Source organism: Deefgea rivuli DSM 18356 (assembly GCF_000620145.1).
In the GTDB taxonomy this organism is placed as follows: domain Bacteria; phylum Pseudomonadota; class Gammaproteobacteria; order Burkholderiales; family Chitinibacteraceae; genus Deefgea; species Deefgea rivuli.
Genome location: NZ_JHVM01000003.1, coordinates 1 through 57671 on the forward strand (window position 1 = coordinate 1; position 57671 = coordinate 57671).

The following is a 57671-nucleotide window of genomic DNA, read 5'->3' on the forward strand; positions in this document are numbered from 1 at the left end:
CAGCGACGTGGCCAGCCCATTACCCCTGCTTTTAATTTAAACGGTACCGATAGCGAACAACTCGCCAAGCCCAAATCACGCGGCGTACAAACGGCGACGGTGGTCGGCACAGGCGGCGATGCCGATGAAGTTCACACCGACGAACTCGGTCGCATTAAAGTGCAGTTCCACTGGCAGCGCCAAAGCGAACATGCCAGCTTCGGCGCAAATCTTGACGATAAATCTTCCTGCTGGATCCGCGTCGCCTATCCAAGCGCAGGCGCAGGCTGGGGTCATCAATTCATTCCGCGCGTTGGCCAAGAAGTGCTGGTCGACTTCATCGAAGGCGATATTGACCGCCCGATTGTTACGGGCGTCGTCTACAACGGCAGCCACCCGACGCCAACGTTTAGCGGCGCAGGCGCGCTGCCAGCGAACAAAGCACTGTCGGGCATCAAAACCAAAGAACATGCCGGCGGCCAATATGGCGAACTGTTGTTCGACGACAGCACTGGACAAACTCGCACTAAACTCAGCAGCGAGCACGCAAAAACTCAGCTCAACCTCGGCTACTTAATTCACCCTCGTGCTAATGGTAAAGGCGATCCACGCGGTGAAGGTTTTGAGCTACGCACCGATCAACAAGGCGCGATCCGTGCTGGTAAAGGTTTGCTACTCACGACGGAGGCGAAAAGCGGTGCAAGCGGCCAGCAACTCGACCGTAGTCCCGTTAATAGCCAACTCGAAGCCGCGTTTGAATTAGCAAACAGCCTCGGCGAAGTCGCCACTAAGCAACTCGCCGACAGCATCGAAACGGGCGACAAAGATCAAACGATCAAGTCGGATAATTCAAACGGTGAAAAGAATAAAACGGGCCATCTGCATCATCACGTTCACGCCGCGAAAAGCTGGAGCGCGGGAAGCAATACCGATTCCGATGGAAAAACTAAATCTGAAGATCAAGCCGGTCAGCAACAACTGCTGCTGATCCACGGCCAAGACGGCCTCGCACTGACGACACCAAATAGCCTTACCCAAACATCGGGCACAAACCTCGACCAAATTGCACAACGCGACAACAATCAAACGACGGGAAGGCGCTGGATTCACAATGTAGGGCAACACATCAGCCTGTTTGTTAGCGGCACCAAAGACAAGATTGCGATGAAGTTAATTGCGGCCAAAGGCAAAATCCAGATGCAGGCTCAGAGCGATGACATAGAAATCACCGGCGATAAAGATCTAAAAGTCACCGCCTGCAAAGAGAGCATTACCGTCGTCGCCAAAGACGAAATTCTCGTCACTGCGGGTGGCGGCTACATTCGCCTCAAAGGCGGCAATATCGAAATACATTGCCCGGGCACGGTGAGCGTGAAAGGGGCGAATCATAATGTGAGTGGGCCAGATCAGATGAACCCACCTTTGCCTACAATGCCCTTTTCTGCAATGCCCTCGCAAAAAATGCGCTTCAAATTTCGACTGGCTGATGCGCCAGGGGAAGAAACGCATGGGCTAGCTGAACAACCTTGGCTTTTTGTTATTAGTAACATGGCTCCGGAAGGTATGGGGTTAGTAGACCAAGAGCAAATATGTCTGCAAGGAACGTCATCGTCTGATGGAGAAATTCTTCTAAGCGATGCAGAGCAAGACATATTGCAAGAAGCATATTGCAAACAACCAGGCCAAATCTGGCTGATGTATCCGGGGCATAGTGTTCAACTGACGGTCGCTGAAGTTTCTGATGATTGGGATTCTGAAACGAGTCTTCAACAGTATATGAATGCAACAGACTTCACTTCTGATGTGAGTAGTGACACGTATCATCAGGATTTTAAGGGCAAACTTGAGTATGCCAAAGAAGCAATGTACTCAAAGAAAATTGCATCACTACTGAATAAATTGAAGGCACTTTGAAACCATGTGCAATAAAAAAACGATACACCAACCCATTGACGGGCAAGGTAATGCAACCATGACCAGCGTGTCTGCTCCAGGTTGGAATTCAGTAGGGAGAAATACCACGACACGCAGCAGTATTCCGAAGCAGAATGAAAGTAAAAGCATTGAATTATCGGAAGCTTTTTCTGAGCCTAAGGTGGGAAATAAGGTCGAGTTTTTTAGTACTGGAGCCCAATATTTCTCCAATGTGCAAGCAGCAATCGAAGGCGCCACTTCTTGTGTGTTCATTGCGGGTTGGCAAGTTAATTTTGATGTTGAATTAACTCCCGGTAAGACCTTGCTAGATGCTCTCTCTAAGGCCCTTAAGAATGGGGCTGATGTGTACGTCATGCCGTGGCAAAATGTGCCAGGGGCTGTTGAAACGGGGGCGATGACGACTGCACTAGCAATAGGTCTACTTAATGGTCTTCTTGGGATCAAAGGTCGTGCTTGGTGTCTTACTGCTCCGGCACAATCCGATCAAGGTGTGGGAAATGTAATGTTTTCGCATCACCAAAAATCGGTCGTTATTGATAATAAAATTGCATATTGTGGTGGGATTGATCTCGCATATGGCCGACGAGATGATGAGCAGTTCACCTTAAAAGCCAATGGGCGAAGCGGCAACGAGCTTTATAACTCATGTATTCCTGCCATTCATACGTCTAGCCGTACTGAATTACAAAATTGCGTTACTCCATTGGAGTTACTGGCCGCGATTGGAACGACGGGAACTACGCGAAGTATTTCTACGTTTCTAACCTCACCATCAGAAGGCATCCTTGCATGGGCGTTGGATAAACGCGAAGAAGTAACTAAACCGATTAGCGAAACAATTGAAGACGTCCAAGACTGGTGGAGTAATACGAGTTTGATGGAGCCATTAATTGATGCAATTCAGGATCAAGCCATTGATTTTGTCCAGACTGAAGTTCGTAATACTCAATCTGACTTAAAAGCAAGATTGGCGCACTTGGCGGCAGTGAATGGCGCGAATGCTTCAAGCGTTTCGTCCGCTTTAGCTGCATGGTTAGCAGGGCAACCGATACATAGCTTACCTCCAAAAATAGCAGATGAATTGAATCAGGTGGTCAAAGCATTGCTGTGGCTCATTAGTGTGCAAATTAATGCGAATGGATGGCGCCCGTCAGAAAATTACGAGCGGCTTTTCAAAAAAGAAACGCGGGCAATGCCTATGTATGGGACTGTTCTTGACCCAAAAATTCAACCGCGTATGCCATGGCAAGATGTTCATAGCCGCATCGAGGGGCCATCTGTTTATGATCTCAGTAGAAATTTTACAGAGCGCTGGAATGCAACGGCGTATCAACTTGAAACTGAATCTGTAACTTATCGCCGTGCACTAAGCGCCCTCACTGGGAACAAATTTGCCGCGGCTAGTTTACCTAAGTTACTAAAGACACTGGGAATTAGAGTCCCAGCAAAATCGACTTTGCCACGTATCAATGCTAAGCACATTTTGAAAGCGCCCGCAGAAGCTGCAGGGGGATGTAGCGTACAGGTCATGCGCAGCGCGAGTAAACAAATGTTAAATTTAGAGGCCGCTGCCAAAGGTATTAAGGGCGCTAAGGCGAGCCTCCCCCAGAACAACTGCCTTCGGGCAATGCTGAAGGTCATCTCAAGCGCACAGCATTTTATTTATATCGAAGGACAGTTTTTTCAAACGGATCATGGTCATGATGGTGCTGTGCAAGCAGGACTTTCCGGGCCGATGGCCAGCTTGCTGCAATTAGAACGCACACCGGAATACCTGAAATTTAAAAACATGCTGGGTATTCGAGGTACATCGCCGTCAGCCATCTTCGCTAGTATCGATTGGACGAAAGCTAATGATGTGATGAGAATGGCGCAAGGGCCGGAATTCATGCTGGATTTGGATACAGTATTGAAAAATTTGGCAACTCGCGAAGGTCTTACGCAACCCACTGCGCCGCAGAAAGAACTCATTAACCCAATTGGGCATGCGCTTGTTGAGCGCATTACGCGTGTAGGGATTCAAGATGGCCTTCCCTTTCATGTGTATATCGTCTTGCCAGTACATCCCGAAGGCACGCTTAATACGCTCAATATTATGAGTCAGGTTCATTTAACTATGCATAGCTTGGTATTTGGTGAGCATAGTTTGTTAAATGGTGTACGCCGTGCCATTTTGATCAAAAAAGTCAGAGCTCGCGATAAGTGTGTATGGGATGTTGCGGAGGCAAAAGTTAAAGCGATGAAATTGGAGCAAATCATTCGGGCTGTTCCCGATGATTGGACGCAATTTATCACGCTTCTAAATTTACGTAACTGGGACGAGTTAAATGGGCAGCCAGTAACTGAGCAGATCTATGTGCACAGCAAGCTACTGATCGCTGATGATCAGGCCGCAGTCCTAGGTAGCGCCAATATCAATGATCGCAGTATGTTGGGCGATCGAGACTCCGAACTTACAGTGCTGATTACCAGCCGTAATAGCGTTAAAGTGCCATTGGCTGGGCCGATGCAATCGGTCGCTAAAGAAGTGCACGAGCTACGCGTTGCTCTGTGGAAAAAACACTTTGGCGCTGGTACACCAGGACGCCAGGCTACTGAGTTGCTGAGTGATGCCATTTTAAAAAGTCCTGGTTTGCCTAGTACTTGGAAGGCCATTCAGAATCAGGCATCAAAAAATGCAACCATCTACAATAATAGTTTTTGGTATATTCCACGCTCAGAGGCTCATCTTGAAATTCAGCGTAAAGAAGTGGCAGATAAAGCCCCAGGTGGTGCTCCGTCATCGATCTGGCCAACCTGGCACTACCAAACCTATCTCGACCATGCCAAAAATGGCCGTCTGCTCTACCGCATGCCTTTTGATCCATTGTTCTGGCGTGCCGCCGAGCACCGTGAAATCGCTAACAGTTGGAATTTGGCGATAGATGCGAAACAGAGCAAAGTACCGACTACGAAGCCGCAAGGTGTGAGGGGATTTATTGTGGCGCTTCCAACTGAATGGACTCGTGGAGAAGACAATCTGTTCAGCAAAACCCATATTGCCACTATCGCAGCCATAGATGCTCCGCTTAATAATGACACAGCGCTTGCTCGTGCTGATAAAGCTACTTCGGAAGGTTTCGTATGATGGTCAAAAAACAGGATGTGCAATCGAATAAAACTTTGCTGGGCCTGTTTGTGGCGAATCTTTGGTTTGGGCTTGTTGCATGTACTCCCAGCGAAGCGCAACCACCACAGCCTGTTGGCCCAACCGTCGAAGAAATTGCTGCTTACCATCCGAGCTATCAAGCCAAGTCTGGTACGCGAAGCGAGTGCTTAGGGCGATTGGTATTTGAAGTTTCTCCTCAAGCTGGTTTTGAATGGGGACTGCCACGCGGCTCGACTAACGAAGAGGTCTTAGGGTTTTCGCGCATTCTGCAAGGCGGGCAGGATATGATCCATCTTGCGGACGTTGCGGTGGTTATTATTAAGGCTGCGACACCAAGAACGATTATTGAATTGCGAGAGTCAGTGGAGACGGATAAAGCGATCGGAATGCATCGCTATGATGTTCGTATTCGCGAAAACCAAAGCGTCGTAACTAGCCTGCAGAAAGACACTGAAAGCCCAGAAATTAAAAACAATCAACAAGAATTAGCTGACTATCAAGATTCGATAAAGCGCTTTAAGCAGGACGTTTTGAATTTACAGCAAGACAAAGCCGATCTGGATAAATATTGGCATCCTACCGATTGGGGTATTGCTGACAGTACCGGTTACCTCGCAGGCTCTACGCTGTATGCATTTCTTTACCGTGGCGGGTATGCGTTTCAATTCATGTCTACGGGTGGTGAAGGTGAAACACCATATGAACAACGGGTAGTTGCATTTAAGAAATTACTCAGCAATTTTGAGTACCGCCCACTTTACCAAGTACCAAATAAACCTGGCTTGTGTTTACCGCATGGGTTTGTTGTTGATGATGGTAAGGGACATTTTAGTGGTGAAGTATCCTACCGTTACACTGACAGCCCCAGCGTGATTTACACCTTAGGGACGGCCATCGTTGGTGAGCGTAATTTTAGTGTGAATGAACCCATGTTAGAAGCAACCGCTCGTTCATCGATTGCTGGAGTTATGGGTGGATTACATGGGCGACAGCTAAAAGTGCTAGGGCCAAAAGAAATTCATATCGGTGCACGCCCAGGCATCTTGGGTGGCATTTCTACCGCGTCTGGTGTGCCGGGCTACAGCGTCTATGCAGCGAGTAGTGGTTGGGAGCATTCGCAAGTATTGCCATTTATCTCACTCAATATGCGGAGCTTCGATCGGGCGACTGATCCTGATGAAATTAAGGTGAATCCACCTGCATTTGCACAAAGTCTACAACGATTTGAACTTACACTAAGTACTTTGCGAACACGCAAGTAAGAAGCGATTATGCAATCTGTAAGTCGGATAGTTAGTAGTAAGTAACTCCATAGATAGAGGTATCGGCTTCCAATTTTGTTATCGTGGATTTGAGGGGGATTAATAAATATTGGCCCCCCGCTTTGGGATAAGATTTCTAAATAAACAGATATACCGCGATGCCTGATTTAGTCTAGTACCCGCGTTTGAGGCGCTGGGCGTGGGGCTGTCGGATGGCCGCGATTTTGGTTTTTCGGGCTGGTTGCGAATTAACTTTGGCTGCCCAAGTGATACGGTGCGCGAAGCGATTTCTAGGCTTGCGCCTTTGCTGCAAGCGACTTAGTTCAATCTAAGTAATCAAGAAAAACGCTTTTGATTATTCGTGGGAGCGGGCTTGCCCGCGAAACAATGTATTCGTGAGCAAGTCCGCTCTCATCAGCTTCAATCCATTCTTTATATATCCATAAAATCTTATAAAATAGTTTAATAGTATTTATAAGAATATCAAAGCTGCCGTATAGTGACTCAAAGCAAAATCATTGGAGAGCAGGATGTCGCAAGTTGTTTTACTCGCTGGTAGCCCCAGCGCTACGTCTAAGTCAACGCAGCTATTAGATGTTGCCGCGCTGCTGTTGAGCAGCTACGGCTTAAAGGTGGTGCGATTTGGTTTGGACGATTTCCCAGCGGAAGATTTACTCTACGCTCGTTGGCATAGCCCCGCGGTCAAAGCATTCAATCAAGCTATTGCCGATAGCGCAGGGCTCATTGTTGCAACGCCGGTTTACAAGGCGGCGTACAGCGGTGCGGTGAAAACGGTGCTCGATTTACTGCCAGAGCGGGCTTTAGAGCAAAAAGTAGCGTTGGCACTCGCTACGGGAGGCAGCCTTGGCCATTTGCTGGCGGTTGATTACGCCTTGCAGCCGGTTTTATCGGCACTGAAAGCGCGGCATATTATCGGCGGCGTTTACGCAAGCGATAGCGATTTTAGCAAACTAGACAACGGCAAACATGCCTTCAATTCTGAGATTGAACAGCGTTTGCAAGCCGCAGTCGCCCGCTTTATCGCGCATTTACCCAATCCGGGTCATGCGCAATTGCAAGGGCAAGATTTATCGCGGCAAGTGCAAGCCGCCCAAATCAGCATTTAAACCCACCCACCGAATCCAACCTCACCAGCGCGGCTTGCCGTAGCTAAACCCTGATCCACTATGCATTTTGCATAGGCATCAATAATTTAATCTACCCACTAGGAGCATCATCATGAGCATCAAATCAATCAATGTACGTAACCAATTTCGCGGCACGATCAAAGAAATCATCGAAGGCCCCGTGCTTTCTGAAGTCGACGTCACAACGCCATCGGGCATCGTCACTTCAGTGATTACAACGCGCTCAGTCAAAGAGCTGGATCTGAAACCAGGCCGCGAAGTGATTGCGTTTGTTAAATCGACTGAAGTTTCGATTGCGACACTTTAATGCTTTGGTGATGTTCAGTTGATGCTGTGCCGCGCTCGTCGAGCTGGGGCTTAAAGTCCCTTGTATCAAGCCGAGCGAGGAACAAACGAGGCGGGGTTTTTGCGATCAATGTTTGAGCGAGGCCGATGTTTTTGGTTTTGAGGCCGAACGAGTTTTGAGCGCAACCGCCTCGATTGTCCGCAGCGAGGGAATCCGACGAAGTCGGACGCAGATGCAGGGCGGCCTTCTTTTGCTTACTTTTCTTGGCCGTTCAAGAAAAGTGAGTCCTCGTCGCGGACTGCGACTGTAAAACACCGTGCCGCAGGCACTTAAAGCCATCAGCACGAAATAGGAACATTGCCCCTACTTTGTAGGTATTTCAATCTAGAGCTTTACCATAAAGAGCTAGATTAAAATACCCATCGCAAGCTGTGTGGCCATTGAGCCGCGCTTTGATTAACCTAAGCACATTCTTAAAGTGCGCCACTTATTTTACGAATTGAAGCAATACAGCTAAACCGGAGCACTCCTATGCCTAGCCCAGATCGAACTTCACCCTTACTGACTTTTCCCGAGCAAGAGCAAAGCCCGCTGAGTATTCGTGCCAAAGCTTTGGTGTTTGCCGATGCTGAATCAGTGCATTTATTGCACGAAGTCGAGCGCGTTGCGCCGTCGGAAGCGCCGGTCTTAATTCATGGCGAAACGGGAACGGGCAAAGAGCTGGTGGCGCGGCATGTGCACTTAATTAGTGGTCGCAAAGGGCCGTTTGTTGCAGTCAATTGCGGCGCGATTAGCGAAACTTTGGCCGAGGCCGAATTATTTGGTCACGAAGCGGGTGCGTATACCGGCTCGGTGGGCAGTAAAACGGGCTGGTTTGAAGCGGCCAATGGTGGCACGCTATTTTTAGATGAAATTGGCGATTTGCCGCTGGCTTTGCAAGTCAAATTACTACGCGTGTTGCAAGAGCGTGAAGTCGTTCGCGTTGGCGCCAGAAAACCCACGCCGATTAATGTGCGGCTGGTGGCCGCCACCAACGTCGATTTGGCGCAAGCGGTGCAAGCTGGGCATTTTCGGCAAGATTTGTATTACCGCCTGAATGTGGTGAGTATTAATATTCCACCGCTGCGGCAACGGCAGGCCGATATTCCACCGCTGGCCGAACACTTCATCGCCATCTATTCACAAAAGCTGGGTTTTAACGCCCCCAGTTTAAGCCCCAATAGTATTGCTGCGCTGCTGGCGTATAGTTGGCCGGGCAATATTCGCGAGCTAGAAAACATTATTCATTACGCGCTCTTGGTATCGAGTGGCCGAGAGATCCGCCCCGAACATTTGAAACTCAATACCGCAGCGCCGCAATTTGCTGCGGCAGCGAGCACCGCAGAGCAGCCGCCGCTGCAAGTGATTAAGCAGCAATTGCAACGACTGTTTGCTGCTGAGCATCCAGAACTGCACGATGAACTAGAAAATTTGCTCGTTACCACCGCATTTGAGCAAACACGCTTTAATCAGGTACGCACGGCGGAATTGCTTGGTTTAACTCGGAATGTCGTACGGACTTTATTAAAACGACATGATTTATTAACTGATCCCGTTTCAATTTAAAACACCATCAACACGGAACTTAAAGCATGGAATATCGTAAATTAGGGCGTAGCGAGCTTGATGTGAGCGTTATCGGTTTGGGTACGATGACGTGGGGCGAGCAAAATACCGAGGTTCAGGCGCACGAGCAAATTTATTTTGCGCTGGAGCAGGGCGTTAATTTTTTGGATGCGGCCGAGATGTACCCCGTTCCACCACGCCCAGAAACGCAAGGTCGCACTGAGCAATATATTGGTACTTGGTTTAAAAAAACCGGTCGCCGCAGCGAAGTGATTTTGGCGACCAAAGCCGCTGGCCCGGTGCGGCAAGCACATCAGCCGAATCATATTCGGGATGGTAAAACCCATTTTGATCGCGCTAGTTTGACGGCGGCGCTGGATGGCAGTTTGGCGCGTTTGCAAACCGATTACATCGACCTATATCAATTGCATTGGCCAGATCGCAGCACCAATACCTTTGGCCGCTTGGCTTATCCGTGGATTGAAGACGATTACACGGTGGAAATTCATGAAACCTTGGCGACTTTGGCTGAATTTATCAAAGCCGGTAAAATTCGCCATATCGGTGTCTCCAATGAAACGCCTTGGGGCGTGGCGCAATTTTTGGCTGCGAGTAAAAACCTCGATTTGCCGCGAATTGCCAGCATTCAAAATCCCTATAGTTTGCTCAATCGTACCTTTGAAATTGGTTTGGCCGAATTTAGCCATCGCGAACAAGTGGGTTTGCTCGCTTACTCGCCATTGGCGTTTGGCGTACTCAGTGGCAAATACCTTGGCGGCGTTCGCCCGATCGGTTCGCGCTTGGCGCTGTACGAGCGTTTTAGCCGCTACACCAATCCGCAAGCCGAAGCTGCAACGGCAGAATACGTAAAAATCGCGCATGAGCACGGCCTAAGCCCAACGCAATTGGCACTGGCCTATGTCAATAGCCGCCCATTCGTGACCAGTAATTTAATCGGTGCGACCAATTTAGCGCAGTTGCGCGAAAATATTGGCAGTATTAAGGTGAGCCTTGGCGATGAGGTGATTGCTAAAATCGATCAAATTCAAGCCAAAATCAGTAATCCAGCGCCGTAATTTTGCCTCACTGAGCTTATCGCTAAGCCAACAGCAGCCACAGGGCTGCTGTCTTTATTTGGAACACTATGAGCCAACAAGAACTCTCATTACGCCACCACCGCCCATTTGTCGCGTTTTGGTTGTCGCGCGTTTTCACGGCTGGCGGCTTTCAGATTTTAGCGGTGGCCACGGCATGGCAAATGTATAGCTTAACGGGCAGCGCGCTGAATCTCGGTTTGGTCGGCCTGCTGGAGTTTGTGCCGAGGATTTTGTTTATTTTGCAAATCGGCCAAGTCGCAGATCGTTACGATAGGCGCATGGTGTCGGCGTGTACCAAAGCCTTGCAGGCCGCAGCGGCGTTGACGCTGTGCGTGTTAACGCTACAGCAAGGTATGACGCCGACCGTGCTATTTATTCTCGCTTTTGTGCTGGGTACGGCGCGCGCATTTGAAATGCCTGCAATGCAAGCGATGCTACCCAATATCGTGCCAGCTAGTTTATTACCCAGCGCGATTGCCGCTTCAGCATCCGCAATGCAAGCCGCGACGATTGTTGCCCCAGCTTTGGGTGGATTTTTATTTGCCGTCGGCCCTGCATTAACGTACGGCTTAAGTGGCGCATTGCTGCTGGTGGCGTGTGCGCTGATGTTTGCGCTGCCTAAACCGCCAAAGACTGAGCAGCAAATCGTCAAAGGGCTGGATAATTTATTGGCGGGTTTTCGCTATATTCGGCAGCAGCGCGATATTTTTGGTGCGATTTCTTTAGATTTATTCGCGGTGCTGCTTGGCGGCGCAACGGCGCTGTTACCGATTTTTGCTAGTGATATTTTGAAAACGGGTCCTTGGGGATTGGGTTTGCTGCGTTCCGCGCCTGCGGTGGGGGCGATTGTTGTTTCGGTGCTATTGGCTTATTTCCCCTTGCAGCGCAATGTCGGCAAGAAAATGTTTATTTCCGTGATTTTGTTTGGCTTGGCGACGATTTTATTTGGCGTATCGCATTCGATTTGGGTGTCTTTATTTGCGCTGGTGCTACTGGGCGCATCGGACATGGTCAGCATGGTGGTGCGTGGCACCTTGGTGCAATTAGAAACTCCCGATGAAATGCGTGGCCGGGTTAGCGCGGTGAATGGTTTATTTATCGGCGCTTCCAATCAATTGGGTGAGTTCGAATCAGGCGTCACCGCGCACTGGTTTGGCCCGCAAGTGGCGGTGGTGATCGGTGGCGTAGGGACTTTGCTGATTGCAGGCTTATGGATGCGCTGGTTCCCAGGGCTGTTGCACCGAGATCAGATGGTGAATAAATAAACAGTATTTAAGAGTTAAAAAATAGCGCCCAATGGCTGGGCGCTATTTTTTTTAAGTCGGGTTTGCTTATTAATTCACCGACACATTCGCCCAATATTGCCGACCAAATGGATTGACCGCATAGCCAGTCACTTTATCGCTGGTAATCACCGATGTTAGTGGATGCGCCAAAGGAATCCAGAGGGCTTGCTCGGCGATGATTTTCTGTGCGGTTTGATAGTATTTACTGCGTAGCTCGACATTCGCCGTGTTTTTACCCGATTTAATCAAACCATCGAGTTGCGGCTGGCAAAAACGTGCGAAATTCAAGCCCGATTCCACCGAGGCGCAAGCAAATTGCGGCGTCAGGAAATTATCCGGATCGCCATTATCCCCAGTCCAGCCCATAAACAGCAGATCGTGTTCACCGGCTTTGGCGCGTTTAATCAGCTCGGCCCATTCTATGGTTTTCACTTCTGCGCGCACGCCGATTTTGGCTAAATCTGCTTGCAGTAATTCCGCGCCAATCCGTGGGTTTGGATTTAAAGCGCTGCCTGTTGGCCGCACCCAAATCGTTGTATCAAAGCCATTGGGAAAACCAGCTTTGGCAAGTAATGCTTTGGCCTTCGCAATATTCTGTGGCTCGGCTTTAGTCGCTAAATAGCTCCACGTTGTGGGCGGGAAAGGGCCGTTTGCGGCGGTGGCGGTGCCTTCAAAAACCGCATTCAGATACGCTTTTTGATCAAAAGCGAGATTAAGCGCTTGGCGTACTTCAGGTTTATCAAATGGTTTGTGTTGACTATTAATCGCAACAAAGGCGGTGGCAAACATCGGTGTACTGAGCACTTTAAGCTGCTTATTACTGCGTGCAGCGACGATTTCTTGTGGCTTTGGCCCCAGCGCAATTTGGCATTCGCCGGCTTTCACTTTTTGCACCCGAACGACCGGATCGGGCGTGATTGCATAAATTAGTTTTTCAGATTTGGGCTTGCCAGCAAAGTAATTGGGGTGCGCGTCAAAGCGAATGACCGCGTCTTTTTGGAAGCTTTTCAGTGCAAATGGCCCAGTGCCAATCGGTTTGGTATTGAAATCGCCTTGTTGATTCGCCGCGAGTAATTTATCGGCGTATTGCTTGGAGTAAATCGATGCAAAGCCCATGCTGAGCAGTGGCAGGAAGGTCGCATCGGCGCGCTTGAGCGTAAATTGCACCGTGTTTTCATCCAGCTTTTTAATATCAGCGATCAATTTATTGAGCTGAAACGATTGCGCGTGCGGATAGCCATTGGGCGCCGTACCGTACCAAGGGTGATTGGGATCGAGCATGCGCTGAAAGCTAAACAGTACATCGTCGGCATTGAGCGAGCGGCTTGGCTGGAAATAATCAGTGCGCTGGAAGGCGACGTTTTTGCGTAATTTAAAGGTGTACTGCAAATTGTCCGCGCTCACTTGCCAAGACTCGGCCAAGCTGGGTACCAGTTTGCCATTCGCGGCATCAAATTCAATCAGCCGGTTAAAAATCGTATCGGCTGCCGCATTGGTATTAGTTAGTGAATTGTATTGCACCACATCAAAACCATCGGGGCTGGCTTCGGTGCAAACAGTCAATGGTTTGGCTTGCAGTATACTACTGCCGAGTATAGCGCCAAGAGCGACAATCAATTTAGTGTTCATCGGTATACCCCGTAGGTGGTGAATGGCTTCAGTTATATCATGCCATGATTTAAAGGGGAGGAGCTAGGCGCGCGGTTTCAATTCGAATCGCGCCGTGTTGTTTTGCATAGATTGCGGCTGCCTCATTAATATCGTCGGTCAAATCAGGACTAGCCAGCCATAAATGCGTCGTATGCGCCAATAAGCCCAGCGCATTGAGCTGCGGCAAGAGACGCAGCCGTGTGATGCCAATCAACAGCTCGCCTTGCTCGGTGAGTAAGAGCGCATTTTGGTGGTTCCAAAAATGCTGGGATTCGAGCGCTGCTTGCTGTGGGCATATGTGTTCAATCATCTGCTGATCCATATTGAGCAGTTAAAGCTCATGACGACCTTGTCGGCTAGCGTACCTGCGCAAGTAGCGATTGCCGATTATTTACAAACTGGTGCTTACGATAAGCATTTACGCAAATTGCGGCACACGCTTGAATCGCAATTGAGCTTGATGAATGAAGCGATTTTGCGCTATTTTCCAGCCGAGGTCAGAGTTTCTCGGCCACAAAGTGGTTATTTTGTTTGGGTGGAGTTTCCCGAAGGCTTTGACACTTTGCGCTTACATCGCGAAGCGGTTGAATTGGGAATCAGCATCGCACCCGGATCTATTTTTTCCGCTAGTCGGCAATACCATCATTGCATTCGCCTCAATTATGGGAGCAATTGGGACTGCCAATTATGATAAAGCATTGCAACAATTGGGCGCTTTAATTCAACTGCAACTGAGTGGCTGCTAAGCCGAGCCGCTCAGGCACGGTACTACAAATGATGAAAGCCGCAACCTGATGGTTTGTGGCCTTTCATATTTCAAGCTTCGGCAGCGGCACATCGGACTTACCAGCCCCTCATCTGCGCAGCCATAGCTGAAGTGCGGTGCAGGCAAGTCCCAGTGCGATGCATGCCCACATCAGTTGATAAGCCAGCGCCGCGCCGTCGATAAATTCTTGCCCATTGAACAATGACGTGAGCGTGGGGTTTTGGCGAGAGAATAAAATCTGATAATGCAGGCCGACCTGCATCACTTCCCATATTTCTTTAGCCACACTGGCGCTGCTGTGTACTGTATTACCTGTGTCTGGGTGAGTAAATTCATAGTGCAGTGTGTAGGTGGTGGGGCCTTTGTCACCGAAGCCGCCACTCTTATGCGTGCCACTGGAGGTAAAGGTGGTTTTGTTGGTGAGTTTAGCCACAGCGATGCTACTGTCGCCGATCAACGTGCGGGCATTTGAATCCTGCTGTCGTGCCACGAAAAGAAGCAGCGCTGCGAGAACAAAAAAGATGATCGCAAAAGGCCAGCTGATATCTGTCAGTAAGGATTTCATGATTTCGTCCTTTAGAGAGCGGGCAAATCATCGGTGTCGTTAGCGTTGATCCCCAGACTCATACCCCGCAGAGGACAATTCAACTTGCCGATGTTGAAATATATACAAATACAAGTAAAAAAAGAAAGGCCGCTAACCATCAGGTTGCGGCCTTAATCATTTCAGAGGCATGCTGTTCGGCCTAAGCGAACATGCGGGAAACCTGAGGCTGTCTATTAGGCTCAGGATAATCCAGAAATCGAGAAGCACTAAAAATGAGTTTAATTACCGCGATAGGTTGAAAAACCATACGGGCTTAGTAGTAGTGGAATGTGATAGTGCGGTACAGCAGCATCTACAGTAAAAATGACGGGGATTTCTGGAAAAAAGCTAGACGAATTTTGCTTAGCAAACCATTCCCCTGTTTGAAAAGTAACGCGATAGACGCCTTTTTCTAATTTTTTATCGTTTGGATACAGCGCCGTAATTCGACCTTGCTCATTCGTAGTGCCGCTATTGAGAGTCGACCAGTTTTTACCGTCTTGCTTTTCAAGTTTGACAGTGACTCCCGCTGAAGGCAGACCATCCTGTAAATTAAGCACATGCACACTGAGCGGATTTGCAGCGGCTAGAGCCAGTGCAGAAAGGCTACTAAAAATCATGCCTGCTAGAATTGATTTCATTTTAATCATGATGGTTTCCTGGTTTAGTTTGTGGTGGGTAAAACGTGTTGAATCGCTTGGAGTGCACAGCTTTCATCTTGAACCGCGCCGCCCGCACCGCCGACGCCAATCGCGCCAATGATGTCCTTGCCGCTAAAAATCGGTACTCCACCACCGATTAATAAAAGGCTATCTAGCGTTGCCAGATTGTTCGAATCTGGCGTATTGCGTGCCCGTTCTGCCAACAGGCGAGTTGGTGTCTTGGTCGATAAAGCGGTAAAGGCTTTACGTTGTGCGGCTTCAGTATTGTGTGGACCGACCTGATCATCTCTTTGCACTGCAATCAAATTGCCACCACGATCAACCACTGCCACCACCGCAGAGCGATTGTCAGCGTGACACGCATTTAAGGTGGCGTTGATCAATTGATTAGCTAAAGCCAGTGACATATTTGGCTGTTGCAAAATCGGGTTGTTTGTTGCTGTGTAACCATTCGCGGCGCAAACCATAAGCCCCACCATCGGCCAGAAAGTGCGTTTGATTTTCATCGATTAATCCTGCTGCGTTGTCAGATGTCGCCATCTTGCCAAACGCACGCCGTCATATCGATTGCCTGAAGATGACATATTTGTAATGAGCTGAAAGTGCGTTTTCGCCTACTCTTAGGGATTGGGTGCACGGCATAAAGCGTAGCTGAGGATAGAAATGCGAATACTGGTGGTAGAGGATGAAATCAAGGCGGCAGACTATTTGCGTAAAGGCTTAAGCGAGGCTGGGTTTATCGTTGAAGTGGCGCTGAATGGTTTTGATGGTCAGCATCTTATTCAAGAATACGAATTTGATCTCATCATTCTGGACGTCATGCTGCCGGGGCTAGATGGCTGGCAACTTTTGCAAATCTTGCGGCGAAAATCAAAAACGCCTGTTTTGTTTCTCACTGCGCGCGATGCGATTGAAGATCGAGTGAAGGGGCTTGAACTGGGTGCGGATGATTATCTGATCAAGCCTTTTTCGTATGCTGAATTATTAGCTCGCGTGCGAACACTGCTGCGCCGTGGCCCGCCCAGAGAAACAGAATTTTTTGAAGTCGCCGATTTACAGCTCGATTTATTAAAACGCCGCGTGAGCCGCCAAGGCGAGCGAATCACTTTAACCAACAAAGAATTTGCCTTATTGCATTTATTGCTCAGTCGTGAGGGAGAGGTGTTGTCGAGAACTTTAATTGCGTCTCAGGTTTGGAATATGAATTTTGATAGTGATACCAATGTAGTCGATGTGGCTATTCGGCGATTGCGCGCCAAAATTGACGATCCTTATCCGATTAAACTGATTCATACCATTCGCGGCATGGGCTATAGCTTGGAAGCGCAATCATGACGCTCAGTATTCGATTGGCATCCATGTTTGCGCTGGTCAGCGTGCTCTTACTGGGTGGAATTGGCATTTACCTCTGCCAATCATTGCAGCATGAAATCATCTGGCGTGACGATCAGGCATTGCAAGGACGGTTAGAGCGCATCCACGCAATTATTCGCGATAGTGGCAGCCTTGATGCATTAGGCCAGCGCCCACAGCTTTACGAAAACATGCTGGGTAATCGTGATAATTTGCTGTGGGTGCTGAATGAGCAAGGGCAACCCATCATTGAAATCAATCCACCTCAATTACCGATACCCAAAGTACCGCAACAAGCCACGATCAAGTTGCTGGATTGGAGCGATCCGCAGCCCACGCGCTTGGCCGTTCAAACAATAGAGTACGGCTCGCAACGTTTCACCTTAATTGCCGGAAAGCTGCTGCTTGAACGCGAACAAATGCTCGCCGCCTACACCCTAAAAATGATGACCGCGGTATTCATCGGCACGGTATTAGCTTTTGCTTTGGGGTGGCTAGTGAGTTTCCGAGGGCTAAGGCCGGTACGGCAATTGGCGGCGCAAGCTACACATATTGACGTTCAGAATCTACACCTTCGGCTGACTCATTTTGGGCCTCATCATGAGCTGAAAGCTTTAACTGAAGCACTCAACCAAATGCTAAACCGCTTAGAAAATGGTTTTTTACAACTATCTCGATTTTCTGAAGATCTAGCGCATGAAATGCGTACGCCATTGAATAATTTAATGGGGCAAACCAGTTTGGCTTTACAGCAAAATCGCTCACAGGATGAATACCAAAATTTATTATTTTCAAATCAAGAGGAGTACGAGCGCCTTGCTCGTATGATCGACAATATGCTGTTTTTGGCTCGCGCCGAACAAGCAAACGCGTCCATTAAGCCCGAGCGGATTGAGCTTCACGATTTAGTCGCCCAATTGTGTGATTACTTTGAAGGTATGGCGGAAGAAAGGCAGATCACACTCGTCAACCAAGCAAATCATCAGATGTGGGCCGAACCTGATTTATTGCGGCGAGCTTTGGCCAATTTGATTGCCAATGCCTTACGGTATGGCGATGAAGCCAAGCCCATCATCATCTCAAGCCAGCAAGTGGATAACAATATAGAACTTAGCGTATCGAATCAGGGCTTGATGATAGACCCAAGCAAAATTGAATTTATTTTTGATCGTTTTTATCGCTGCGACCCTTCACGCCATCAGGCCGGTGATTCCGGCGGTTTAGGTCTGGCGATCGTGCGTTCCATCATGCAATTGCATCGTGGTCGTATGCAGGTCAGTAGCGATTTGCAGCAAACGTGCTTCACTTTGATTTTCCCCTGCAGTCAAAGTTAAAGCGAATCATCCTAAATTCTATAAGTTATGAAGCGTTCGCTTTGGTCATAATAGCTTTTGGAGTAAAAATGATTAAGGCGGCGATCTGATGCGGCCTTTCGTTTTTACTGCTTTGGAATCGACATATCGGCCAAAGCAGCCATTTTCAGCATGATCTTTGACATTGTCTAGTCGGCATAGCATTTACAGCCGGATTAAGCGCTATGCCACGCCTTTAGCGCGATTGATTTATCTTGGCTGCACTGTGGCAATTCGCTGTATTGCTCTGCTCGTCGTTGGATAGGGATTTTAAAATTGGGCAATTCGGATCATCGCTGGCTGGGCAGATTTCTACTAATTGCTCTAGTGTTTGCTTCATTTTTTGCATCGCGCGTATTTTTTCGTTGAGTTCGTCGATGTGTTGCTCGGCTAGCTTTTTGACATTCACGCTGGCTCTATCTTCCTGTTGCCACAACAACAATAATTGCCCAATTTGCTCCAATGAAAAACCCAAAGTGCGGGCTTGGTAAATGAATTTAAGTCGGCTGATATCGAATTCATTAAACAATCGATAGCCTGCGGCACTACGGCCTTTAGGTTTAATTAGCCCAATACTTTCGTAGTGCCGAATCATTTTGCTACTGAGCCCGCTTTGCGCGGCGGCTTGTCCGATGTTCATCTTGTGTCCTATTGTTTGGGTTTCCATCGTTTTAAAAGCAGAGCGTTGGAAACCACGCTCACACTGGAAAATGCCATTGCACCGCCTGCAATCATTGGATTGAGTAGGCCAAATGCGGCCAGTGGAATGCCAATGGCGTTAAAAATAAATGCCCAGAACAGGTTCTGTTTGATTTTACGGTAGGTTAGACGGGATATTTCAATCGTCTGGCTGACCAGTTGCGGGTCGCCGCGCATTAAGGTCACGCTAGCGACATGCATCGCTACATCAGTGCCAGTCCCCATCGCAATGCCGACATCAGCAGCGGCTAAAGCGGGCGCATCATTGACGCCATCACCCACCATCGCAACGCACAGCCCTTGGGCACGAATGGCTTCAATGTGCGCGGCTTTTTCTTGCGGCAAGACTTGTGCAATGACCTTATCCAGCCCCAGCTGTTTGGCCACTCGCTCAGCAGCAGCGCGGTTGTCGCCTGAGAGCATCACTGTTTTGATGTTCATCGCGTGAAGTTGTGCAATTGCGGCTCTGGCGCAGGCTTTAATCTCATCGCTAAAAGCCAGCATAGCCAGTAAAGTATTTGCACCCTTCGCCTCTCTGGCTAGCCAAGAGACGGTGTAGCCCTCGGCCAAGGCTTGATCATGCACGGCCTGCATTGCGCTTAGGTCTATGCCTTGCTCTTGCATTAAGCGTTGATTGCCCAGCAAATAGCGAGCCCCAGCAATATCGCCAGCGATGCCGCGCCCGGGCAAGGCTTGCAGCCCAGTAGCGGTGAAGGCGGGGCTGGTGGATGATTTTGCGATGACGGCTTTAGCCAGCGGGTGTTCGCTACCGCGTTGTAGCGCGGCGGCGATTTCTAGTAATTGCGTGTGCTGGTTATTTTCGCCATTTGTTGGAGTGAGGGCTATCAGTTCCGGTTTGCCTTCGGTGAGGGTGCCGGTTTTATCAAAAACAACCACATCAATTTGGTGTGCTCGCTCTAGCGCTTCGGCGTCTTTGATTAGAATCCCGAACTGGGCGGCTATCCCTGTTCCCGCCATGATGGCAGTTGGCGTTGCCAGCCCTAAGGCACATGGGCAAGCAATCACCAGCACGGCAACGGCATGTAAAATGGCGATTTCAATATTGCCGCTCCAGTACCACCACACCAGCCAAGTCAGTAGTGCAATCAGCAGCACCGCGGGCACAAAAATCGCGCTCGCTTGATCGACCAAGCGCTGAATAGCGGCTTTGCCGGCTTGGGCTTCTTCTACCATCCGGATAATCCGAGACAGCGTGCTTTCATCGCTGAGCGCGCGGGTTTCGATCAGCAACACGCCATCATGGTTGATTGCGCCGCCGGTTACGGTGCTGCCGGTGGTTTTATTCACCAGCACGCTTTCGCCCGTCAGCATGGATTCATCGTGCTGGCTGTCACCTTCTAAAACAAGGCCATCAACCGGCACTTGTTCGCCAGGTAAGACCACAACGAGATCACCCAATTGTATCTGCGCCAAGGGTATTTCAATGTCTTGCCCATTGCTTCGAACGCGCGCTAGCGACGGGCGTAAAGCTTGCAAGGCTTTGATTGCGGCTGTGGCATCTTGTTTGGCGCGGGCTTCCAGCCATTTTCCCAGCAGTACCAAAGTAATAATCACGGCGGCCGCTTCAAAATACAAAGCACTGTGGGGCGCGCCAAATAACCACTGATAAACCGACAAGCCGTAGGCGGCACTCGTGCCCAGTGACACCAGTAAATCCATATTGCCACGATGATTGCGGATAGCCAGCCATGCTGAGCGGTAAAAGCGCGCGCCCAGCCAAAATTGCACTGGCGTTGCGAGCATAAATTGCAGCCAAGCCGGTAGCATCCAGTGCAGGCCAAACGGTTCTAGTAGCATCGGTAAAACAAGTGGCGCAGACAGTAGCGCGCCTAGCCAAATCGGCCATTGGGGCGATGTTAAATCCCGTTTTGTGGTGGGGGCGGTATTGGGGGTAATTAGGCTGGCGCTATAGCCCGCTTGGCTCAGGGCGGCGAGTAGTTGCGTTGGCGCACCCGATTTAAGTATCACCCGCGCGCTGGCCGTGGCTAGATTGACCGAGGCGGAAATCACGCCATCGCTCGCCAGCAATGCTTTTTCAACATGGCGCACGCAACTGGCGCACGTCATTCCTTCGATATTCAGTTGGATAATTTGTGTTTGATCAGAGTCCGTCTGATCGGCATTCGTTTTATTGAAAGCCGTTTGAGCAGGCGTGGCCTGATATCCAGCCTTCGCAATCGCAGCCAGCACGCGGCTTTCGGGAACATCGCTATCGAGTGTGAGCTGTGCGTTTTCCAGTGCCAGATTCACACTCACTTTGCTAACGCCCGGCGTCTTTTGGAGCGCTTGCTCAAGATGCGCGGCGCAACTGGCGCAGCTCATCCCTTCAATATTGAGTTTTAATATTCGGCTTGGATTTGTATTCTGCGTTGTTGTCATGCTAGGAACTCCTGCCGTATTCATCACAGCCTTAGTTTCAGCCTTCCCATCATGGGAAGGTCAAGCTGTATTAGAACATTGATTTTGGCAGGCGCAAATTAAATGCTAATCAATTGGCTTAATTGCTGGATCACCCATTGAGGGTCATCTAGCGGCAAATCGTGTCCGGCGCTGGGATGAGTGATGCAAGGTATTTGCCAAGCGGCAGCGAGCGTTTGGCTGCACTGCGGATCGACGAGTTGATCGTGCTGGCTACACAAGATTTGCAGTGGCACGGCGGGGCGCGAGAGTTCACTGCGATAGCGCAGCGCCGCCCACAGTTGGCGCAAAATATTGCGGCGTGCAATCGGGTATTGCTGCTGATAGCCTATCCATTGTGCTAGCACCGCAGCCTGAGCTTGATTGCTGGTGAGTTGTAAAATCAGCTGCTCTTGCTGGGCGGGCGTGTGCCATAGCATGCTGAGTAATTTGCCGTAATTGCGCGGCCTGAGACGTTGGTAGAAAGGATTAAATGGCCGCAAACTGGTATTAATTAAGGTCGCGCTGATGAATTCTTGGGGTGCTTGCCGCGCCCATTCTACCGCAGCCATTGCCCCCAATGAAACCGCAACCACATGGTATGGCGCTGCATGTCCATGATCGATAAGCTGTTCACGGAGATACCTCACCATGCCGTGGATGTCGCTCGGACTGCGCTGCTGATGCAATACTCCATTCCCCGGCCAATCGAGGCAAATGATTTGATCGGCGGGGAATTTTGCTTGCAACCGCGCTGTAAAATCGCCCCAGTGCCGCGTTTCGCGCATCAGCCCACGCAGCAGTACCCAGCGTTTCATGGTCTGTCCTTGCGATACCAAAGTTCAATCGCCGCATGATGCTGTGTTAAGCGGGCAATGGCGGTGGGTCGCCAACTGGCGTGATCGTGCGTGGCGCGGATTAAAAACTCAAGCAGCGGTAAATGGCTGCGCAGAACGCGTTGTTGGCGGTGCGGCACCATAGGATGAAAAAGCCCTAAAATCGACAGCAATTGGCGCGGGTTTTTTTTGATCCACAGCCAAGAACCTAGCTCCAGCGTCAGCGGCAAAAACAGTTTGTTCGCGGCTTGTTGGCGGTGCAGATAATCCCATACATCGCCATGTGTACGGTAATGCTTGGCTTGTGGCTCGATCACATAAGGGTGATGTGGATGGCTGCGATCGAATAACTGCTTGAGCGCATGAATTTCGGCTAGATGTGGCATCGGCTGCTGCGTATACGCATACGGAAACCAGATGCGATCGCGCAGGCCAAAACCCGAATGGCAATCGAGCGCAAGGCTGACGGGACTGCTGAGCAGTTGTTCGTTCACTACCGCGCACAAGGCTTGGTTTTCCACTTCCATTTCAGTATTCGCGTGTCCACGAAACCAAGGTAGATGCGTGCCGTGTCTATGCCCGCCAACTAAAAAAGCCGTTTTACCATCGGCATCAATCGGCGCATTACGCATTAAATCGACGCCATTGCCATTCGCGCGGCGGTGCAGCGCCATGCCAATTGGATTGATAATCGGCATAAACACCATGCGGATGGTTTGCAGCTGAAATTGCAAACTGCGATCCCAACTCAGCCGTTGCAATAAGCCTTGCAAAAACGCGATCAAAATCTGGCTACCAATGCGCTCTAAGCCATGTACGCCAGCAAAAAAGCCAATGCTTGGCGCATCAGGATCGGTGCTGCCAAGGCACAGACTATAGAGCGGGAACTGCTGCCCGCAATGCGCAACGCTGCCGTGCTGCTGCGTACGAATCTGCGATCCCGCTTGGGCAATGATTTTTTCTAGCGCGGCTAATTCGGGCAAATACGGCATAAGTTCACTTGTAAATGAGGCTTTGCTGTTGAGTTTAGCCTTTGGCTAGTGAAATGCTGGATTAGATGTATTGGGCTGCAAGCAATATTAAATAAGCGTTAGCGCTATATACTTGTCATTTAATAGTAATATTTGGATTGTGTTTGATAAAAATACTTCGCTTCGCTGAACTTGGAAGCGTCAACGTTCTAGTCAGCATGGTCGCGCTCATACCGCGCGGCACTTACTTTCTTTGCTTCGCCAAAGAAAGTAAGCAAAGAAAGGCGACCCGAGGCGCACATCGGTCCCCGATGCCCTCGATCAGTCGTGAGCCAAACGATAAAGCTGTTCGTCTCTCTCCTTCACTCGGTGTGCTTGGACGGGATTTTTAAGCCCCAGCTCAACGAGCGCGACACAGCATCAATGCTCATAAAATAAGTCGTCGCTGCATCTCTACTCGTAGGTCGGCTTTTAAGCCGATTGTCGGGATGAATCCCGCGCTACGAATTCACAATCAATATCGTTAGTTCATTTCTCTAATCAACTTTCCGCCAAACACTTGCCAGCCACGGCTGCTGCTCGCGGGGTAGGCCGGTGGGGCGGTAGTAATGTTCTAGTTCGCTAAAGCCCGCATCGTTCAAAAAGCATCGCCATTGCGCTAAATCGTGGTACGCGCCGTAGCGGCCATTGCTCCAGCCTTCTTGATTATTGCCGCGCGGATTGGAGCTAAATAGCACGCCGTCGGTCTTGAGCGTCGCGTGCAATTGCCGCAATACGCGGGCTAATTCGGCGCTGGGAATATGAAATAAAGACGCATTGGCGTACACGCCGTCAAAATACGCAGTGGGCAAATCTAATTGCAGAAAATCCTGTTGCCACACCGTACACGTCGTCTCCGCGCGGGCGATTTGTGCAAATTCGCTCGTCCCATCCAGCCCTACCGCGCAGTGGCCGAGCGCAGTGAATGCCTTCAAATCTCGCCCCGGCCCGCAGCCAAAATCCAGAATATGCAGCGGATTCACGCCGCCAGCATCGTCTGTGCTCGGCAGGTGGCGCAATAAAGCCGCAATATTCTGGCTCACATCATGCCCCGCAGTGCCATCCCGAAATGCAATCGCACTTTGCGCGTAATGCGCCAAGGTGAGCGCGGTGATTTGGGTGAGTTCGCTAGCAGTGGGTGACATGGTGAATTCCGTGGGATGTAGGATGGGTGGAGCCATGGTTTATGGCGATACCCATCGGTGTTGATGGGTATAGGATCGTAGCCATTATTTATCAATGAGTACAGAGCAATAGGGTAGGGTGCATTGAGCGAAGCGAACTGCACCGTTTTTCTGTAACGGTGCAATGCGAGTAGCTTTTTGTACCTTACCGAGATTCTGCCTTACGAGTTGTGAGGGGCGCTTTCGACCCAAAGCAGGCGTTTTTGTAGGTTGGTGCTGAGGCATGAAGCCTAACACTCGCGGTAAGCTTTTGGCTTCGTACCTCACATCAACCTACCGAGCTTGACTCTATAATCGCTTTCAGCTCTTCAATGCTCAAAATTGGATTTTTTCGATGCAACATCGCATGGCAGTTTGGACAAACTGGACGTAAATCTTTAATGGGATCAATTTGATATTCTTTTTGAATTGACGCAAGCGCCCTCAGATGATGTACGTGAATAAAGCCTTTTCCTAGTTCGCCATATTTTTGTTCAAAATTGAAATTGCATACACTGCAATCATAGCCATGCTTTTCAATACATTTACTTCTAGCTATTGAATTTCGCTCATAATTATTAACCGTAATTTGAGTAGTGGCGCCTTCGAGGTAACTAATGTCTTCTGTGACTTCATCAGGGAACAAGAAGTCATCGTAACTAGAAAATACAAATGAAATTATTCTTTTTGCGTTGTCAATATTTCTAATTCTTAGAGTAAATTCCCCGCCATTATTCTGTTTGATTTCAATGTTAGGAAGTTTAATTTTTAAAGATTCACAATCAAATTTTGGGTGCGTAATTCGAGGTTGCCTTAAATAAAAAAGCAAAGATTTTTTATTTGCAATAAACGAATATGGTGAATTACCCTCTTTGTTGTAATAATGTACGTTACGTTTTATAAACGTAGTCGGTCTTGAGTGAATGGTATAGTTTGGCAGTTTTTTTGAATGCTGAATAATATATTTGAATGCCTCCTTTACCTGTTCGTCACTAATATAAGAGAAAAAATCATCGTATTGTTCAAAGGGTAATTTCGACATATTATTGGTATCTCGTAAATTCAAGCAGCAAGTAGGTCGGATGAGCCGAAGGCGTTATCCGACACAGAAGTTTCGCATGAATTTACCCCACCCGCACCCAAGCAAATATTGCAGCCATTAAAATCACAATAATGGCAGTAGCGGTGGCGAGTCGGTTGGCAAATAAGCGGCGCATGGTGATTTCCTTAAACAAAGCTATAGCGTTCGGAGTGATATTTGGCCATGGGTACGTCCAATTGCCCCAGTACAGTTTCAATTGCGTCCATCATGACATTGGGCCCGCAGATGAAATATTCGTGCTCGTGGTAGGGGGCTGGCAAGTGGCGCTGGAGCATTTCGGCGGTGATATAGCCTTGCTCACCCGACCAATCGGCGGGAGGATTGGCTAAAACGTAAACGATGCTTAAATTGAGCCGTGATTGCAGCGCATCGAGTTCTTCGCGAAAGGTGATGGCTTCCCAGTTTTTCGCGGCATACAGCAAAATCACTGGGCGCGTATCGCCGCGATCCGCCAGCGTACGCATCATGCTCATCATCGGCGTGATGCCGATGCCGCCCGCGATCAGCACATGCATATCGGCCGGATTGCCGATGGTGAATGCGCCATAAGGGCCGTCCAGATACACGCGCTGGCCGACTTGCGTCTTGTGAATATCAGCAGTGAAATCGCCCAAATTACGGATCGACATTTCAACGCGGCCATCTTGCGCCTCGGCACTGGATGAAAATGAAAAAGGATGGGCAGTGATTTTGAAGGGGCTGCCCGTCAGCGTGAGCCAGCCAAATTGGCCAGGGCTAAAGCGAAAGCCGCTATGGCCATCAGGGCGCATGACTAAGGTCGTGGTATCGCCGCGCTCGGCGCGAACTTCAGCAATCCGATAAGGGCGGCGCAGCATAAAGAGCGGCTTAATCAGCCGTATATACAGCAGCAGTGCCAGCCAAAACACCACCATACCTATCCAAACGGCGCGCTTGACGGGATCGACTAAATAAAACGCCCAGCCGACCATATGCGCGACGCCTGCTGCAACGGCAATCAGCGCCAGCCCAATATGGCTAAGATGCCACGCTTCATAGCTGATTTTTAGCTCGCAGCGCCAAATCGCGGTGACGACCAACGCAATCAGCGAATAGGTCGATAGCGCCGCGAAACGTGCGCGCCATGGCGCTTGAATTGAATTGAGCAGCGCCAGTAATTCTGGCCGCACAATAAATAAAATAATCGGATGTGCAATCACCAGAGCGACGGCGATCAGTGAAATTTTGCGGTGAAAATGATAAATCACATCTTCGCCCCAAGGCTCGGTCACATAGCGAAAGCGCGCTGTGAGGCCAAACTGCAAACCCATCATCGCCAAGCCTGCGTAACCGAGCGCCACCGAAAACTCAGTCCAAAAATCACGGGCAGGGGGCAGCGTGCCAGCCAGCATCGCAAACAGCGGGCCAAGGATAAATAGTAAATACAGCAGCAGCCAAAGACTGCCACGCAATGTATAGCGAAACATTGGGATCTCTCTATTCGATACAAGAACACAACAACTTATCAATTCGTCATTCTTGCGCTGCAATGATGATTCAATCATCGCTCTGGATACCGGCCTACGCCGGTATGACGAAGCATTTTTTATTCTAGCTTTGTAAAAACAGTGATGCTTCATAGCGAAAGGGCGTTGCACAAGTTAGGAACTCGGCAACGCCCTTTAAATACTCAGCAATAAATTTTACTTACGTTTAAGCCGAATAATCAGTTTTTCGGCCTCTACAAAGAAGAAGAAGAACAAGCCGCCCGCCAATAGCATCGGCCAAACGTGGAGCGGGATAGACTCGGTATCGAAGATCGTTTGCAGCGGTGAAAAGTAGGTAAACAACAGTTGCAAGACGACGACGGCACCGATGCCCATAGGTAGGTATTTGTTTTCGAGATGGGCTTTGATCGACACTGAGCTGTCGATTAAATAGCGGCTATTGAGCAGATAAAAACACTGGCCGATGGTGATCGCGTTGACCGCAACGGTGCGTGATAGTGCATCCGATGCGCCTTGGCCTTTCATCCAGAAGAACGCCCACAGCGTATAGGCCAGTAGCGATAGACCGACGAACAGCACGCGCCACAGACCAAAACCCGTCAACAATGGACGATCTACCGCACGCGGTGGCTGCTGCATCACGCCGTTTTCATGCGGCTCAAACGCGCACACCAAACCCAGCGCTACCGAGGTAATCATATTTACCCACAAAATTTGCGGCGTGGTGATGGGCATCGTAAACCCCATAAAAATCGCCACCATAATCACCGCGCCCTGCGCGACGTTGGTCGGCAGCAAGAACAAGATCGCTTTTTCGATATTGTTGTACACAGTGCGGCCTTCTTTGACCGCCGCGCTGATCGACGCGAAATTGTCATCAGCCAGCACCATCGCTGCGGCTTCTTTGGTCACCTCGGTGCCTTTGATCCCCATCGCAACGCCGATGTCGGCTTTTTTCAGTGCTGGCGCATCGTTCACGCCGTCGCCCGTCATCGCGACGATTTGGCCATTGGCTTGAATCGCTTCAACCAAGCGCAGCTTGTGCTCTGGGCTGGAGCGCGCAAAAACATCAACGGTTTTAACGCGTTCACGTAGCTCTTCTGAGCTGAGTTTTTCAACTTCAATCCCTTCCATCGCGGTTTTGCCATCACCAATACCGAGCATTTTGGCAATCGCCGCCGCAGTGATTTTATGATCGCCAGTAATCATCGTCACGCGGATACCGCCAGCGTGGCATTCTTTAATCGCCTCAATCGCTTCTTTGCGCGGTGGATCTAAGAGGCCAATTAAGCTCAGCAACACCAAATTGCGTGGCAGATCGGCGGCGGAAAGGTTGCCGACATTGAGCCCCTCAGGCTGATTAAGCCATGCAATACCCAAAACGCGTTCGCCTTGCCCAGCCAGTGCATCGGATGCGGCATTAAAGTGAGCACGATCAATCGGTACAATCTCGCCATTTTGCAATTGTTGGTGGCTGCAATGCTCAAGAATGACTTCGGGCGCGCCTTTGACCAGCAACATTTGCTGGCCGTTCGCATCTTGATTCAGCGTTGCCATAAAGCGATGTTCAGATTCAAACGGAATCGAATCAATACGCGTGTAGCTGGCTTGTTCCGCCGCACGCGTCATGCCCATTTTATTGGCAAACGGGTAGAGTGCGCCCTCGGTGGGATCGCCTTCCACTTTCCATGCGCCATCCACTTGGTGAATTTCAGCATCATTGCAGAGCATAGAAACGCGGCCGACAGTTTGCAGCACGCTGTCCTCACTTAGCGGTGCGCCGTCTTGGGTGATTTGGCCTTCTGGTGCGTAGCCATCACCGCTCACTTTGTAGCTGGCTTCGGCGGTGACGGCAGAGACGACCATCATTTCCATTAAGGTGAGCGTGCCGGTTTTATCCGAACAAATCCGTGATACCGAGCCCAGCGTTTCAACCGCAGGCAGGCGGCGGATAATCGCATTGCGTTGCGCCATGCGTTGCACGCCAATGGCAAGCGTGATCGTAATAATCGCTGGCAAACCTTCTGGAATCACCGAAACCGCAATCCCGATCACCGCTTGAAAGACATCCACAAACGGCATTTCACGCACCCAACGCGCGAAGATAAACACCAGCGTGGCGACCACGGCAATGGCAGAAGTGATTTTGTAGCCGAATTTTTTAATTTGGCGCAGCAGCGGGGTTTCTAGCGTATTCACGCTGGCGAGCAATTGGTTGATGCGGCCCAATTCGGTGTGGCTACCGGTCGCAACAACGACGCCAGTGGCGCGGCCAGAAACGACCATCGTGCCAGAAAACACCATGCTTTCACGGTCGCCCACGGTGGCATTGGCGGCGACGGCGTTACTTGATTTATCCGCCGGAACCGATTCACCCGTCAGCGCGGCTTCTTCTGTGCGTAGATTTTTAACGTCGATCAAGCGCAAATCAGCGGGGACTTTGTCGCCCGATTCCAGTAGCACCACATCGCCTGGCACCAAGGTTTCGGCAGGAATCATACGCACTTCGCCGTCGCGCAAAGTACGCGCTTCGGCCGACAGCATTTTGCTGATGGATTCGAGTGCTTGCGCCGCTTTGCCTTCTTGAATAAAACCCAGCAAAGAATTCAGGAACACCACCGCCAGAATAATCGACGCATCTAGCCACAGGCCCAGTGCAAATTTAAGCAGGCCTGCGCCAATCAGCACATAAACCAAAACATTATTAAACTGCAGCAAAAAGCGCATGAATGCGCTTTGTTTTTTACCCAGCGGCAGCAAATTTGGGCCGTGTTTTTGTAGACGACTAGCGGCCTCAGTTGAAGTGATCCCAAGGCCAGTATTGCTGGCGAGCTGTTTGACTACCTCATCGGCAGGCAGCGCATGCCACTCGGTAGTAACGGGTGGGGGATTGTGATCCATGATGGCGTCCTTGTAGGTTAAAGAGGGTGTCGATATTCGCGTGGCGGGATTGCTACGGACAGTGCAGTCGTAGCGCAATACATTGAAATACTGATAGTTGCTTTCGATTTTCGCGTATTCACCTTAGTGCCGCAAACTTGATTGCGCTGTCGATGCTTTTTTGAAACTGACTTTTGATTAAAAACTAGCTGCTCGGCGACTAGAGTGGTGCTGCGGATCGAAAATCTGTGTCGCAATGATGATTGAACACGCCTAAGCCAGTGCTGCATTGAGGGTGATTTATTTTGTAATATGCCGTTGTAATAAATTTGGTGCTTTAGGGGTATTACTATCTACCGATCATATTAAAAGGGCTATGGAGTAATACCCTTGAGTATTTAAAAATATTACTCTGGAATGGCTTACTTAATATTTGTGCAGTGGTTTGTGAAGGGTTTGAAAAGTTGCAGGCAGTGCATCAAGTGCGGCTCAATACTAGGGTCTGTTGACGTTTGGTTTACGATCGCGCTGGAGCGGGTTTCGCGGCGAATCAAGGCAATTCGTGCGACGCATAGCCAGCTATTCGAGCACGGATTAACGCAGAGATGCCGCGAAAACCGCCCAGCCTTTCGGGTTTGGCTGCTTTTGGCCTGACCCTGCGTTACAAAACGCTGGCATAGAATGACTATGCTTCGCGTCTTGTGCCTTGTTTCAGGCCAAAATCAGCACAAACGCGATTCGCAAACCAAACGTCAACAGACCCTACGATGCAGCAAGCAAACTTATCCCAAATGCGTGTGCTTTTTATCTGATTTGGGTTCAATTTCCATATCGGCCAAGCCTTGCAAAATACCGCAAGGATCAAGGCCTAGATCGGTTTGGCATTGCTGGCGCAAAGTGTCTAGTTGCTGCTTCAAATGCTCTAGCTCTTTGATGCGCACTTCAACATGCTGAATGTGCTGATCGAAAACCGTATTGATCGCCGCGCAGCCTTCAATCGGTTGATCGGCCAAGCGCAGCAGCGTGTGGATTTCTTCGTGGCTCATATCCAGCGCGCGGCAATTGCGGATAAAACGCAGGCGCTCGACGTGCTCCGCGCTGTATTCACGGAAATTGCCTGCAGTGCGCGCAGGCGCGGCCAGCAAACCTTCTTTTTCATAAAAACGAATGGTTTCAACCGAACACTGCGCAATTTTTGCTAATTCACCGATTTTCATTCTCGCCTCCAAAATAAGCGTTGACTCTATAGTCACTTCAGGGTGTGTAATGGTTTTAAATGAGTTCAAAGGAAGACGCAATGTCTAAATACATTCTTGTTCGCCCTACTGAAAAAACCGCTACGACACCAAGCCACGCCGCTTGTTGCGGCGGCGCTGAGCATACGCACGCGGCGCCCGCCGCATTATCGCAATTGGCCGCATCGAGCAGCGATGCACTGGGCACGCAAACGCCGATTCGGATTATGCAAATGGATTGCCCGACCGAAGAAGGTCTGCTGCGCAAAAAGCTCGGCGGCATGGCGGGCGTGAGCGGTATGCAGTTCAATTTAATGCAGCGCGTGTTAACCGTTACGCACGAACCTGATCAGCTGGATGCGGTGCTAGCGGCGATTAAATCTTTAGGTTTTACGCCAGAGCTGGCTAGCGAAGCTGCGCCCGCTATTGAGCCCGCCAAACCTTGGTGGCCATTAGCCTTGGCAGGTATTGCCGCCATCGCCTCTGAAATAGCACACTGGAGCGGCTTACCTCAGTGGAGTATCGCCGCGCTGGCGATTGTCGCCGTGTTGGCCTGCGGCATCACGACGTATAAAAAAGGCTGGATCGCGATCCGCAATGGCAATTTAAATATCAATGCCTTGATGAGTATCGCTGTGACGGGGGCTTTGCTGATCGGCCAATGGCCGGAAGCCGCGATGGTGATGGTGCTATTTACGATTGCTGAGCTGATCGAAGCCAAATCGCTAGATCGCGCGCGCAATGCGATTTCTGGCCTGATGCAACTGACGCCAGAACTAGCAACGGTGCAACAGTTGGACGGTAGCTGGCAGGAAGTCGCCGCTAAATCGGTGGCAACGCAAGCACGCGTGCGAATTAAACCGGGTGAGCGGATTGCGCTTGATGGTGTGATTGTCAGCGGGCAATCGAGCATTAACCAAGCGCCGATTACGGGCGAGAGCTTGCCAGTCGAAAAAACCATAGGCGATGCTGTATTTGCTGGCACGATCAATGAATCAGGCTCGTTTGAATACACGGTGACGGCGGCGGCTGGCGACAGCACGCTGGCGCGGATTATCCATGCGGTTGAAGCGGCGCAAGGCGCGCGTGCGCCGACGCAGCGTTTTGTTGATCAATTTGCCCGTGTGTATACGCCGATTGTATTTGCGATTGCACTCGCGATTGCTGTTGTGCCGCCGCTATTTTTCGGCGGCGATTGGCTGGCGTGGATTTATAAAGCGCTGGTGCTGCTGGTCATCGCTTGCCCGTGCGCTTTGGTGATTTCAACGCCGGTGACGATAGTTAGTGGCTTAGCCAGAGCTGCGCGGCAAGGGATTTTGGTTAAAGGTGGCGTGTATTTAGAAGAAGGCCGCAAGTTAGCTTGGTTGGCGTTGGATAAAACCGGCACGATTACGCATGGCAAACCAGTGCAAACCGATTTCATTGTGCTCGGCTCGCATGATGAGGCTGCGGTGCACAGCCTTGCCGTCAGCCTTGCCAGTCGATCCGATCATCCAGTTTCACGCGCTGTGGCGTTAGCGGCTAAAGACACCGCCGTGCAAAATGTTAGCGATTTTGCAGCGCTAGCCGGGCGCGGCACCAAGGGCATCATCAACGGCCAGCAATATCATCTGGGTAATCACCGCTTAGTACACGATTTAGGCTGGTGCTCGCCCGAGTTAGAAACGCAACTGTTTGCGCTGGAACAGCAAGGAAAAACAGTGATTTTGCTTGCGAATGAAACAGGCGTCATGGCGCTGTTTGCTGTTGCCGATACGGTGAAAGATAGTAGCCGACAGGCGATTGCCGAGCTGCATCGCTTGGGCGTCAAAACCATTATGTTAACGGGCGATAACGCCCACACTGCGCGCGCAATTGCCGATCAAGTCGGCATCGACGAAGCGCGTGGTGATTTGCTGCCAATTGATAAATTGCAGGTGATTGAAGACAAGCTAGCGAGCGCAAACGGCAAAGTCGGCATGGTGGGTGATGGCATCAACGACGCGCCAGCGCTAGCGCGTGCTGATATTGGCTTTGCAATGGGCGCAGCGGGCACTGGCACGGCGATTGAAACGGCCGATGTGGCGTTGATGGATGACGATTTGCGCAAACTACCGCGCTTTATTCGCCTATCGCGACAAACCCACGCCATCTTGCTGCAAAACATTGCGCTGGCTTTGGGCATTAAAATCGTCTTTTTAGTACTCACTCTGACAGGTAATGGCACGATGTGGATGGCAGTGTTTGCCGACGTTGGCGCTAGCTTGTTAGTCGTCGCCAATGGCCTGCGTTTATTGCGTGGATAGATATTAATAAAGCGTCTGTGTGCGGCGGGAGGATTTTGGCTTGAATCGTGGTGAGCTGGATAAATTATCGAGCGCTCGCTCAATGCTGCTCTTGCATCAGCCACGGCATCTGTGTCCGCAAATTATCAACCTGCCACCGCGCCGTGCCAGCAGCATAATGCTTATGAATCCAAGCGACATGATGATCATCAGCAGCGTAAACCTAAATCGATCTGGTACGAGTTGTTTGATTGAGTGGTTTGAGTAGGAAAGGTGGCTATATATACTGTAGTGGGCTTGTTTCGCGAAGCGCATTGCGGCAAAAAATCAGCGTGTTGTTGAATGATTTTTTGCTGCTAGCAGATTGGCTTACGTGGCAATAATGTTCACGTAGTGATATTGGCGCCCTGATTAAGTCCCTTTTTTGCTGCCTGATGATGTAGGAGATAAGGCGATGCAAGTTGCTGCTTTTCCGGACGATGAAGCAGAGCGAGTTGCTATGTTGCACTCGCTCTGCGTTTTGGATTCCGCGCCAGTTGAAGAGCTGGATCGTATTACGCGGCTGGTTATGCGTTATTTTAATGTGCCGATGGCGTTGGTCTCTTTGATTGATCAGGAGCGCCAATGGTTTAAATCGAACCAAGGTTTAGCAGCGACTGAAACGCCGCGCGAGATTTCGTTTTGTGGGCATGCCATTTTGGCGCTTGATACATTTATTGTGCCTGATGCGCTGCAAGATTCACGCTTTGCTGATAATCCTTTGGTGCTGGGTGCGCCGTTTATTCGTTTTTATGCGGGACAGCCGATTCGTTCCCGTTCCGGTTACGCGTTAGGCACGCTGTGCGTGATTGATGTTCAGCCGCGTGAATTTAGCGTGGAGGATGTTGCGGTCTTGCATGACTTTGCCCGAATGGTGGAAAACTATTTTCACAGTCTTGAATCGGCAAGTCGTGTTATGTCGGTTGAGCGGTATTTAGAGCAGAGCGAAGCCGTTTTTGAGCGCGTTTTTGCACAGGCGGCGGTGGGTATTGCTATTATTTCGCCAGAAGGGCAATGGCTGCGGGTCAATCAAAGTTTGTGCACGATTGTTGGCTATAGCGAGGCGGAATTACGTACAAAAACATTTCAGCAAATCACAGTCCCAGAAGATATTGATGATGATCTGGCGCTGATTGCACAATTGATTAGTGGTGCTATTGCCACTTATACGCTGGAAAAACGTTATCTTCACCGAGATGGCGGGGTTGTTTGGGTGGAGTTGACGGTTTCGCTGATGCGGGATGCCACGGGTCAGCCTTTGCAATTTATCTCGGTAATTTCCGATATTCATGCGCGTAAACAAGCTGAATTTTCACTGGCTGAATTGCGCCATAGCCTAGAGCTGCGAGTGGAGCAGCGCACCGCTGAAATGTCAGTCGCGATTACGCAGCTTAATCATCAAATAGAAAAGCGTGTGGCCGTGCAGCGCGAATTATTGGCGGAAAAAGAGCGTTTTAGAACCACGCTGGAGAATGCTGCCGATGCATTTATCGAAATTGATCGTAATGGGCTTGTGCTGGCATGGAATCGAGCTGCAGAGCAGATTTTTGGTTGGTCGCGTAAAGAAGCAATAGGCACGCAAGTTGCTGAAATGATCGTGCCGCCGGCATTAAGATCGGCGCAATCCATCGGGTTTGACTGTTATTTGCATGGTGATTTGGCCAAAGTGGTCGGGCATCGCATTCAGATTATGGCTTGCCGTAAGGATGGTAGTGAGTTTGCCGCTGAGCTGACGCTCAACGAAAATCATGTGGGCGATTTGCAATTACTTGATGCGTTTGTGCAGGACGTGTCATTGCGGGAGGCTAATAAAAAGGAAGTTTTAGAAAATAGAGCGCTATTAAAAGCAATTACCGATCATTTACCCGCTTTAATCTCCTATGTGGATACTGAGCTGCGTTATCGTTTTAATAACCGGGCTTATTTTGATTGGTTTGGATTAAGTAGTGCCGCACTGAAAGACATGCAGATGGTGGATTTACTGAATGAATCGACCCGAGCCTATGTTGAGCCTTATATTGCGCGAGCTTTAGCGGGTGAGCAGGTCGCATTTGATAGCACGCTCAATTCCACTCGCGGCATTATTCAGGTGCATGTTGATTTGGTCCCCAATATTGCAGATGACGGCCAAGTAACGGGCATCTATATACAGGCGCAGGATATTTCCGAGCGCAAGCTACTTGAGCAGCAATTGGCTTTCGAGGCTTCGCACGATCAATTAACTGGACTACCCAATCGCCGCGCTTTTATGGCTGCGCTGGACTTTGCCATTGCGCGTGCCAAACGTAGTCAGCAACAAATCGCGTTACTATTTCTGGATTTGGACGGTTTTAAGCAGCTCAATGATGTGTATGGTCACGAATTTGGTGACCGTGTCTTGCAAAGCTTTGCCGCTATTCTGAGTGAAGCAGTGCGTGAAATCGATACCGTCTCGCGGCTTGCGGGGGACGAGTTCACCATTATTTTAGAGGGGCTGAACGAAGGCGATGGTGGCGCGGTACGGGTCGCTCAGAAAATTCTACGTCGCCTTAGCGTGCCTCTCATTATCGATGGTTCTAGTGTGCAACTGGCCTGCAGTATTGGCATTGCTTTGGTGAGTGCCGATGAATTATTGGCTGCCGATACACTACTGGCCAAAGCCGATGCGGCAATGTATCGCGCTAAAGCGGCTGGTAAAGCTTGTTATGCTTTGAATTGAGGTTGATCTAATGAAGCTCCCGACATTTCGTTTGGGAATTACTGCCTTGGGCTCGTCTTGAAATGCCGTTACACTGATTCCTCTTTTAAAGGAGGGCCTATGTCGCGCGTCATTTATCTACTTCGTCATGGACAAACCGAGTTTAATGCCGAGCGCCGCATGCAAGGGCATTGCGATTCACCTTTGACTGCGCTGGGTGAAAGTCAGGCTCGCGCGATGGGTGCGACTTTACGCGCTGAATTGGCAGATCCTGCCGATTGGCCAATTTATGCCAGCCCATTGGGACGTGCAATGCAAACGGCAACTTGGGTTGCAAAAGAATTGGGCATTTCTAGTAGCACCATTCGCCCTGAGCCGCGTTTGATTGAAGTGTGTTTTGGTGACTGGGAAATGCAGCAGGTTGATACGCTGCATCGCCGTTATCCGGCACTGGCAACGCAAGTGGATTGGCATTTTCAGGCTGCTGATTGTGAGCCTTATGCCGCTGTGGTCGCGCGGATTGAGCAATGGCTGAATGATCCTGAGCTGCCGCCACGCATGATCGTGGTGGCGCATGGTCTGTTGGGGCGTATTTTGCGCGGTGTTTATGCAAAAATGGATTTCACAGCGCTGTGGCAGCAAGACATGCCGCAGGATGCTTTTTTCCGTTTGCAAGATGGGGTCATCACCCGATTGGCGTGCCTAGATCCAATGTCTTCGGATTCAATCTGCTTGGATGGCGCAGCAAGTACTGAAGCAGCGTGCGTATAGGGTTCATTTTTTGCAGTACATATAGATGAAGGGCTGGATAGATAAAGGGCTGGCGATGTCATGATCGCCAGCCCTTTATTACATGCTTTGATTAAACGCCAAATTCTCGATTTAGCACGGGCATTTATTGATATTGCCTGCACTCGGGAACCGGGCATCTAGGCAATAACGATAAAACTCATCTCGCGTAAACGGCACTCCTCCAGGGTGCTGGCTGCGCATATGGTCGAGGTAATATTCATAATCATGAATCCCCACCATTAAGCGGCAAGTTTGTACCACTTTTTGCGCGGTATCTTTGAGTCCCGTCAACCAGTTTGAACCCAAGCTATAGCGCCTAAAATCCTCGCCTGACATCAAAACACCGTAAGGATTATTTAAGCGCTGCTCAATCACGTAGCGCTCGTATTCATCTTGCAGTGCTTCATCGCTAATCCGCTTGGGGAGTAGAAAACTTAGATCAAGCACGGCTAGCCTCCGGCATTGGCACATCGCCACCAATTTCATTCACGGATGGATGCGGGTTACGGAGTGCCTTGCGAACATGAACGACGGTTGCGATCAACATCGTGACGGCGACCAACATAAAGAACGCACACAATCCCGCATTGATTTGATTGTTAAATACAATGCGTTCCATATCGGCAAAGCTTTTTGCTGGTGCAAGCAGTGTACCGTCGGCGATGGCTGTCTTGAAGCGATTGGCTTGGGCCAGAAAACCGATCTTCGGATTTTCATGGAAGATTTTTTGCCAACCTGCCGTCATCGATGTGATAAAGAGCCAAGCTGTTGGCACTAAAGTCACCCAAATGTAGCGTTCTTTTTTCATCTTAAAGAGTACGACCGTGCCCAATAGCAGCGCCATAGACGCGAGCATTTGGTTACCAATCCCAAACAGCGGCCATAGCGTATTGATACCGCCTAATGGATCGGTTACGCCTTGATAAACAAAGAAGCCCCAACCCGAAACCGCCACCGCTGTGCCGAGCAAATTACCCGCCCAAGAATGGCTTTTGGCCATGCCAGGGATAATGACGCCCACGGTGTCTTGCACCATAAAGCGGCAAGCGCGCGTACCCGCATCGACGGCAGTCAGAATAAACAGCGCTTCAAATAAAATCGCGAAGTGATACCAAAAGCCCATCATTGCTCGGCTATTAAAAATATCGCTAATGATGTGCGACATCCCAACGGCAAACGTCGGTGCGCCACCTGCACGAGACAAAATAGAATGCTCACCGACATCTTTGGCAATTTGCGTGAGCATTTCAGGGCTGACGATAAAGCCCCAACTGCTAATCACCGACGATGCTTGCTCGACCGTGGTGCCAATAACCGCGGCAGGGGAGTTCATTGCAAAATACACGCCCGGATCAAGAATTGCTGCGCAAATCAAAGCCATGATGGCGACAAAAGATTCGCAGAGCATTGCGCCATAACCAATGACGCGCATATGGCTTTCTTTTTCGATTAGCTTCGGCGTGGTGCCCGATGCCACGAGTGCGTGAAAACCAGAAATTGCGCCGCAGGCAATGGTAATAAACAAGAAGGGGAATAAAGAACCTGAAAATACCGGGCCAGAGCCATCAATAAATTGCGTGATCGCTGGCATTTTGAGTTCAGGCGCAGCAAATAAAATCCCGACCGCCAAACCTGCAATCACGCCAATTTTAAGGAAGGTCGATAGATAGTCGCGTGGCGCAAGCAATAGCCAAACCGGTAACACCGAAGCGATAAAGCCATAAATCACCAAGGCGATCGTCAATTGCGGGCCGGTCATCGTAAAGAAAGGCCCCCAGAATGGGCTGGCCGCAATGTTTTCACCATAAATAATCGCCAACATCATCAGCACAAAACCAATCAGCGAAATTTCACCAATACGGCCCGGGCGGATGTAGCGCATATACACGCCCATAAACAGCGCAATCGGGATGGTTGCCGCAATCGAAAACACGCCCCAAGGGCTTTCAGCCAAGGCTTTGACGACGACCAGTGCCAATGCTGACAGAATAATAATCATCACGCCCAAAGCGCCGACCATCACAATAAATCCGGGAATCGCACCGAGTTCTTGTTTGGCCATTTCACCGAGCGAGCGACCATCGCGGCGGGTGGACATGAACAAAACCAAAAAATCTTGTACGGCACCGGCCATCATTACGCCGACCAAAATCCAGATCGTGCCGGGCAAGAAGCCCATTTGCGCGGCTAAAATCGGCCCAACAAGCGGGCCTGCGCCAGCAATCGCGGCAAAGTGATGTCCAAATAAAACCCATTTATTGGTCGGTACATAGTCCAAGCCATCGTTACGGCGTACCGCTGGTGTAGGGCGATTGTCGTTCAGCTCGAAAATGTCTTCGGCGATAAATTTAGAATAGAATCGGTAAGCAATGCTGTAGCACGATATCGCAGCCAGCACGAGCCAGATTGCATTGATGTGCTCGCCGCGCGAGAGCGCTAGCATGGCAAAAGAGAACGCGCCGGTGAGTGCTACCACCAGCCAGACGCCCCATTGTTTGAATGAGTTCACAGCAGACCTCGTTTGCAGGGTTTATGACAGGCTGATGCTAGAACGAGGGGGCTGACTATTGGCGTAAAAACTGTGGCAGCGGTGCTAGGGGGAATTAAGCGGTTGTGTTGGCGTGCTCAGTGGTGTGGCTTGTTCTGTAGTGGTTTTGCTGAGTTATATTGATAGTAATGGGTATATGGATATAGCCATTGATTATTAATTTATCTAGAGCAATACCCCTAGTTGCTCTTTCAGTGGCTTTAAAAATCGTCGGCTCACTGGTACGCTTAAACCACTGCGCGTAATCAGGTCTGCGCCGCCATTGTCTTGCATGACGATCTCGGCGATTTTCTCTGGATGCACTAAATGCTGGCGATGGCAGCGCAAAAGGCAGGTCTTTTCTTCCAGCGTTTTGAGTGTGAGTTCGGTGTAATGCTCATTACCTTCTTTGGTAATCAGATAAATACCTGATAAACGCGCGATGACGTACTCAATATCGTCGAGTGGCAATAGCAAAATGCGGTCATGCCGATGGCAGGGCAGGTTCTTTAAGGCTTGCTGCGGCGCGATAGCGCTGTAATCGGGAGGCGCTTTAGTGAGCGGCTTTTGTAAACGCGCCAGTGTTTTCGCCAAGCGCAAAGGTGCAACGGGTTTGAGTAAATAATCAAACGCATGTTCTTCAAACGCTTGCACCGCATGTTCGTCAAACGCGGTGACAAACACAATAAACGGCATACGTTCAGGATCTAGCATCCCGACCAACTCTAGGCCAGAGATGCGTGGCATTTGAATGTCGAGAAACACGACATCAGGGCGAAGCTGATTGATGCCTTGCATCGCTTCAATCGCATTACTAGCTTCGCCGATGACATCTACGCCCGCAGCCGCCAGTAAATTACGCAATTCATCGCGAGCCAGGGGCTCGTCATCGACCAAAAGGGCGCGCATTAAGTCATCTCCTCGGCGAGCGGTAGGCTTAGCGTAATTCGGGTAAATTGTTCGCAGATTGTGTGCATCGTCAGGCCATATTCAGGACCGAAGCTCACTTTAAGCCGCCGATCTACCAAGCCCATTCCCATGCCATCGCTGCTTTTTCTACTCATTTCATAGAGTCCTGCATTGTCTTCAACATGCAGTAGCAAGGTGTTGGTTTTGCTGCTTAGTTCAGTAAATAGCCGAATTTGGCCTTGCTCCAGCAATTGCGATGTGCCGTGTTTAATTGCATTCTCAACTAAAGGCTGTAAAGAAAATGCCGGCAAACGCACCTGTGCGTAAATCGCTGGAATATCGACTTCAACTTGCAGTCGCTCGCCAAAGCGCGCCAATTCAATTTGTAAATAAGCATTCACGTGTTCAACTTCATCGGCCAAGGTGGCGGTTTCACTGGGGCGCTTGAGATTTTTTCGGAAAAACGTCGATAAATGCTGCACCAAGAGGCGCGCTTGATCTGGGTCGATGCGGATGACGGCGTTTAAGGTATTGAGCGCATTAAACAGGAAATGCGGATTGACTTGTGCGTGCAGCAATTTAATTTCCGATTGCGCCAGCAAGGCGCGTTGCGCTTCGATGCGGCCCGTAAGGATTTGGCGTGATAAAAGCTTGGCGATCCCTTCGCCGAGCGTGCGATTGAGTTTGGCAAACAGCCGACCTTTGGGCTCGTAGAGTTTAATTGTGCCGATGACTTGATCGTCGGCGTCTTGCAATGGAATCACTAGCGTAGAGCCCAGCCTGCATTCAGGATGAATCGAACAGGTATAAGCCACTTCATTACCGTCGGCATAGACCACGCGATTATGCGCAATGGCATCTTGCGTGTGCTGTGACGTAATCGGCGTTCCCGGCAAATGATGATCTGAGCCGGTGCCGGTAAACGCCAATAGTTTTTCGCGGTCGGTAATCGCTACCGCGCCAACGCCGGTTTCTTCAAACACAATCTGCGCCACTTTCATTGAGTTGGCTTCATTAAATCCCGCGCGCAGCAAGCCTTCGGTTTTGGCCGCAATTCTGAGCGCGCGAGCCGAGAAAGCATTGGAAAACTGTTCGGCCAAAGCGCGTCGATCGAGCAATAAGCGCATAAACAGCGCTGCGCCTATGCTATTGGCAATCAACATCGGCAGTGCCACATTATTGACGACGGCAAAGGCCGTTGAGTAAGGACGAGTTACCGCCAAAATAATTAGCATTTGTAGGATTTCTGCCGCTAAAGCTACCGTACCAACCAACATCGGCTGGAACAAAAGATCGACGCGGCCACGGCGAATTAAGGCGCGATGCACCAAGCCGCCCAGCAAGCCTTCGCTAATGGTCGAAATCATACAAGCCAGATCGGTCGGGCCACCCAAGCTATAACGATGTAATCCGCCGGTAAAGCCGACGGCCAGACCGACCGAAGGTCCTCCCAATAAACCACCAAGCACCGCGCCGATGGCGCGAATATTGGCAATTGAATCGTCGATTTTGAGGCCTAAATACGTCCCTAAGATGCAAAAGCCAGAGAAAACCACATAGCAGGTGAGCTTATGCGGCAGGCGGATCGTCACTTGCATCAGCGGCGTAAACAAAGGCGTACGCGCCAACAGCCATGCAATCACTAGAAAGACGCAGGTTTGCTGCAAGAGCTGCAATACCAGTGAAAGTTGCTGCGTCAGCATGGCGGGTGGCTTTGGATGCGAAAGAAGCTTTGATTTATAACTGAGTTCGATTGAACTCACTATCCAAGATTTCCCGATGTGCTGGCTGAATGGCCATCTTGGAGGTAGGTGATTGTACGGGCTGTTGGGTAAGGTTGGTAAAAGCGTATGATGACTAGCTGTTATTTAAAAGGGAGGAAGGGATGCCAATTTATGCTTATCGTTGCGCCGAATGCGGCCATTGCGGCGAACATTTACAAAAAATGAGTGATGCGCTGCTGACAAGCTGCCCAGTCTGCAAGGCAGAAAAATACATAAAGCAACTGAGCGTCGTGGCTTTACAAATCAAAGGCGTTAGCGCGTCGGCACCGCGTAGTGGTGGACGCTGTTCGCCAGCTTGCGGTGCGGGTTGTGGGCATTCTTGATTCCATTCCGTGCTCAGTAATTAAACGCGAATCTTCAAAAAGTTCCTGACGGATCATGTCTTGCTTGGGTAAATTGTTGTGATTGCAGTTGGCTCTACTTCACTGCAAAGTAATACCTGTGCGTCCTTATAAATATCCATAAGGGCTTATTGCGCCATCAAATTTTACTCGCGGTGGCATCGCTAGTGCCTTCTAAATTCTTTCGCTTGATAGTCAGCTACATTACTGCAATCTGCGGTGCTTATTCTGTGGCTATCAGCGTTATTGTGAAATCCAATTAGATAAATTAGCAGCAAGGTTCTAAAGTGAAGCGGTTCATTCATTCCAACACTCAAAGGATAACGTCATGTCTAGCGAATCTAAATGCCCATTTTCGGGTAGTGTGAGTAAGAATACGGTCGCAGGTGCACCATCGAATGCCGATTGGTGGCCGAATCAATTGAAACTGAGCATCTTGCACCAGCATTCAGCCAAATCTGATCCGATGGGTGAGGCATTTAATTATGCAGAAGAATTTAAGACTCTAGATTTGGATGCCGTCTGTACAGACTTACGTGCGCTGATGACCGATTCACAAGATTGGTGGCCCGCCGACTGGGGACATTACGGTGGTTTGATGATTCGTATGGCTTGGCATGCAGCGGGTACTTATCGCACAACCGATGGTCGCGGTGGCGCGGGTACGGGCAATCAACGATTTGCGCCGCTCAATAGCTGGCCAGATAACGGTAATTTAGATAAAGCACGCCGCCTGCTGTGGCCGATTAAGCAAAAATATGGCCGCAAACTGTCATGGGCCGATTTGATTGTGCTGGCCGGAAATGTCGCGCTGGAATCAATGGGCTTTAAAACATTTGGTTTTGGTGGCGGTCGCCCTGATATTTGGGAGCCAGAAGAAGACGTTTATTGGGGCATGGAAAAAGAATGGCTCGCCACGAGCGACAAACCTGATAGCCGTTATTCAGGTGATCGCCAGCTTGAAAATCCATTAGCCGCAGTGCAAATGGGTTTGATTTATGTGAATCCAGAAGGCCCCGATGGCAATCCAGATCCAATTGCTTCTGGGCGCGATGTGCGCGAAACATTTGCCCGTATGGCGATGAATGATGAAGAAACCGTTGCCTTGGTCGCCGGTGGCCACACTTTTGGTAAAGCACATGGCGCGGGTGATCCGGCGCTAGTGGGGCCAGAGCCAGAAGCGGCACCGCTGGAAGAGCAAGGTCTAGGTTGGATTAATAAATTGGGTAGCGGCAAGGGCGTGCATACGACGACCAGTGGTATCGAAGGCGCTTGGAAACCGAACCCGACGACTTGGGATAATGGCTACTTTGATATGCTATTGGGCTACGAGTGGGAATTAACCAAGAGCCCTGCTGGCGCTAAGCAGTGGGTTGCTAAAAATGTGAAGCCGGAACATATGATTCCAGATGCACATGATCCCGCGATTAAACATCCTCCGATGATGACAACCGCTGATATGTCGCTGCGTATGGATCCAGCCTACGAGAAAATATCGCGCCGTTTCCATCAAAATCCAGCCGAATTTGCCGATGCCTTTGGTCGCGCATGGTTCAAACTCACGCACCGTGATATGGGGCCGCGTGCGCGCTACTTGGGTTCGCTCGTGCCAGCAGAAGTGCTGATCTGGCAAGATCCGATTCCAGCGGTCGATCACCAGCTAGTCGATGAGCAAGATTTAGCGGCATTGAAAGCGAAATTGCTCGCATCTGGTTTGTCGATTTCTCAATTAGTCAGCACTGCGTGGGCATCAGCTTCGACCTTCCGTGGCAGCGATAAACGTGGTGGCGCGAATGGCGCGCGGATTCGTCTTGCGCCGCAAAAAGATTGGGCAGCCAATCAGCCTGCCGAGCTAGCCAGCGTGCTCGCTAAACTGACTGCGATCCAGCAAGAATTTAATAGCGCGCAATCGGGCGGCAAGAAAATTTCTTTGGCCGATTTGATCGTATTGGGCGGCAATGCGGCGATTGAAGCAGCGGCGAAAAAAGCGGGCATCGACACTAAAGTGCCATTTGCTGCAGGACGCATGGATGCGACGCAAGCAGAAACCGATGCTGAATCCTTTGCAGTACTTGAGCCGATTGCCGATGGCTTCCGTAACTACGCCAAAGCAGGGTTGGAAGGCGCGGCGGCTGAGTTGCTGATTGATAAAGCACAATTGCTAACCCTCACTGCGCCAGAAATGACGGTGCTGATTGGTGGTTTACGCGTGCTGAATACGGGCAAACATGGTGCGTTTACTGCGCGGCCAGAAACCTTGAGCAATGACTTCTTCGTTAACCTGCTGGATATGCGCACGAAATGGCAGAAATCGGCGGCACCGGGCGTACTCGAAGGGCGTGATCGCAAAACGGGCGATTTGAAATGGACGGGTACGGTGGTGGATCTGGTGTTCGGTTCAAACTCGCAACTGCGCGCACTGGCTGAAGTGTATGGCGCTAGCGATTCGCAAGCGAAGTTCGTGGCCGATTTTGTGGCCGCTTGGAGTAAGGTGATGAATTTGGATCGTTTTGATTTGAAGTGACTTAAGTTTTGTTAGCTTATTTTTTGCTAAAAAAGCTGACGTAAAATGATCTGGTTTGGGCTGCTTATCGTGAGATTGCAGCCCATTTTCACATCTATGATGGTTGTTTTAGGATAAATTGGCCTTGCTAACGCCATATTAGGTTTTAAGCGTGCTTGCCTAAGTTGGCGGTTTCAAGAGTAATAATGCTACTTTCTGCTTTGGCCTTGCCAAAACAGCGAACGCAAAAGTGCACCCAGTGAGCGAGCAATGGATTCATGCCATCATCAAGGCAGATCTGAAGCAATAATCGGTCGGCCGCCGCGCGAAAACTAGGGCCAAGATGTTGCTCTCGTATCAATTGGTAGAGTGCATCATGAATCAGCGAGCCACGCATAATGCTGCGAAAATCAGGCATCGGGCCGCTTGCTCCATCCCAAGAGTACGCTTTGGCAATATGAATCTGCCCCTGTATATTGAGCTGAATATACTGGGTATTGATCTCTGGCATATTGAGCCATTGAGTTTCAAGCTGATACGCCTCGGCAAGCGTATATTTATAGTCGCGGCGCTTTTTGTATTTTAATTGCATATTAAGCGCCTTGCCTTTCGGTAATCGCATCAAACCAATAGTGAATATTGCTTTCAGTAATGGCTTGATAGTCTTGAATAATCGACTGTAAGGCATCGTTTTCGACCTGCTGCAAATCGCCACACAGGTAAATTAAGCGATCCCGAATCGATTTAAGCCGCAAATTGGTTGCGTTATTGCGCATCCAATATTCTTCGATATTCAAAAAACTCGAAATTCCACCCAAAAAAGTCATCACCGCGCCCAGAACTAGCGCGATGTTTTTCGCGTAAGGCTGCAGTCCAGCTACATCTAGCCCCAACACCACGGTGGTGCAAGTAGCGAGCGCAAGGATGGAAAATTTTAACGAGTAGGTGGTGAGTTTGAGTTGCTTGCTTTTGCGTTGACTGTATTGCTGATATTTCAGGATTTTACCCAGCAAAAAACGCACTTTATGATTGGGGTGCTGTTGCAGCACGGCGTGAATGATTTCTTGATCCATGAGCGTCGTGAGTGGCGAAAAAATTCAATAATACGCGAATTGATTACATTTGCTGACGACGCTTGACTTGGTGTTGTAAATGGCACTACATGTTGATTGGGTATATCGATGTAGCCATTATTTATCAATGACTACATCGATATACATCGTGCTTATTGGTTTTGTTCAGATTACATGTTGATGATTTTAAGTGCCTGCGGCACAGTGTTTTACAGTCGCAATCCGCGACGGGGACTTACTTTCTTGAACGGCCAAGAAAGTAAGCAAAGAAGCCGCCCCGAGGCGCACATCGGTCCCCGATGCCCTCGCGTGGCGAAAGCCAAACGATGAAACTGTTTGTCTTTCTTCGTGCTCGGTGTGCTTGGACGGGGGGATTAAGCCCCAGCTCAATCATCGCGGCACAGCACAACATCAAGTCTGCCAGATGGCCCTATTGATAACTTAATTCTGTCGCCTTGCCCCAGAACACGCGGTAAGAATAAAACGTGTAGCCAAAGATTGTCGGCAATACGATCGCCGCGCCTGCCAAGATCACCAGCAAAGCTTCTGGGCTGCTGGCGGCTTGCCAGATCGTGAGTTGATCGATGACCAGATTCGGGAAAATACTAAACACCAAACCAAAAAACGCTAAAAACACAATGCCAACAGTGGCTGAGAACGGCAACCAGCACAGTCTATCGTTGCCTTCAGATTGGCGAATTGCAAGGCGCGGCAAGCTGTAGGCGATGATGGCAAATAGCAGCGCGGTAAACAGTGGCACAGGCGCGAGTAAAAATACATTGGGCACTGAGAACCACAAATCAAACACGCGCGGGCTAATCCATGGCGTGGCGACTGAAACCAGTAGCGTGGCGATGGCGGCGAAGCCCAAACTGCTTTGCGCCCAGCGCACGGCGCGCATTTGTAATTTGCCGGTGGTTTTGATAATCAGCCAGCCCGCGCCCAGCAGGGCGTAAGCGGCAGCCAAACTAAAACCAACCAACACGGCAAAGCCCCAAGCTAGCCAGCCCTCGGCAAACCCAGTGATATAGCGGCCCAACATCACGCCTTGCGAAACGGCAGCCAATAAAGAACCAGCAAAAAACAGCGTATTCCACATCGCTTGATGGTGCGCTTTGGCTTTGACGCGAAAATCAAATGCAACGCCGCGTAAAATTAAGCCCAACAGCATCAGCGCGACGGGTAAATACAGCGCGCCCAAAATAATGCCGTGCGCAAGCGGGAAGGCGACCAGCAAAAGGCCTACGCCCAGCACCAACCAGGTTTCATTGGCATCCCAAAATGGCCCAATCGAGGCGATCATTTTATCTTTTTCAGATGTATCGCCCTCTAGCTGAAGTAGGATGCCGACGCCAAGGTCATACCCATCAAGGATGACGTAGGCGAACATTGAAATCACCATTAAGGCGGCGAAAATGATGGGTAGCCAATAGGCCAAATCAATATTGTTAAACATTTTAATATCCCCTCATAAGTCGGCTCGCCGGAGTGAGTGCTAGCCAATAGGTCCAGTTAATTTGATCGAACATATTAATGCTCCCCCGCAGGCTGGCCTGCTTTTTTGGCTAGATAAAAAACCACCGAAACATAGGAAATTAGCAAGAACACATACAGCGCGAGATACATTAGCAAGGTGCTTAAAATCATGCCGCTACCAACGTGTGAAGCCGCGTCTTTGGTGAGTAATACGCCTTGCACCAACCATGGTTGACGGCCGATTTCTGTGACATACCAGCCCGCCACCGTTGCAACCCAGCCGCTAAACGTCATGCCGATCAGCAATTTAGTGACCAGCGGAGAAGTTTCATTGTGGCGGCGCAATTGCCACGCAGCCAGCCAGCTGGTCAATAGCATCAACATGCCAACGCCGACCATGACGCGAAAACTCCAGAACACTTTGGCAACGGGTGGGTGCTCGGTGAATTCATTCAGGCCACGAATTTCACCGTTGATGTCGTGCGTCAAAATAAAGCTGGCCAGTTTCGGAATACCAATCGCGAAATCATTGCTTTGCGTGCTTTGATTTGGCAGCGCAAACAGCAGCAGTGGTGCGCCGCGTTCGGTATGCCAAATCCCTTCAATCGCAGCGATTTTGGCGGGTTGATGCTTAAACGTATTTAAGCCATGCGCGTCGCCAACCAAGATTTGCAAAGGAATCAGCAGCGCAGCCAAAGCAACGCCAGTTTTAAGCGCAGCAAGTACCGCATTAGTGCGCTGACCAATCAACCAACGATAAGCTGAAACACCGGCCACTAAAAATGCGGCAGTTAAGCCAGATGCCATCAACATGTGCGTCAGGCGGTAGGGCATGGATGGGTTGAAAATGACTTCTAGCCAGCTGGTGACATGCGCTTGGCCGTTGATCATTTCAAAGCCGGTTGGCGTTTGCATCCAAGAATTGAGCGCAATAATCCAGAACGCCGACAAGGTCGTTCCGCCTGCGACTAGCACCGTCGCCAAGGTATGCATGCGATTACTGACGCGCTTTTGCCCGAATAACATGATGCCAAGGAAGGTGGCCTCTAAGAAAAACGCCGTTAACACTTCATACGCGAGCAGCGGCCCCGCGATATTACCCACGGTTTGCATATAGCCCGGCCAATTGGTGCCGAATTGGAAACTCATCGTAATGCCACTGACGACGCCGAGCGCAAAAGTCAGCGCGAAAATTTTGACCCAAAAGCCATACGCTTCATGCCATTTTTGATCGCCCGTTGCATTAAAACGTAATTTAAAAAACAGCAGCACCCAGCCCATCGCGATGCTGATGGTTGGAAACAAAATATGAAAAGTGATATTGGCTGCAAATTGAATCCGCGCCAATACGATGGGATCGAGCAGGCTGGAGGCGACATCAGGGGTCATGATGATTCCTTATCGTCGGAACGAGAGAAAGTGAGTTTCTGTTTGAATTCTAAGAACTTCTGCACTTGTGCGCCCAGTTTCATCAGCTTTTTCAGCGTTTCAACATCGAGTCGCTGCATGTCGGTGAACCAGCTGGTGGTCAGGTCGATCAAATCATGCATTTCAGCCATGCGCGCTTGCGCGTGTTGATCGGTGGCATTACTCGGTTTTTCAAGCAGCGCGCCGCGCAGCATCGTCAGTGTTGGGTCGACTTCGCGTTTTTTGCGTTCTTCGGCCAGCGTTTGAAAAATCGCCCACACGTCTTCTGGCGTTGAATAATATTCGCGTCGATCGCCGGGTAAATGCTGCAACTTCACCAAGCGCCACGACACCAGCTCTTTCAAGCCCATGCTGACATTCGAGCGCGAAAAACCCAGCGCTTCGGCCATTTCATCGGCATTAAGCGGTTTTTCGCTGACATACAGCAGCGCATACATTTGGCCAACGGTGCGGTTAATGCCCCAGTTGCTGCCCATTTCGCCAAAATGCAGCACGAAAGATTGAACTAAAGGTGTGAGGTTCATGTATGTTTTGAATTTTCAGTAATTTGTGAAATTTGATATGGATCATATTCTTACTGGACGTTGAATGCAATTGCTTCGGCCTTCTCGGGGCGATTGGATTTTTCTATTTAGGCGATAAGCAAAAACTAATTTGAATGCCGTCATATTCATGACAGGTATCGCTTGGCACTTTAGGCTACAATGCGCGCCATTCAAGGTGATTTGCCGTGTGAACGGTGAATTTAAACGGGAAACAGGTTCAAATCCTGTGCTGCCCCTGCAACGGTATATCAGTGTGGGTTGATCACAAAAGTAAGTTTAAAAATGCTGCGTATCGCAGTTTGCGAGTTTTTAAATTTTACTTTTAGCCACTGTCAAATGAGTGTTTTAAAAACACTCTAGATGGGAAGGCGATCAATCAAGTTCTGATGAGTCCGGAGACCGGCCTTCTATCATTTCACGCCAGTGATTTGACTTTATTACGCATGGCAGGGAGGCCGTGGCGGATGATTTCCGTATCGTTTAAACGATGTCGACTTTTTCTGCGCGGTTTCCAGCTTTATTGCAATACACAACGGGTGTATTGCCGGAGATCCCAATGAATACCTGTTTTACCAAATCATACCTACTAGTTTTATCTGCATTGGCAACGATGCCAGCGCTGGCCGCAGTGACTCAACTCGAAGAGGTTGTCGTGACTGCGTCACGCATCGCTCAACCTGCACGCGAAGTGATTGGCGACGTAACAGTGATTGATCGCGAAACCATCGCAGCGCAAGGTAATGCAACTTTGCCTGAGCTTTTGTCGCGCCAACCGGGTATTCAAGTCAGCAGCAATGGTGGTGCAGGTAAAACCGCTGCCGTGTTTATCCGTGGTGCTAATCCACAACAAACCATCGTCTTGATCGACGGTATTCGTTATGGCTCGGCCACAGCGGGCGCAGCGGCATTGCAACATTTGCCATTGGCACTGATTGATCGGATTGAAATTCTGCGCGGCCCAGCGGGTAGTTTGTATGGCGCGGATGCGATTGGCGGCGTGATTCAGGTTTTCACCAAACGCGGCGGTAAAGATTTCGCACCGATCGTAAGCGTGGGCTACGGTACTGAAAATTCATTAGAAGCCAGCGCGAGTGTTAGTGGCTCGGTCGGCAATACGTCGTATGCATTGGGTGTGGCGCATAGCCAAACTGACGGCATCAGCGCTTTAGCGGGTCCAAAATTCGAAAAGCTTAGCGGTGATGACGATGGCTACGAAAACACCAGTGTCTCTTTGTCGGCCAGCCACAAATTCGACGAAAACCATGAAATTGGCGGTAGCTTGTTGCACGCTTGGGTAGAAAACCAATACGACAACGCGTTCGCGACCAAAGTTTACGATTACCGCGATAGCGGCACCAATGGCAGCGCTACCATCTGGAGCAAAAATCGTTTCACAAGCAACTGGACTAGCAAATTGCAAGCCGGTATCAGCGTTGACGATAGCGATAACTACTCACCAGCAACGGCCTACTCGCCAGAAGTATCACAGTTCAAAACCAAGCAATCGCAATTGAGCTGGCAAAATGACATCAAAGTAGGCCCCGGTGTGTTGAGTGTGGGTGCGGAAACTTTAGAGCAAAAAGTATCAGGCACAACGAAGTACGACGAAGATCAACGTCGTATTAATAGTTTCTTCGGTGGCTACTTGGCGCATTTGGGCGCGGCAACGTTGCAAGTTAATTTGCGCAATGATGACAATTCGCAATTTGGCAATCACACCAATGGCAGCATTGGCGCGGCTTACCAAGTGACCGATGCGGTGCAAGTTGGTGCCAGCTATGGCACAGGCTTTAGAGCACCGACGTTTAATGAGTTGTATTACCCAGGCTTTGGCAACAAAAACCTTCAAGCTGAAGAGTCTAAAAACAGCGAAGGTTTTATTCGTTTCCAACAAAATGGCCTACAAGCTGGCGCAACGGTATTTCACAACAAAGTCACTGATTTGCTGCAATACAATTCAGCAACCTACAGCACTGGCAATATCGGTAAGGCAACGTTGCAAGGCGTGACTTTGACCTTGGATTTGCAAGCGCAATCAGGTTTGATCGGCGGCGCAAGCTTTGATTATCTCGATGCCAGTGATGACAAAACGAACAAGCAGTTAGTTCGCCGTGCAAAACAAACGGGCTTGGCGTATGTGGGCTGGATGCAATCGGCTTGGTCTGCACGTGCTGAAGTACAAGGCGTGGGCAATCGTTTTGATGATGCGGCCAATAAAGTACCTTTGGCTGGCTACGCTTTGGTGAATTTAAGCGCGCAATATCAGCTGACTAAAGATTGGGCCTTGCGTGCGCGAGTGAATAATCTGTTCGATGCGAAATACGAAACAGCGAAAAACTACGGCACTTTGGGTACGAATGGCATGTTGTCGGTGTCTTGGCAGCCAAAGTAAGCTGACGCTGCCGTGTTCTTGCTCAATCACTTCTGGCTTTTTTATGCAGCGCTTGCGCTGGGTTTGTTGCTGGAAGTAGTTTGGGGCGAGCCACGGCGCTGGCATCCGCTGGTCGGTTTTGGCCGATTGGCGAATGCGATTGAACAGCGAATGAATAAAAAAACAATGGGTATTGCTGCGGGGACATTTTCTGCCATTGTCTTGGTGGCAATACCCATTATTATTTTCTTGGCTTTAAAATGGATTTTACGCGATTGGGCATGGTTACTCGATGCTTGGGCATTGTGGTTTGCGCTGGGCGCGAAAAGCCTATTTGCGCATGTGCGTGCGATTAGCACGCCGCTGCTGGCTGGGGATTTACCCGAGGCGCGGCAACAATTGCAATGGATCGTCAGCCGCGATTGCGCGCAACTCTCTGAAACTGAAGTCGCCAAAGGCGCAATCGAATCGAATTTAGAAAATGGCGCGGATGCAATTTTTGCGACGCTGTTTTGGTTTGCACTGTTCGGCGGCGCGGGCGCGCTGTTGCATAGATTGGCCAATACGCTAGATGCGATGTGGGGCTATCGCACACCGCGCTTCAATGAATTTGGCCGCTGTGCGGCGCGTTTGGATGATGTGCTCAATTTTTTACCAGCGCGATTGGTTGCTGTGTCGTACGCGCTGTTGGGGAATACACAATTAGCGATCAAAGCTTGGCGCACGCAAGCGCGGCTTTGGGATAGCCCCAATGCAGGCCCCGTGATGGCCGCTGGCGCGGGCGCGCTGGGCTTAACTTTGGGTGGCAATGCGATCTATCACGGCCAAGTTGAAGTGCGCACGCCGCTGGGTTTTGGTCCGGCACCACAAGCGAGCGATATCGCGCGCAGCCTTGTGTTGGTACAAAAAACACTGGCTCTGTGGTTGCTGTGCTTGTTAGTCTTGCCGCTGTTAATCTGGCTGTGCAAGGTTTGGATATGAATAACAATTTGAATTTCAAGATCAATGCGGCGCCACGCCACGGCGGCAATTTACAAACCATCATGGCGAACTTTGGCGGCACGCGCGCCGATTGGCTCGATGTTTCAACAGGCATCGCACCGTACGCCTATCCTTTGCCTGCCATGCCTTTGCACGTGATGCAGAATTTGCCGCATCCGACGGCTGAATTTCTTACTGTGGCGGCGCGTTATTACGGTAGCGATCAATTGCTGCCCGTCGCAGGTTCGCAAGCGGCAATTTGTGCGCTGCCCACGCTGCGCGCGCCGTGCAAAGTCGGCGTGCTGCGTGCGTCTTATGCTGAGCACGCTTGGCGCTGGCAGCAAGCAGGGCATACGCTCGTTTCCTTGACGGTGGCTGACGTGTTTGCGGCGGTAGACTATTTAGACGTACTGATTTTAGTGAACCCCAACAATCCCGATGGCCATCGCTGGTCGCGCCAGCAATTGCTTGAGCTGCATACCAAATTGGCGGCGCGTGGTGGCTGGCTGATTATTGATGAAGCGTTTATTGATGTTGAGCCGACAGACGGCCTGTGCGCGGATGCAGGTTTGGCTGGCTTGATTGTGCTGCGCTCGGTGGGGAAATTTTTTGCTTTGGCTGGCGTGCGGCTAGGGTTTGTTTTTGCCAGCCGCGAGCTGCGCCAGCGCCTTGAGCGCATCATCGGCCCGTGGACGGTGAGCGGCCCTGCACTATGGGCGGGTGAAATGGCGCTGGCCGATACCGTATGGCACAGTGAGCAGCAAAAACGGTTGGCGCAAGATGCGCTGTGGTTGACGTCTTTATTGAGCGAAGTCGGCCTCGCGCCGACTGGCATTCATCCCTTAATGCAATTTTGTCCAACGACACAAATCGATCAATGGGGGTATGCACTTGCAAGTCATGAAATTTATGGCCGCCCATTCAATACCCAAGATATAGGTATTGATGCTATTCGCTTTGGCGCAGTGGCGCTTACGCAGCGAGATGAGTTTGCCAAACGACTACGCAGCGCGGCGCGAGATATCGCGACTGATTAAAGATTGAAAGGATATTCATGCAAGGCCCACAAAGAATTGCCTGTTTAAGTAGCGAAACCGTCGAAGTGCTGTATGCCTTGGGGCAAGAACACCGCATCGCAGGGATCTCGGCGTTTTCGCGCCATCCAGCGGGCGTCACTAAAAATCATCCGATTATTTGTGGTTTTTCCAGTGCCAAAGTCGAGAAAATTTTTGCCGTAAAGCCGGATTTGATTCTGGCGTATTCCAGCTTGCAAGGCGAAATGGTTAAGGAGTGCGTACTGGCAGGTTTTGAAGTGATGTTTTTTAATCAGAAATCCATCGCTGGCATTTTGAATATGATACGTACTTTGGGCTTGCTGCTTGATTGCACTGAGCGCGCCAATGCGCTGATTACAGAGCTGCAAGCGCATATCGATGCCGCTCGGCTAGAGGCGGCAAACTACGTGCGGCGGCCGAAAGTGTATTTCGAAGAATGGCATACGCCGCTATATACCGGCATTCGCTGGGTGTCGGAGTTGATTGAAATTGCCGGTGGTGAAGATGTGTTTGATGCCGTGTCACACGCGGTCAAAGCCAAAGATCGCAGCGTGACGCCCGAGCAAGTGATCAACGCAGCGCCTGATTTAATTATCGGTAGTTGGTGCGGACAAGCTTTTGAGCCAGAAACCGTTAAAGCGCGAGAAGGTTGGCAGAGCATTCCAGCCATTTGCAATCAACAAGTCTTCGAAATCGCCAGCGAAGATCTGCTCGTTCCCGGCATCACCGCCATTACACGCGGTTTGCCGCTGATTCAGGCGCATATTCGCAAGCTGGCAGCGGTTTAACTGCCTGTTAATTTTAAAATTTGGAGACATACAAATGACACAAGACCTAGCCAAAAACGAGCGCCATGCAGCGCGGATGGCGCGTAAAAAAGCCATTATCGACGCCCACATCGCTGAGGCAAATATTGATACGGGCATCATGATTTTGCTGACGGGCAATGGCAAAGGGAAATCATCGTCAGCATTTGGTATGGTCGCGCGCAGCATCGGCCACGGACTCAAAGTCGGCGTCGTACAATTTATCAAAAACCGTACCGATACCGGCGAAGAAGCCTTGCTCGGTAAACATTGCGAATGGCATGTGATGGGCGATGGGTTTACGTGGGAAACGCAAAATTTCGAAGCCGATAAAGCGCGTTCCGCCGAGGCATGGGCGATGGCGGCGAAAATGCTGAACGACCCAAGCTACGATGTGGTCGTGCTTGATGAGCTGACGTATTGCCTGTCTTACGGCTATTTGGACAAAGAAATCGTGTTGCGTGATCTGGAATCGCGCCCAGAAATGCAGCACGTCGTCGTCACCGGCCGCGCCGCGATTACTGAGTTGCACGAGATTGCCGATACGGTGACGGTGCTGGCTGATGAAAAACATGCGTATAAATCGGGCATCAAGGCGCAGAAAGGATTGGAGTGGTGAGAACGGTTTTAAAAGTGCTGCGCATCCCGTGATCATGATTCGGGCGGTACTCGACGGCGATGAAGCCTCATGTACCACAGTACATTCCGGTTCCTGCGTTCCGGCCGCACCATGCTGACGGGCGCTCGCTACTTTTAAAATCCGTTCTGTACTTCAGAGTAGCTGATCTGTACATATCGCAGGATGAATGAAATGGATGAATTGGCAAAGCTACTGGAAAAAACACTGCACGAAGAAATCCCGCTGACGCGTGACATTGGTATTGAAGTCGCCCATGCAACGCCGCAACGGGTGCGATTAAACGCGCCGTTGTCGCCCAATATCAACCACAAATGCACCGCATTTGGCGGCAGTTTGTACGCCGTTGCAGTGTTGGCGGGCTGGAGTATGGTGTTTACACGACTGCACGCAGCAGGCATTCATGCGCATATTGTGATTCAGGATGCGAAAATCGAGTATCTGCTACCTGTCGTTGAAACCATCAACGCGCGCTGTGAGTTAAGCGAAGATGCCGAGTTTGATCGCTGTATGAAGCTATTTAGCCGCAAAAGGCGAGGGCGAATTGCGCTGGATGTTGAAATCATCACGCAGCAAGGCGTGGCGGTGAAGTTTTGTGGGAATTATGTGATTCATACTTAATTAGATTAGTTAAAAGGGTTATATGGAGCCTCATTGGACAGCATATGTTTCAGCTTTATCTGTGCCCGTAATTGGATTGTTTGCTGCTTCTATTGCGTATCGCCAGTGGCGTACTGCGCAAAATAAATTGAAGTACGATTTATTTGATAAAAGATTCAAAGTTTATCGGCAGTGCTGTGCTTTTGTTTCTTCGGTAGTTAGTAATGGCGAAGTGCTGGAGGAGGTACGTATCAATTTTATGCGTGAGACTCTTGAAGCTAGGTGGCTTTTTGATAAAGACTTAGATCGTTATTTGATTGATGAAATACATGGGAAGGCTGTTGAATTACAAGTGCTTGAAGCCATGTTTGACGCAGACTTGGCTAGAGATGAACGTAATGAAAATTTAGCACAACAATCAAATATTAAGCGCTGGTTTAATAATCAATTCACGGTGTTAGAGTCTCGATTTGAGAAATACCTAAATCTGAAGCATTGAGCATTAGGATAATAAAATGATGGGAATTGCCTCAGTTCTTTTAATCGCCGCCCCCTCATCAGGCTCAGGAAAAACCACCATCACCGCAGGTTTGGCTTGGCTGTATCTCCGTCAAGGCTTGCGTGTCAAAGTCTTTAAATGTGGGCCAGATTTTCTTGATCCGCTGATGCTGGGTTTTGCCAGTGGTGCGCCCGTTGATAATTTGGATTTATGGCTGGTGGGTGAGGACGTGTGTCGCCAAATGCTCGCTACCGCCGCGCGTGATTTTGATGTCATTTTGATCGAATCGGTGATGGGTCTGTTTGATGGTGAACCCTCAACGGCCGATTTAGCGGTGAAATTTGGCTTGCCTGTGTTGGCGGTGATTGATGCGGGCGCGATGGCGCAAACTTTTGGTGCGCTCGCGTTTGGCCTTGCGCATTACCGTGCGGAACTGCCGTTTTTTGGTGTGCTGGCGAATAAAGTCGCAGGCGATCGACACGCGCAGATGTTGCAAGAGTCAGCCCCTGCTGAACACTGGCAAGGTTGGGTTGGTAAAGTTGATCCATTGCCTGAGCGGCATTTGGGTTTGGCGCTGCCTGAAGAAATCCCTGATTTGGCAGAAAAACTCGATGCGCTGGCGGATGTGTTAGCCAAGGAGCCGATAGGCAATCATCAAAACTTGCCGCAAATTGAATTTGCCCCGCCAGTTGCCAGCGAAATCGCGCCTTTGCTGGCTGGCAAACGAATTGCGATTGCGTGTGATGCGGCGTTTTGCTTTATTTATCCGGCTAATTTGACGTGTTTGCGTGAACTGGGTGCTGAATTGATATTTTTCTCACCGCTGGCGCATGAGTCCTTGCCGGACTGCGACGCGGTTTGGTTGGTAGGAGGTTATCCCGAGCTGCACGCCGATCAGCTTGCCGCACACGCAACGATACGCGCTGAACTGGCGCAGCATTTGGCGGATGGCAAACCGATTTGGGCAGAGTGCGGCGGGATGATTGCTTTGTGCGAATCGCTCACTTTGACCGATGGTGTCGTGCAGGCGATGTGGGGTGTATTCCCCGCGCAAGTGACAATGCAAAAACGCTTGGCAGCGCTCGGGCCACAAAGTTTTGACTTCGGATCCAGCCGGGCGGGCGAGCTGCGTGGGCATACTTTTCATTATTCAACGCTGGTTACGCAAAGCGAGCCTATAGGGTATGGCTCGCCATGCCGCTTAGGATCAAGCGGTGAAGCTATATACCGGCAGGGTAGTTTGCAAGCCTCTTATTTGCATGCGTGGTTTATGAGTAATCCTGCTGCAACGGCGGCCTTGTTTGGCGGGGTTTAAAGAAAAAACGAGATCACGAAAGGCACGAAAGAAAGGCAAAAAACACGAACAAAAGCAGATTAAGAAAGGATTTTTGGATTCGTGTGTTGTTGAGGCTTATCTAGTCAGGTTTATGCCCAGTTTAT

47 protein-coding genes, 1 other RNA gene and 1 riboswitch are annotated in these 57671 nt (G+C 50.0%); of the genes, 25 read left to right on the plus strand and 23 right to left on the minus strand.

All coding sequences use genetic code 11. From position 1 onward, the window contains the following. The 8 genes from Q320_RS17810 to Q320_RS0100045 form a co-directional block, all read left to right on the plus strand. Positions 1-1893: DUF2345 domain-containing protein (locus tag Q320_RS17810; protein ID WP_156938940.1), on the plus strand; the 1893-nt coding region annotated here is incomplete at its 5' end. 58 nt (positions 1894-1951) lie between these two features. Further along, a complete protein-coding gene (locus tag Q320_RS17815) occupies positions 1952-5041 on the plus strand; it encodes a phospholipase (protein WP_169734413.1) in 3090 nt (1029 codons plus the stop codon). Continuing rightward, positions 5038-6324, plus strand: a complete 1287-nt coding sequence (locus tag Q320_RS0100015) for a T6SS immunity protein Tli4 family protein (RefSeq protein ID WP_027467282.1) — start codon at positions 5038-5040, stop codon at positions 6322-6324. The genes Q320_RS17815 and Q320_RS0100015 overlap by 4 nt, the downstream gene beginning before the upstream one ends. Positions 6325-6854: 530 nt before the next feature. Continuing rightward, positions 6855-7451 carry an NADPH-dependent FMN reductase gene (ssuE, locus tag Q320_RS0100025; RefSeq protein WP_027467283.1) on the plus strand — a complete coding sequence of 199 codons (597 nt, stop codon included), beginning with the start codon at positions 6855-6857 and terminating at the stop codon, positions 7449-7451. Between the two features lie 112 nt (positions 7452-7563). Beyond that, positions 7564-7779 carry a TOBE domain-containing protein gene (locus Q320_RS0100030; RefSeq protein ID WP_027467284.1) on the plus strand — a complete coding sequence of 72 codons (216 nt, stop codon included), beginning with the start codon at positions 7564-7566 and terminating at the stop codon, positions 7777-7779. 510 nt (positions 7780-8289) lie between these two features. Then, positions 8290-9363, plus strand: coding sequence for a sigma-54 interaction domain-containing protein (locus tag Q320_RS0100035; protein WP_027467285.1), 1074 nt, complete (start codon positions 8290-8292; stop codon positions 9361-9363). Between the two features lie 26 nt (positions 9364-9389). Beyond that, positions 9390-10439, plus strand: coding sequence for an NADP(H)-dependent aldo-keto reductase (locus Q320_RS0100040; RefSeq protein WP_027467286.1), 1050 nt, complete (start codon positions 9390-9392; stop codon positions 10437-10439). Positions 10440-10507: 68 nt separating this feature from the next. Then, positions 10508-11725 carry an MFS transporter gene (locus tag Q320_RS0100045; protein WP_027467287.1) on the plus strand — a complete coding sequence of 406 codons (1218 nt, stop codon included), beginning with the start codon at positions 10508-10510 and terminating at the stop codon, positions 11723-11725. Between the two features lie 69 nt (positions 11726-11794). Here Q320_RS0100045 and Q320_RS0100050 read toward each other — a convergent pair whose 3' ends face one another. Next, positions 11795-13375, minus strand: coding sequence for an ABC transporter substrate-binding protein (locus Q320_RS0100050; RefSeq protein WP_027467288.1), 1581 nt, complete (start codon positions 13373-13375; stop codon positions 11795-11797). A gap of 49 nt (positions 13376-13424) precedes the next feature. Further along, positions 13425-13706, minus strand: coding sequence for a hypothetical protein (locus tag Q320_RS0100055; protein WP_027467289.1), 282 nt, complete (start codon positions 13704-13706; stop codon positions 13425-13427). A gap of 30 nt (positions 13707-13736) precedes the next feature. Here Q320_RS0100055 and Q320_RS0100060 point away from each other — a divergent pair, with 30 nt between their 5' ends. Beyond that, positions 13737-14087 (plus strand): aminotransferase-like domain-containing protein, encoded by a 351-nt coding sequence (locus Q320_RS0100060; RefSeq protein WP_027467290.1) that lies wholly within the window; start codon positions 13737-13739, stop codon positions 14085-14087. Between the two features lie 163 nt (positions 14088-14250). Here the strand turns inward: Q320_RS0100060 and Q320_RS0100065 are convergent, their stop codons facing one another. From Q320_RS0100065 to Q320_RS0100075, 3 genes are all read right to left on the minus strand, one after another. After that, positions 14251-14727, minus strand: a complete 477-nt coding sequence (locus Q320_RS0100065) for a hypothetical protein (protein ID WP_027467291.1) — start codon at positions 14725-14727, stop codon at positions 14251-14253. 260 nt (positions 14728-14987) lie between these two features. Beyond that, a complete protein-coding gene (uraH, locus tag Q320_RS0100070; protein ID WP_027467292.1) occupies positions 14988-15398 on the minus strand; it encodes a hydroxyisourate hydrolase in 411 nt (136 codons plus the stop codon). A 14-nt stretch (positions 15399-15412) separates the two neighbouring features. After that, entirely contained in the window at positions 15413-15916 is a 504-nt protein-coding gene (locus Q320_RS0100075; RefSeq protein ID WP_027467293.1) for a GlcG/HbpS family heme-binding protein, read from the minus strand. Between the two features lie 157 nt (positions 15917-16073). On the opposite strand from Q320_RS0100075, the gene Q320_RS0100080 reads away from it, so the two are divergent. Both Q320_RS0100080 and Q320_RS0100085 read left to right on the plus strand, forming a co-directional pair. Continuing rightward, on the plus strand, positions 16074-16745 hold the full coding sequence (locus tag Q320_RS0100080) for a heavy metal response regulator transcription factor (protein ID WP_027467294.1): 672 nt from the start codon (positions 16074-16076) through the stop codon (positions 16743-16745). Then, entirely contained in the window at positions 16742-18097 is a 1356-nt protein-coding gene (locus Q320_RS0100085; RefSeq protein ID WP_035851529.1) for a heavy metal sensor histidine kinase, read from the plus strand. The genes Q320_RS0100080 and Q320_RS0100085 overlap by 4 nt, the downstream gene beginning before the upstream one ends. Positions 18098-18311: 214 nt before the next feature. Here the strand turns inward: Q320_RS0100085 and cueR are convergent, their stop codons facing one another. The 9 genes from cueR to cadR form a co-directional block, all read right to left on the minus strand. Then, positions 18312-18755 carry a Cu(I)-responsive transcriptional regulator gene (cueR, locus tag Q320_RS17820; RefSeq protein WP_051534336.1) on the minus strand — a complete coding sequence of 148 codons (444 nt, stop codon included), beginning with the start codon at positions 18753-18755 and terminating at the stop codon, positions 18312-18314. A gap of 8 nt (positions 18756-18763) precedes the next feature. Continuing rightward, entirely contained in the window at positions 18764-21214 is a 2451-nt protein-coding gene (locus Q320_RS0100095) for a heavy metal translocating P-type ATPase (protein WP_035851532.1), read from the minus strand. Between the two features lie 98 nt (positions 21215-21312). Next, the gene (locus Q320_RS0100100) at positions 21313-22050 is read right to left on the minus strand and encodes an alpha/beta fold hydrolase (RefSeq protein ID WP_027467297.1); all 738 of its coding nucleotides are present in this window, start codon (positions 22048-22050) and stop codon (positions 21313-21315) included. Next, positions 22047-23060, minus strand: coding sequence for a DUF2817 domain-containing protein (locus Q320_RS0100105; RefSeq protein WP_027467298.1), 1014 nt, complete (start codon positions 23058-23060; stop codon positions 22047-22049). The genes Q320_RS0100100 and Q320_RS0100105 overlap by 4 nt, the downstream gene beginning before the upstream one ends. Before the next feature lie 515 nt (positions 23061-23575). Then, positions 23576-24223 (minus strand): class I SAM-dependent methyltransferase, encoded by a 648-nt coding sequence (locus tag Q320_RS0100110; protein WP_027467299.1) that lies wholly within the window; start codon positions 24221-24223, stop codon positions 23576-23578. Positions 24224-24530: 307 nt separating this feature from the next. Then, the gene (locus tag Q320_RS21120) at positions 24531-25283 is read right to left on the minus strand and encodes an HNH endonuclease (RefSeq protein ID WP_084282210.1); all 753 of its coding nucleotides are present in this window, start codon (positions 25281-25283) and stop codon (positions 24531-24533) included. Between the two features lie 185 nt (positions 25284-25468). Beyond that, positions 25469-26788, minus strand: coding sequence for a ferredoxin reductase family protein (locus Q320_RS0100125; protein WP_027467300.1), 1320 nt, complete (start codon positions 26786-26788; stop codon positions 25469-25471). 216 nt (positions 26789-27004) lie between these two features. Further along, positions 27005-29710, minus strand: coding sequence for an HAD-IC family P-type ATPase (locus Q320_RS0100130; protein ID WP_084282212.1), 2706 nt, complete (start codon positions 29708-29710; stop codon positions 27005-27007). 761 nt (positions 29711-30471) lie between these two features. Then, positions 30472-30906: a Cd(II)/Pb(II)-responsive transcriptional regulator gene (gene cadR / locus Q320_RS0100135; RefSeq protein ID WP_027467302.1), complete on the minus strand. Its 435-nt coding sequence runs from the start codon at positions 30904-30906 to the stop codon at positions 30472-30474. Between the two features lie 80 nt (positions 30907-30986). Between cadR and Q320_RS17830 the strand changes: the two genes are divergently transcribed. From Q320_RS17830 to Q320_RS17835, 3 genes are all read left to right on the plus strand, one after another. After that, the gene (locus tag Q320_RS17830; protein ID WP_245590940.1) at positions 30987-33209 is read left to right on the plus strand and encodes a heavy metal translocating P-type ATPase; all 2223 of its coding nucleotides are present in this window, start codon (positions 30987-30989) and stop codon (positions 33207-33209) included. A gap of 433 nt (positions 33210-33642) precedes the next feature. Continuing rightward, positions 33643-35925 (plus strand): PAS domain S-box protein, encoded by a 2283-nt coding sequence (locus Q320_RS0100150; RefSeq protein ID WP_027467304.1) that lies wholly within the window; start codon positions 33643-33645, stop codon positions 35923-35925. Between the two features lie 99 nt (positions 35926-36024). Beyond that, positions 36025-36675 carry a histidine phosphatase family protein gene (locus Q320_RS17835; RefSeq protein ID WP_084282216.1) on the plus strand — a complete coding sequence of 217 codons (651 nt, stop codon included), beginning with the start codon at positions 36025-36027 and terminating at the stop codon, positions 36673-36675. Between the two features lie 111 nt (positions 36676-36786). On the opposite strand, the gene Q320_RS21430 is transcribed toward Q320_RS17835, so the two are convergent. The 4 genes from Q320_RS21430 to Q320_RS0100175 form a co-directional block, all read right to left on the minus strand. Continuing rightward, the gene (locus Q320_RS21430; RefSeq protein ID WP_027467305.1) at positions 36787-37143 is read right to left on the minus strand and encodes a YbdD/YjiX family protein; all 357 of its coding nucleotides are present in this window, start codon (positions 37141-37143) and stop codon (positions 36787-36789) included. Next, positions 37136-39205, minus strand: coding sequence for a carbon starvation CstA family protein (locus tag Q320_RS0100165; protein ID WP_027467306.1), 2070 nt, complete (start codon positions 39203-39205; stop codon positions 37136-37138). Before Q320_RS0100165 ends, Q320_RS21430 begins: the two co-directional genes overlap by 8 nt. 204 nt (positions 39206-39409) lie before the next feature. Then, on the minus strand, positions 39410-40132 hold the full coding sequence (gene btsR, locus Q320_RS0100170) for a two-component system response regulator BtsR (RefSeq protein ID WP_027467307.1): 723 nt from the start codon (positions 40130-40132) through the stop codon (positions 39410-39412). Further along, a complete protein-coding gene (locus Q320_RS0100175) occupies positions 40132-41895 on the minus strand; it encodes a sensor histidine kinase (RefSeq protein ID WP_281174216.1) in 1764 nt (587 codons plus the stop codon). The genes btsR and Q320_RS0100175 overlap by 1 nt, the downstream gene beginning before the upstream one ends. Before the next feature lie 122 nt (positions 41896-42017). Between Q320_RS0100175 and Q320_RS0100180 the strand changes: the two genes are divergently transcribed. Continuing rightward, positions 42018-42239 carry an FmdB family zinc ribbon protein gene (locus tag Q320_RS0100180; RefSeq protein WP_027467309.1) on the plus strand — a complete coding sequence of 74 codons (222 nt, stop codon included), beginning with the start codon at positions 42018-42020 and terminating at the stop codon, positions 42237-42239. A gap of 346 nt (positions 42240-42585) precedes the next feature. Next, the gene (gene katG / locus Q320_RS0100185; RefSeq protein WP_027467310.1) at positions 42586-44781 is read left to right on the plus strand and encodes a catalase/peroxidase HPI; all 2196 of its coding nucleotides are present in this window, start codon (positions 42586-42588) and stop codon (positions 44779-44781) included. 145 nt (positions 44782-44926) lie between these two features. On the opposite strand, the gene Q320_RS0100190 is transcribed toward katG, so the two are convergent. The 5 genes from Q320_RS0100190 to Q320_RS0100210 form a co-directional block, all read right to left on the minus strand. Beyond that, positions 44927-45352, minus strand: a complete 426-nt coding sequence (locus Q320_RS0100190) for a hypothetical protein (RefSeq protein WP_027467311.1) — start codon at positions 45350-45352, stop codon at positions 44927-44929. 1 nt (position 45353) lies between these two features. Then, on the minus strand, positions 45354-45833 hold the full coding sequence (locus tag Q320_RS0100195; RefSeq protein WP_027467312.1) for a DUF4231 domain-containing protein: 480 nt from the start codon (positions 45831-45833) through the stop codon (positions 45354-45356). Between the two features lie 430 nt (positions 45834-46263). Further along, on the minus strand, positions 46264-47289 hold the full coding sequence (locus Q320_RS0100200; protein WP_027467313.1) for a cytochrome d ubiquinol oxidase subunit II: 1026 nt from the start codon (positions 47287-47289) through the stop codon (positions 46264-46266). A 74-nt stretch (positions 47290-47363) separates the two neighbouring features. Continuing rightward, entirely contained in the window at positions 47364-48698 is a 1335-nt protein-coding gene (locus tag Q320_RS0100205) for a cytochrome ubiquinol oxidase subunit I (RefSeq protein ID WP_035851537.1), read from the minus strand. After that, complete coding sequence (locus Q320_RS0100210) at positions 48695-49261, minus strand: GbsR/MarR family transcriptional regulator (protein ID WP_027467315.1); 567 nt, start codon at positions 49259-49261, stop codon at positions 48695-48697. Before Q320_RS0100210 ends, Q320_RS0100205 begins: the two co-directional genes overlap by 4 nt. 177 nt (positions 49262-49438) lie before the next feature. Next, a riboswitch (cobalamin riboswitch) is annotated at positions 49439-49704 on the plus strand. Positions 49705-49769: 65 nt separating this feature from the next. On the opposite strand from Q320_RS0100210, the gene Q320_RS0100215 reads away from it, so the two are divergent. The 9 genes from Q320_RS0100215 to Q320_RS0100250 all read left to right on the plus strand — a co-directional run bounded on the left by Q320_RS0100215 (position 49770) and on the right by Q320_RS0100250 (position 57546). Next, the gene (locus Q320_RS0100215) at positions 49770-51674 is read left to right on the plus strand and encodes a TonB-dependent receptor domain-containing protein (protein ID WP_051534337.1); all 1905 of its coding nucleotides are present in this window, start codon (positions 49770-49772) and stop codon (positions 51672-51674) included. Between the two features lie 12 nt (positions 51675-51686). Next, positions 51687-52634: an adenosylcobinamide-phosphate synthase CbiB gene (cbiB, locus tag Q320_RS0100220; RefSeq protein ID WP_245590941.1), complete on the plus strand. Its 948-nt coding sequence runs from the start codon at positions 51687-51689 to the stop codon at positions 52632-52634. Further along, positions 52631-53671 (plus strand): threonine-phosphate decarboxylase CobD, encoded by a 1041-nt coding sequence (gene cobD, locus Q320_RS0100225; protein WP_051534338.1) that lies wholly within the window; start codon positions 52631-52633, stop codon positions 53669-53671. Before cbiB ends, cobD begins: the two co-directional genes overlap by 4 nt. 17 nt (positions 53672-53688) lie before the next feature. Continuing rightward, positions 53689-54477, plus strand: coding sequence for an ABC transporter substrate-binding protein (locus Q320_RS0100230; protein ID WP_027467319.1), 789 nt, complete (start codon positions 53689-53691; stop codon positions 54475-54477). 34 nt (positions 54478-54511) lie between these two features. After that, entirely contained in the window at positions 54512-55114 is a 603-nt protein-coding gene (gene cobO, locus Q320_RS0100235) for a cob(I)yrinic acid a,c-diamide adenosyltransferase (RefSeq protein WP_027467320.1), read from the plus strand. A gap of 69 nt (positions 55115-55183) precedes the next feature. Continuing rightward, a non-coding RNA gene (locus tag Q320_RS21125) (sX9 sRNA) lies at positions 55184-55257 on the plus strand. A gap of 49 nt (positions 55258-55306) precedes the next feature. Continuing rightward, positions 55307-55753 (plus strand): YiiD C-terminal domain-containing protein, encoded by a 447-nt coding sequence (locus Q320_RS0100240; RefSeq protein WP_027467321.1) that lies wholly within the window; start codon positions 55307-55309, stop codon positions 55751-55753. Between the two features lie 22 nt (positions 55754-55775). Continuing rightward, positions 55776-56231 (plus strand): hypothetical protein, encoded by a 456-nt coding sequence (locus Q320_RS0100245; RefSeq protein WP_156938941.1) that lies wholly within the window; start codon positions 55776-55778, stop codon positions 56229-56231. Positions 56232-56247: 16 nt separating this feature from the next. Further along, entirely contained in the window at positions 56248-57546 is a 1299-nt protein-coding gene (locus tag Q320_RS0100250) for a cobyrinic acid a,c-diamide synthase CobB (RefSeq protein WP_084282220.1), read from the plus strand. Positions 57547-57671: the final 125 nt, after the last annotated feature.

Bases quoted from the DNA above. Each gene is read 5' to 3' on its own strand.
- Q320_RS0100180 (WP_027467309.1), top strand. From the start codon at position 42,018: ATGCCAATTTATGCTTATCGTTGCGCCGAATGCGGCCATTGCGGCGAA.
- Q320_RS0100065 (WP_027467291.1), bottom strand. From the start codon at position 14,727: ATGAAATCCTTACTGACAGATATCAGCTGGCCTTTTGCGATCATCTTT.
- Q320_RS21120 (WP_084282210.1), bottom strand. From the start codon at position 25,283: ATGTCGAAATTACCCTTTGAACAATACGATGATTTTTTCTCTTATATT.
- cueR (WP_051534336.1), bottom strand. From the start codon at position 18,755: ATGAACATCGGACAAGCCGCCGCGCAAAGCGGGCTCAGTAGCAAAATG.
- Q320_RS0100075 (WP_027467293.1), bottom strand. From the start codon at position 15,916: ATGAAAATCAAACGCACTTTCTGGCCGATGGTGGGGCTTATGGTTTGC.
- Q320_RS0100190 (WP_027467311.1), bottom strand. From the start codon at position 45,352: ATGCAATTAAAATACAAAAAGCGCCGCGACTATAAATATACGCTTGCC.
- Q320_RS0100215 (WP_051534337.1), top strand. From the start codon at position 49,770: ATGTCGACTTTTTCTGCGCGGTTTCCAGCTTTATTGCAATACACAACG.
- cobO (WP_027467320.1), top strand. From the start codon at position 54,512: ATGACACAAGACCTAGCCAAAAACGAGCGCCATGCAGCGCGGATGGCG.
- Q320_RS0100110 (WP_027467299.1), bottom strand. From the start codon at position 24,223: ATGTCACCCACTGCTAGCGAACTCACCCAAATCACCGCGCTCACCTTG.
- Q320_RS0100130 (WP_084282212.1), bottom strand. From the start codon at position 29,710: ATGGATCACAATCCCCCACCCGTTACTACCGAGTGGCATGCGCTGCCT.
- Q320_RS0100080 (WP_027467294.1), top strand. From the start codon at position 16,074: ATGCGAATACTGGTGGTAGAGGATGAAATCAAGGCGGCAGACTATTTG.
- ssuE (WP_027467283.1), top strand. From the start codon at position 6,855: ATGTCGCAAGTTGTTTTACTCGCTGGTAGCCCCAGCGCTACGTCTAAG.
- Q320_RS0100250 (WP_084282220.1), top strand. From the start codon at position 56,248: ATGATGGGAATTGCCTCAGTTCTTTTAATCGCCGCCCCCTCATCAGGC.
- Q320_RS0100015 (WP_027467282.1), top strand. From the start codon at position 5,038: ATGATGGTCAAAAAACAGGATGTGCAATCGAATAAAACTTTGCTGGGC.
- Q320_RS0100200 (WP_027467313.1), bottom strand. From the start codon at position 47,289: ATGTTTAACAATATTGATTTGGCCTATTGGCTACCCATCATTTTCGCC.
- Q320_RS0100240 (WP_027467321.1), top strand. From the start codon at position 55,307: ATGGATGAATTGGCAAAGCTACTGGAAAAAACACTGCACGAAGAAATC.
- Q320_RS0100230 (WP_027467319.1), top strand. From the start codon at position 53,689: ATGCAAGGCCCACAAAGAATTGCCTGTTTAAGTAGCGAAACCGTCGAA.
- Q320_RS0100150 (WP_027467304.1), top strand. From the start codon at position 33,643: ATGCAAGTTGCTGCTTTTCCGGACGATGAAGCAGAGCGAGTTGCTATG.
- cobD (WP_051534338.1), top strand. From the start codon at position 52,631: ATGAATAACAATTTGAATTTCAAGATCAATGCGGCGCCACGCCACGGC.
- Q320_RS0100100 (WP_027467297.1), bottom strand. From the start codon at position 22,050: ATGAAACGCTGGGTACTGCTGCGTGGGCTGATGCGCGAAACGCGGCAC.
- Q320_RS17835 (WP_084282216.1), top strand. From the start codon at position 36,025: ATGTCGCGCGTCATTTATCTACTTCGTCATGGACAAACCGAGTTTAAT.
- Q320_RS0100125 (WP_027467300.1), bottom strand. From the start codon at position 26,788: ATGTTTCGCTATACATTGCGTGGCAGTCTTTGGCTGCTGCTGTATTTA.
- btsR (WP_027467307.1), bottom strand. From the start codon at position 40,132: ATGCGCGCCCTTTTGGTCGATGACGAGCCCCTGGCTCGCGATGAATTG.
- Q320_RS0100030 (WP_027467284.1), top strand. From the start codon at position 7,564: ATGAGCATCAAATCAATCAATGTACGTAACCAATTTCGCGGCACGATC.
- Q320_RS17830 (WP_245590940.1), top strand. From the start codon at position 30,987: ATGTCTAAATACATTCTTGTTCGCCCTACTGAAAAAACCGCTACGACA.
- katG (WP_027467310.1), top strand. From the start codon at position 42,586: ATGTCTAGCGAATCTAAATGCCCATTTTCGGGTAGTGTGAGTAAGAAT.
- Q320_RS0100105 (WP_027467298.1), bottom strand. From the start codon at position 23,060: ATGCCGTATTTGCCCGAATTAGCCGCGCTAGAAAAAATCATTGCCCAA.
- Q320_RS0100095 (WP_035851532.1), bottom strand. From the start codon at position 21,214: ATGACAACAACGCAGAATACAAATCCAAGCCGAATATTAAAACTCAAT.
- Q320_RS0100035 (WP_027467285.1), top strand. From the start codon at position 8,290: ATGCCTAGCCCAGATCGAACTTCACCCTTACTGACTTTTCCCGAGCAA.
- cadR (WP_027467302.1), bottom strand. From the start codon at position 30,906: ATGAAAATCGGTGAATTAGCAAAAATTGCGCAGTGTTCGGTTGAAACC.
- Q320_RS0100210 (WP_027467315.1), bottom strand. From the start codon at position 49,261: ATGAACCTCACACCTTTAGTTCAATCTTTCGTGCTGCATTTTGGCGAA.
- Q320_RS0100045 (WP_027467287.1), top strand. From the start codon at position 10,508: ATGAGCCAACAAGAACTCTCATTACGCCACCACCGCCCATTTGTCGCG.
- Q320_RS0100050 (WP_027467288.1), bottom strand. From the start codon at position 13,375: ATGAACACTAAATTGATTGTCGCTCTTGGCGCTATACTCGGCAGTAGT.
- uraH (WP_027467292.1), bottom strand. From the start codon at position 15,398: ATGATTAAAATGAAATCAATTCTAGCAGGCATGATTTTTAGTAGCCTT.
- Q320_RS0100205 (WP_035851537.1), bottom strand. From the start codon at position 48,698: ATGACCCCTGATGTCGCCTCCAGCCTGCTCGATCCCATCGTATTGGCG.
- Q320_RS0100040 (WP_027467286.1), top strand. From the start codon at position 9,390: ATGGAATATCGTAAATTAGGGCGTAGCGAGCTTGATGTGAGCGTTATC.
- Q320_RS0100060 (WP_027467290.1), top strand. From the start codon at position 13,737: ATGACGACCTTGTCGGCTAGCGTACCTGCGCAAGTAGCGATTGCCGAT.
- Q320_RS0100195 (WP_027467312.1), bottom strand. From the start codon at position 45,833: ATGGATCAAGAAATCATTCACGCCGTGCTGCAACAGCACCCCAATCAT.
- Q320_RS17815 (WP_169734413.1), top strand. From the start codon at position 1,952: ATGACCAGCGTGTCTGCTCCAGGTTGGAATTCAGTAGGGAGAAATACC.
- Q320_RS0100245 (WP_156938941.1), top strand. From the start codon at position 55,776: ATGGAGCCTCATTGGACAGCATATGTTTCAGCTTTATCTGTGCCCGTA.
- Q320_RS0100085 (WP_035851529.1), top strand. From the start codon at position 16,742: ATGACGCTCAGTATTCGATTGGCATCCATGTTTGCGCTGGTCAGCGTG.
- Q320_RS0100055 (WP_027467289.1), bottom strand. From the start codon at position 13,706: ATGATTGAACACATATGCCCACAGCAAGCAGCGCTCGAATCCCAGCAT.